The sequence below is a fragment of the Streptomyces asoensis genome, assembly GCF_013085465.1.
GTDB lineage: Bacteria > Actinomycetota > Actinomycetes > Streptomycetales > Streptomycetaceae > Streptomyces > Streptomyces cacaoi_A.
The window spans coordinates 3,422,985-3,480,655 of record NZ_CP049838.1; the positions used below are offsets into that span (position 1 = coordinate 3,422,985).

Consider the following 57,671-nt stretch of genomic DNA (forward strand, 5'->3'; position numbering starts at 1 on the left):
GCCGCGCGCCGCGCACATCGAGGAGCGCATCAAGTCCCTCGAGTTCCTCGCCGTCTGCGATGTCGTCCTCTCGGAGACGGCGGCCCTCGCGGACGTCGTCCTGCCGGTCACCCAGTGGGCGGAGGAGACGGGGACGACGACCAGCCTGGAGGGACGGGTGCTGCTGCGACGCCAGGCGATCACCGCCCCGGAGGGGGTACGGAGCGACCTGGAGGTCCTGCACGAGCTGGCGGCACGGCTGGGCGTCGAGAAGGGCTTCCCGACCGACCCCGAGGAGGTCTTCGAGGAACTCCGACGGGCCAGCGCGGGCGGCGTCGCGGACTACTCCGGCATCACCTACGCGCGACTGACGGAGGAGAACGGGGCCGGGGTGTTCTGGCCCTGCCCGGCGGAGACAGAGGGCGAGGCGGGCGCCGAGGGTGGCGCGGCGGCCAACGGCGAAGCGGGCGCCGAGGGTGGCGCGGCGGCCAACGGCGAAGCGGGCGCCGAGGGTGGCGCGGCGGCCAACGGCGAAGCGGGCGCCGAGGGTGGCGCGGCGGCCAACGGCGAAGCGGGCGCCGAGGGTGGCGCGGCGGCCAACGGCGAAGCGCGGGACGAGGGTGGCGCGGCGGCCAACGGCGAAGCGCGGGACGAGGGTGGCGCGGCGGCCAACGGCGAAGCGCGGGACGAAGGAGACGAGCCGGGGCATCGGCGGGTGGCCGGTACGCCTCGGCTCTTTCTCGAGCGGTTCGCCACGGAGGACGGGCGGGCGCGCTTCGTGCCGGTCTCGCACCGGCCCAACGCCGAGGAACCCGACGACGACTACCCCGTCCTGCTCACCACCGGGCGGGTCGTGGCGCAGTACCAGTCCGGCGCCCAGACCCGCCGCGTGGACGAGCTGAACGCCGCCGCGCCCGGCCCGTTCGTGGAGCTGCACCCCCGGCTGGCGGCGCGGATCGGAGCGGCCGAGGGCGACCCGCTGTCCGTGGTGTCGCGACGCGGACGAGCGGTGGCCCCGGCCCGGATCACCACCGGGATCCGCCCCGACACCGTCTTCATGCCGTTCCACTGGCCGGGCGAGGGCCGCGTCAACACGCTGACCAACCCGGCGCTGGACCCCACCTCACGCATGCCGGAGTTCAAGGTGTGCGCGGTGCGGGTGGAGATCGCCGAGTAACAGGCCGCCGACGGGCTAGCCGGGCAGGCGCAGGGCGAGCCCGTCCAGGACGACCTCCAGGCCGTACCGGAACTTCTCGTCGCGCAGCGCGACGGGGTCGGCGGCCGTCGCGGCGGCGTCCGCGTAGCCGCCGGCGAGATGCTCGTGCCCGGCCGCGGCCTCCTGGGCGGCGGGCATGAGGCGGGCGATGAAGTCGGACTCGCTCTCGCCCGAGCGGGCGACCGTGGTGAGCCAGGCGGCCTCGGTGGTGCTCATGCCGATGACGTACGACAGGACGGTGTCGATGGCGCGGCTCGGCTCCGGGAAGCCTGCGGCCGTGAACAGCGCGGCCAGGCGCTCGGAGAAGGACATGAGGTTGGGGCCGAGGTAGGCGAGGCCCGCCTGGCCGAGAACCGACGACAGCCAGGGGTGACGCAGACTCGTCGCGCGGAAGGCGGCGCCGGCCTCGGTGACGGCCACCCGCCAGTCGGGGGCGTCCGCGTCCGGGACGTGGATCTCGGCGGCGACCTCGTCGACGGCCAGCTCCATCAGCTCGTCCTTGGTGGCGACGTGCCGGTACAGAGAGGTCGCGCCGGCGTTCAGCCGGGCGCCCAGCTTGCGCATGCTCAGCGCCTCGATGCCGTCGGCGTCCAGCATGGCGATCGCCTCGCGGACGATCGAGACCCGGCTGAGCGTCGGCTGGTCGGGCTCACGGCGCTGCCGGGCCCAGACGGACGGCACGGGGTGCGGGTTCTTCGTCCTGGCGGCCACGGGCGCTCCCATTCCTCGGTGCGTACTGCTCCATCGCGTACTGCTCGTCGCGTACATCGTGCGCTCCCAGCGTACAGAGTTCGATAGTTGCGCACACCGTTCCGTGATGCGTACAGTGTGCGCATCGGACGGAACGCCGTACGCCACCAACGGAACAGTGTGCGCAACGAGAGAACGATGTGCGCACGACGAAAGGACAGGACACCGTCATGGAGAACCCGGTGAAAACCCGCGACCCCCGCCGCTGGTGGATCCTCGTCGTGCTGTGTCTGAGCACGGTGGTCCTGACGATCGACAGCATGGCGCTGACCGTCGCGGTCCCCTCGATGACCGAGGACATCGGCGCGAGCGCCCAGGACACCCAGTGGATCCTGGACTCCTACATCCTGGTCTTCGCCGGCCTCCTGCTGACCTCCGGCAGCCTCGGCGACCGCTTCGGCCGCCGCAGGGTGATGCTGCTGGGCCTGCTGCTCTTCGGGGCGGCCTCACTGGCCGCGACGATCTGCACCGACCCCGGCGAGGTGATCGCCGTGCGCACCGCGATGGGCGTCGGCGGGGCACTGATCATGCCGTCCACCCTCTCGATCCTCATCACCGTCTTCGACGACGAGGAGCGCGGCAGGGCGATGGCCGCGTGGGGTTCGGTGTCGATGCTGGGGCTGGTCGGCAGCCCGGTCCTGGGTGGCGTCCTGATCGACCACTTCTCCTGGCACTCGATCTTCCTCATCAACGTCCCGGTCGTCGCGCTCGCCGTCGTCGCCGCCGTGGTCCTGATGCCGGAGTCCAGGGCGCCCTGGCAGAAGTCCGACCCGCTGGGCGCGGTGCTCTCCGCGGTCGGTATGACCGCCCTGGTCTGGTGGATCATCGAGCTCCCGCAGCACGGCGCGTTCGGCGGCCGCTCGACGCTCTCGCTGGCGGTCGCCGTGGTCGGCCTGGCCGGCTTCGTGATCTGGGAGAACGTCACGTCCACCCCGATGGTCCCGCTGGTCCTCTTCAAGCACCGCAACTTCAGCGGCGGTTCGCTCTCACTGGCCCTGGTCCAGATCGGCAACGGCGGTCTGCTGCTGGTCCTCACCCAGTACCTCCAGTTCGTCCTCGGCTACTCCCCCGTCAAGGCGGGCCTCGCCTTCCTGCCCCTCGCCGTCGCGGCGCTGATCGGCAACGGCGTGGGCGTGAAGCTGGCCGAGAAGATCGGCAACCGGTTCGTGATCCTGTCCGGGATGCTGGTGATGACCGCCTGCTTCGCCCTGCTGACGACGGTCGACGCCGACTCGGGCTTCACCGTCCCGGCCATCGCCCTCGGGCTGCTCGGCCTCGGCGCGGGTCTGGCGATGCCGGCCGCCGTCGGCGCGCTGATGGGCACCATCCCCGAGGACAAAGCGGGCGTCGGCTCTGCTCTCAACGACACCATCCAGCAGGCCGGCACCGCCCTCGGCATCGCGATCCTCGGCTCCCTGCTGACCAGCGGCTACGCCGCCGAGATGCCGTCCGACGCCCCCGAGGCGGCCCGGCAGTCGATCGGCGGGGCGCTGGCGGTGGCCGGCCGGGACGCGGGCCTGGTCCGGGCGGCCCGGGAAGCCTTCACCGCCTCGATGACGACGACCTTCACGGTCAGCGCGATCGGCGTCCTGGCGGCGGCGATCCTGGCGACCCTGGTGATGCGGGACGGCAAGTCGGAGCAGCCCGCGACCGAGGCCCGGGTGGCGGAATCCGAGCCGGCCGCCTGAGCGACACGGCTTCCGTTCCGAGACGGCCGGCACCCTGCGGGGTGCCGGGTGCCGGCCTTCCGCGTGGACGGCGGTGTGCGACGCGGCCGAACCACCGTCAGCCGGCCGCCATCAGCCGTCCGTCGTCAGCCGGCGGCCGTCCAGCCCGGGATCGCGGGCAGGACCTTCTGCGCGATGCTCAGCAGGGCCGTGTCGTCCGGTCGCACGTTGTCCTGGCGCCAGATGGCGAGTTCGTAGGAGCCGCCGCCGTCCTTGGTGTCCGGGGCGACGACCAGAGCGCGGGCGATGCCGCCGGGGCCGGCGTCGGACTTGCCGCCGCCGAGGTCGAAGCTGAAGGCGATCGTCTGGCTCGAGTAGAGCACCGCGGGGTGGCCCAGGACCGTCTTGGACTCCGCTTCGTTCAGCAGGTCCTCCATCCCCGCGATCGGGAGGTCGTCATAGGACCGCGAGAGCTTCACGGTGTACGTGTCCAGTTGGACGGTCCCCTCCGGGCTGGGGATCTCGGTGCCGCTCGCCATCTGGACCGAACCGTCACTGCCGTAGGCCGTCAGCGCGCGCTCCTGCGGAGTGCCGAGAAGCGTCGGCAGGTCCGCCCGGTTCAGCGCCGTGCACAGCTCCGTCCCGGAGATGCGCTGCGCGGCCTTCGCGGCCTTGGTGGCCTTCTCGTCCTCGTCGTCGACGCGGCAGACCGCCGGTTTGTCCGCGGCCGCGGCGTCGTTCTTCTGGATCACGTACAGCCCGCCCCCGAGCGCCCCGACCACCACCAGCGCCGCGATGGCTTGAGCCCATGCGTTCGGGCCCTTCTCGGGCGCGGCAACTATCTCGGCCATGTCCCCCATTACCCCCGGTACCCCCTGCTCGCGCCGGATGCGCGCTGAGGGAGCGTAACGGGTGATCCAGCCACGGGGAAGCGGGTTCCTCACCAGTAGGTGACGTCCAGTACCCGCGCGCAGTGCGGATCCCCGTCGTCCGCCACCATCTGCTCCACCTCCCCTCGAACCAGCGAGGGGAGCGCCGCGATCAGCGCCGTGAGCGCCCCGGTCGTCCGGACGTCGGCGGCGGTCACCCCCGGGAGTCCGTCGGCCCGGAAGTACAGCCGCGCCCGGTCCTGGTCCAGGAAGAGAAAGCCGTGCAGGAGGGGATCCGTCGAGTGGTTCTCGTCGAAGCACGTGGCCCGGACCAGGGTCCGCACCAACCGAAGCCCCCGATCGGCGGCCGTCTCGTCGGCCCGCGGCACGACCGCCGGGTCCACGGGAACGAGCGGCATCCCCATCACCGTCCCCGTCCCCGTCCCCGTCCCGGCCGACCGTCCGCCCTCCCCGCACAGGGTGCGCAGCATCCCGATGACGTCGTACGCGGTCACACAGTCCTCACCGACGAGGAGCGGAAACTCGTAGAGCGTCGACCCACCTGTGCCCACGGCACTTACGGGCCCGACGGCAACCCGCACGGCATCGGCGCCACCGGGGGCGGGCAGCACTCCGCGCACGTACGACGTCCCGACGAGCGGGGCGTGGAGATGCTGAAGCATGAGGGGGATCAGGTCGGCCTGGTCACACGCGGTCTCTTCGTCCACGGGGGCATTGTCGACGCCGGGGCGTGAGGTGCGGGGCTCCCACGACGGCCATCCAGAACGCCGTGGGCGCGGCCTGACCCGCACTCACCTGGCAGGTCGCAGAAGACGGTGGGCTGTCCGTGGTCAGCGCTCACTCGCCCATGCATCGGGGCGGGGCACCAGCAGTTCCATGCGTAGGCCCATGAGGCGCCGCAGCCGAACGAAGGCCGCGTCGCTCCAGGGTCCGGTCAGCGTCGTCATTCCCCCCGCAGCCAACAGCCGGGCAAGCAGGCGGGCATGGTTCTGTTCCTCGGCGATGAAGAGCCGGACCGCCTGCGCGTAGTCGGCGTCACCGGCCTGGTCCGCTTTGCCGACGAGGTTCGCGCCGTCACCGTCCTCGCCGACCTGGAAACGCTGGATGCCGGCCCACACCGCCGGATTTAGTGTCGCGCTCTCCCTCCAGTCCGGATCACCCTGGGCGCGCCTGCGCTCAAGCTCGTCCTCGAACCGCCTTGTCCACTTGGCGAAGTCGCCCGTATGCACCCGGTCCCCCTTGTCCGGGACACGGCCACCGCGCCCCGGAGAGAGACGACGCAGACGGACACCGAACCGTTCCACTGCTGCGAGGCGCCCATTTACCCCGGAAGGAGTGGCCGACCGGCAGATCGGAACGGGAGGCATTCCGTGATCCTCGCGAGTCGGCGCGGCAGGTGCATGCGGCGCCGATCGATGAGACTTTGACGATTGCCGCAGGCACCGATGCGAACTCGTTCCATTTCCGTGGAGCATCGCCCTTTTCTCACGGCAATTGAGGCGTCAAATACATGTATCCGGCCTATAAATGGACACAATGGGCGCCACTCGCTACGGTCGAATTACAGGCGCCGCAAGCGCAGGAGCAGTCCAAGTCCGCGCACAGGGAAGTCGGCGCCGCAAGCTGGAATCCACCGGCCTCATCGTGCCCAGTGCATCTCGGTATGGATGCCGCACCTTGACCGCACCCACACCCGCGCCCCCACCCGGGAGGCGTCATGGCCAGGTCAAAGCACCAGCATGTGCGCGTACCGTCTCAAGAAAATGAGGATAGTTATGCACACGAAACGAATCATCGCGATCGCGGCGAGCCCCCTCATCGCCGGAGCATTGGCGTTCTCGCCGGCGCTGATGACTCAGGCGGTAGCCGACACCGCCCAAGCGCCGGCGGTGTCCGCCCCAGCGGCCCCCAAAGTCAAGTCCCCGCAGGAACAGGGCAAGACAGACGGGAAAAAGGCCGGGAAGAAGGACGGCAAGAACTGCGAGCACGGCGAGTCCAATAATCCCGAGGCGAAGAAGGACAAGTTCACGAAGAAGGATTACACGAAGTACAAGGGCGCCTACAATAAGGCGTACGAGAAGGCCTACGACGCCAACTTCGACGAAGATGCCTGCGAGGACGACGAGTAGAGATATCTCCCGTTCCCTGTGGGTCGGCTGCCCCAACGGCCCCGGTCTGCCCGTTCCCGGCGGACCGCCGCTCATCACGGTGACCGACAGCTGAGAGTCGTGGCCACGCCACGGCCGCCCCGGTCCCGAGGTTCTCTGGACCGGGGCGGCCGCGTCGCGTACGAGGGGCGAGGTCAGTTCACGTTGACCGCGGTCCAGGCTGCTGCCACCGCGTTGTACTCCGTGGTGCCCGTGCCGTAGAGGTCGCGGGCCGCGTTCAGGGTGGCTGTTCTGGCTGCCGCGTAGTTCGTCGAGGACGTCATGTAGACGGTCAGGGCGCGGTACCAGATCGCTCCGAGCTTGTCGCGGCCGATGCCGGTGAGCGTCGAGCCGTTGTATGTCGGGGAGTTGTAGGTGACGCCGTTGACGGTCTTGGTGCCACTGCCCTCCGCGAGGAGGTAGGCGAAGTGGTTGGCGACGCCGGACGAGTAGTGGACGTCGAGGTTGCCGACCGAACTGCTCCAGTAGTCGGCGGAGTTGCCGTCCTTGCTCGGCTTGTCCATGTAGCGCAGGGCGTCCCGGCCGAATCCGGAGCGGACGATCTTCTCGCCGATGAGGTAGTCACCGGCGTCGGAGGTGTTCCCGGCGTAGAACTCGACCAGGCTGCCGAAGATGTCGGACGTCGCCTCGTTCAGGCCGCCCGACTCGCCCGAGTAGGTCAGCTTGGCCGTCTTCGAGGTCACGCCGTGGGACATCTCGTGGCCGGCCACGTCCAGGGCGACCAGCGGGCCCAGTTGGGTGCCGTCACCGTCGCCGTAGGTCATGCAGAAGCAACTGTCGTCCCAGAAGGCGTTGTTGTAGCTGTTGCCGTAGTGGACGCGGTTGTAGGAGCCCTTGCCGTCGTTGCCGATGCCGTTGCGGCCGTGCACGTTCTTGTAGTAGTCCCAGGTCACGTCGGTGCCGTACTGGGCGTCGACGGCGGCCGTGGAGCGGTCCGCCGTGGCGCCGGTGCCCCAGTGGTTGTCGGTGTCCGTGAAGAGGGTCGCGGGGGCGCGGCTGATGCAGATGCCGAAGATGCACAGGTCGGTCTTGTTGGCCGCGTCGCCGGTGTACGTGTTCCCGCGGGTCGGGTCCTTGAGCTGGTACGTCGATCCCGAGAGGGTCGTCTCCAGCGGGACCGTGCCGCCGTACAGGGACTTGCCGTCGCCCGTGGCGGTCTCGATGGTGTCCCACGCGTCGATCTGGGCACCGGTGCGCGCGTCGGTCAGCACCGCGCGGGCGACCGGGTTGCCGAGTGTGTCCAGGGCGACGACGTCGGTCCGCCAGGCCAGTTTCGGGGCGCCGTGCAGCGCGTCGACGACCAGCTGCGGCTTGGCCTTCACCTGCTTCAGCGTCTCGCCGAGGTTGGCCGCGCGCAGGGCGTTCACGGCGACGTCGGCGGCCTTGGGGGCGGACACCTTCGGGGTGATGCTCGCCAGCGAGATCGTCGTCCTCGTCGCCCGGTTCGCGCTGCGGTACGCGCCGTCGGGTGCCAGGTGGACGACGAAGTCACCGCCCAGGACGGGGAGTTGACGGTAGGTGCGGTCGTAGCGGACGTGCTGGGTGCCGTCCTTGTCGACGACCACGTCACGGACGGAGGTGCCCTGTACGGAGGTGAGGCCGAGGGTCGCCGCGTGGTCGGCGAGGACCGCCGCCGCGTTGTCGAGCGCCGTCGCCCGGGTCGGCCTGTCGGCCGCGTCGGCGACCGGGGAGAGTACGGCGGCCAGGAGCGTGGCCGTGGTGGCGGCGATACCGGCGGTGGCGAGACGGGAACCTCGGACGTGCTGCCGTATCCGACTCATCAGTGTCTTCGGTCTCCTCGAGAAGGCGCCGTGGGGGCGCGTGTGGGGGTGGCCTGTGGGTGGCCTGTGGAGGTGGCGCTGATGTCGTCCTGGCATTTAAGAGGGCATGACATGTCATGTCCATAGCGCATGCGCGATGGACCGGTGAGGGGGCGGTGAGGGGAGAGAATCGTTTCCGTGAGCGCCCCGGAACTCCCCTTCTTCGTCTACGGCACCCTCCGCCCCGGCGAGGTCAACCACGACCTCCTCCTGCGCGGTCGCACCCTCCGCGAGGAACCGGCCCGGCTGGCCGGGGCGGTGCTCTACCAGGGACCCGGCTATCCCTACGCGGTGGAGGAGCCGGGCGGGACGGTGGCCGGCGAACTCGTCACACCCCTCCCGCGGGCGTACGCGCGGCTGCTCGCCGAGCTCGACCGGCTGGAGGAGTACGTACCGGGCGACCCGCGCAACCTGTACGAGCGCGTCGAGCGCGAGGTGCAAGTGCATGGGGATGGAGATGGGGGTGCGGATGGGGATGGGGATGGGGATGGGGATGGGGATGGGGGTGAGCGTGGTGCGGTCCGCGCGGGCGGGGTTCCCCTCGTACGCGCCTGGGTGTACGTCGCCGCGCCCGCCGTCGCCGACGGTCTGCGGGCCGGGGGCAAGCTGATCGAGAGCGGGGACTGGCTCGCACGGCAGTGACCTCACCCCGGCCCGGCGGCTGCCCACCGGCGGCGGTCACCCGTTCACACGCCCTGTGGGCGCTTTTCCGTGCCGGGCCGTCCACACGCCGATGACCTGGTGAAACCCACGCACGGGCCACTCTCCCGCGCGCACATCTGACACCCATTCATCCCATTCCTGACGCTCCCTCAGGAAGCGCGCTCGCGCCGCTGCGACTTACCTCGGAAGGGCAGGGAGACTCGAAGAGCTCGAAGGAGCATCGATGCGACGCATCGCCCGTCGTACCGCACGTTGTGCCACCCGTCGTGCCGGACAGCTGCTGACCGGTACCGCGCTCGCCGTCATCGCCACGGCCGGGTTCGCCGCACCCGCCCACGGCGCCGGAACCGGTGCCGGAAGTCTGGAGGTGTATCCCTCCACCGCCGTGCCGGGCGGGCAGGTCTCGGTGAACACGGCGGCGTGCGGGGACGGCGGAGCGGCGACGGGCGACGCCGGGGCGGTGGGCGCCGGTCGCTTCCCGCTGGCGCCCAGCGCGCACGAGGGCAAGGCGATCGGGCGGTTCCGGGTGCCGCCGAGCGCGCAGCCGGGGACGTACGAGATCGTCGCGGAGTGTGCCGCGGGCGGGCGGCGCGTCACCGGGGACCTGGTCGTCGTGCTGACCTCCGACCGGCAGTCGGTGCATCCGCGGGGAAGTGTGAAGACGGGGGTCGGCGGCGCACTGGGCCCCGACCCCGTACAGACCGCGGCCGGTGTGGCGGCTCTCGCCGTCGCCGCCGCGGGCGGTACCTGGCTCCTGCATCGCCGGGCGAGAGGCGACGGGATCTGACGGACACCCTCCGCTGTCCGTCCGCCGGTACCGCATGTCCCCTCCCCCTCCGGGTCCGACGCCCCTCGCGGCCCGGAGGGGGAACGGGGTTCCCCTGACCGGGAAATTCACGGAAAGCGTTCACGCGAAGAGTCACGGAGAAGGGTCCTGGGATGCGCAGGGTCGGCAACACCGCCATAGCGGCCGTCACCGTGATCGCTCTCGGCAGCGGCGCCTGGCTGCTGCACAGCGGCGCGGAGACACACGCCCCGCCGCAGCCGTCCGCGGCCCAGGCCCACTCGGCCGGCCCGGACGTACGGGCCCGGTCCGCCCCCGCGCTGCCGCCCTCACCGCCCGACCGCGTCCGCATCCCCGCGATCCATGTGGACGCCCCGCTGACGGGCCTCGCCCTCACCTCGTCCGGCAGCCTCGACGTCCCGCCCGCCGAGAAGGAGAACCTGGCCGGCTGGTACGAGGCCGGCACCACTCCCGGCGAGACGGGCACCGCGATCGTCGCCGGCCATGTCGACAACACCGACGGCCCCGCCGTCTTCTACGACCTGGGCGCCCTGCGCAAGGGCAGTGCCATCGAGGTGGACCGGCGCGACGGAAGCGTCGCCGTGTTCACCGTGGACGCCGTCGAGGTCTACCGGGCACGCGACTTCCCCGACGAGAAGGTGTACGGGGCGGCGAGCAGGCCGGAGCTGCGGGTGATCACCTGCGGCGGGGGCTACACGAAGTCGACCGGCTATCAGGGGAACGTCGTCGTGTTCGCGCATCTCACGTCCTCGCGCGCCTGACCGGGCACCGCCACCGTCCCCGGCCCCCGCCCGCTCCCGTTGTCTCCCGCCCACCCCGCCGGTTGCTTCGGTCTTGTCGCGGATTGGTTAACTCCCCACCGCCTGAGGCGAGATGGCCGATGATCGGAGCATGCGTTCACAGGACCAGCAGGACACCGCCGCTCGTCCCGCCCGGACTTCGCCCGCTGCCGCGCGCTCGACCGCCGCCGGTCCGGCCCTGTCCTCCGGACCGGCCGTGTCGTCCGGACCCGTAGGACCGGTAGGACTGGTCGGCCCGGTAGGACTCGCCGGACCGGTCGGACCCGTCGGGTCCGGGGGCGTGCTGTCCGCGGGGCAACTGCTGGCGTTGCAGCGCACGGCCGGCAACGCCGCCGTCGTCCAGACTCTGGAACAGCAGCGGCAGGCCCAGCGCCACACGCACGGACCGGCCTGCGGCCACAACGACTCCACTCCCGTACAGCGCCACGCGCACGGGCCCTCCTGCGGGCACAGGGACTCCGCCCCCGTGCAGCGCCACGCGCACGGGCCCTCCTGCGGGCACGACGAGTCCGCTCCGGTGCAGCGTTCGTCCGTGCCGGATGTGCTGCGCGCCGCCGGACAGCCGCTGGACGGGGCGGTCCGCTCGGAGATGGAGGCGCGGCTGGGCGCCGACTTCTCCGACGTGCGGCTGCACACCGGGCCGACCGCCCAGCGCTCGGCGGCCGAGGTGGGGGCCCGCGCCTACACCTCCGGCAGCCATGTCGTCATCGGTGCCGGCGGTGCGGACCGGCACACCCTGGCCCATGAGCTGACGCACGTCATCCAGCAGCGCCAGGGGCCGGTCGCGGGTACCGACAACGGCTCGGGGCTCAGCATCTCTGACCCCTCCGACCGCTTCGAACGCGCGGCGGAGGAGAACGCCCGCCGTGTCCTGGCCGGTCCCGCGCCCACCGAAGCGGCGCCCGTGCAGCGGACGGCGGCCGCTCCCGCACACGCCGGCGGGGAGATCGCCGTCCAGCGCTTCGGCGACGGCGAGGCGCCCTTCGACCACGCCCAGTACTACGCGAAGACGGGCTGGCAGGCGGCGGCCGAGGAGTTCGAGAAGCGGCTGGGCGCGTACTCCTTCGGGCATCCGAGGGCGCTCGCCGCGGCCCGCAAGACCGTGTCCCGGCTCAAGCAGCTGCTCATCGCCTACGCCCGCACGGAACACAAGGACACGGCACTCGCCAACAAGTCGTTCTTCAAGGACGACAGGACGAGCGCCGGACAGGTGGGCGAGGGGCTGACCACCGCCCAGATCAACGACTTCTTCTCCCGCGACGGCAACGTCCGTGAGCTGATCACGGCCGTCTACAACGCCGCCTACTACAACAAGGGAGCGGAGCTCTCGCTCAAGGACGTCCTCAACGGCATCATCGGGCCCAAGCCACAGCTCGCGTCCACCCTCGGCATGGACCAGGAGGAGCTGAAGAAGCACTCCGCGTTCCTCAACGGGTGGTCCCGCCCGCCCCTGTGGGCCGCGGCCAGCCTCAAGGGCAAGGGCTACAACTACGAGAAGGACCCGTACGCGCTGGGGAACCTGCTGTGGCAGTCGGACCCGGAGACCTTCGCCGGCGACACCCTCGAAATGATCGGCAGCCAGGGGCCGCGGAAGGAGCGGAGCGAGGCCGACAAGGAGGCCAACCGCAAGACCCCCCGCGACTACTCGGACCGGGGCGCCCCGCTCAGCACGCGCGAGCTGGCCTTCGTGGGCAATCCGGGCCAGGACGAGAAGCTGCCCTGGAACGAGGGCACCGCCTACTGGGAGATCCAGCAGAACGAGGCCTGGCCGAAGGCGAACGCCGAGCGCGGTATCCCGATCGTCGCCGGCATGTCCGGCACCACGACCCGGATGCTCAAGACCTTCCAGTGGATCAAGGTGTCCGGGGTGGACGTCTTCGACTACCGGATGGCCGTGATGGGCTGGATGCTGCCGTCCTGGGACCACTCGCTCTACGAGATCCTGCGCGGTTCCTGGGCGGCCGGGGTCAAGGGGCCGGGCGAGTCCGCGAGCAAGGCGGGCAAGGGCGCGGCGCTGATGTACCAGAACATCGCGCCCTTCACGGAGGAGGAGCTGCGGCAGAACGTCTGCGTCAACGGCCAGTTCCCGCACGAGCTGATGTACCTCGCCGAGGCCGACAAGCCCCGGGCGGTCGACCCCGCGGCGAGCGGCTTCATGGAGCCCGGCCAGGACGCGGCCCGCCAGGTGCCGGGCAAGTACAACGCCTTCGTACGGGGCGACACGACGCCCACGCCGCGCATCGCCAAGTGGAAGGCGGACAACAACGGCGCCTCCACCGAGGCCGTCGCGCAGAAGTTCAAGCCCGCCCACGCGACCGCCCTGATGACGTACACCGGCGGAGCACACCAGATGATCAACTCGGTGGTGCGCAGCCGGCTGCTGCCCGAGGGGTACGCGCCCTACGGCACCGGCGGCGTGGCCTCCGCCGGCGCCGAGGCCCTCTCACTGCTCCAGATCAAGCGCCAGCTCAGCTGGGCCGCCCAGAACGACAGTCCCAGTCAGGAGTGGGTGCCCACGCTCAACGAGGATCCGGTGATCGAGCCGCAGCTCGCGGACGCCCGGGGCACGGACCCGGTGGCCAAGAAGGCGGCGATGGTCGTCATCGACGCGCGGATCGACGTCCTCGCCCCCGTGCTCTTCGAGGAGCTCAAGGCGCACGCCGACATGACGATGGAGGCGCTGAACCGGCTGCCTCCCGTCACCGGCACGGTCTTCCGCGGCGACTGGAACGCAGGCGGGGACGAGTCGGTCTACCGGCTCGGCAAGCAGGCGGCGCTGAACTACCGGCCGGGCTCCGTCTTCACGACCTCCTTCGACAGCACCAGCAGGGAGGAGTCCGTGGGACTGGGCTTCATGCGGGGCCAGCGGGTCTCCGGCACGAAGACGCACCGGATCCTGCTGGAGCTGACGCTCACCGGAAAGTACGGCCGGGACATCGACCCCTTCCACCAGTACCAGGGCACCGAGGCGGAGGTCCTGCTCATGCCGGGCGCGAGCTTCAAGGTGGACAGGAGCGAGTGGAAGCAGGACCCGGGGCACGACCCGGCGAACGGCGGCAGTGACTGGTACGAGCACGTCTACGCGACAGAGGTGTGACGGCGGGGCGGGGACGAGGGACGCAACCCTCACACCCCCGCCCCGGCCCCGCTGAGGGCAGCGTTCCTCGCGGGAAACAACGGTGATGCGGTCGGGTAACGTCGGCAACGCACGCTCCTGGACATGACCTCGAATTCGCGTGTGGTGGTGATCGGCGCCGGCCTCGCGGGCGTACGACTCGCCCGCCGGCTCGGCGAGCTGGGCACGCCCGCGCTGCTGATCGGCGAGGAGGAGCACCGGCCCTACAACCGGGTCCTGCTCGCCGAGGTGCTGGCCGGCCGGTACGCCCCCGAGGTGATCGCGCTGCCCGCGCCCGCCGGACTGGTCAGGGGCCGGGTCACCGGCATCGACCGCGACCGGCGGACCGTGAGCTGCGCGGACGGCTCGGAGATCGCATACGACACCCTGGTCCTGGCCACCGGCTCCAACCCGGTGCTGCCGCCCCTGCGCGGTCTCTTCACGCCGGACCACGTCCTGCCGGAGGGCGTCCACGCCTTCCGCACCATGGACGACTGCCTCGGCCTGTCGAAGGCGGTACGGCCGGGCGTGCGGGCGGTCGTCATCGGCGGCGGCCTCCTCGGGGTCTCCGCGGCCCGTGCGCTCGCGGTACGCGGCGCCCAGGTCGTCCTCGCCCAGCAGGCCGAGCGGCTCATGGAACGCCAGCTCGACCCGAACGCGTCCAAGCTGGTGCTCCGGCACCTCAAGGACCTCGGCGTCGAGGTCCACACCGAGTGCCGGGTCCGCGACGTGCGCTGCGTCGGCGGCGCCGTCCGCTCGGTGGAGATGGCCGACGGGTACGCCCTCGACGCCGACCTGGTGGTGCTGGCCTGCGGGGTCTCCCCGCGCGCCGGACTCGCCAAGGCCGCGGGGATCGCCGTACACAAGGGAATCCTGGTCGACGACGAACTCCGCACGTCCGACCCGCACATCCGGGCGATCGGCGACTGCGCGCAGCACGACGGGAACGTGTACGGGCTGGCCGCACCGGCGCTCGAACAGGCCGACGTGCTGGCCGAGTCGCTCGCCGGAGACGCGGGCTCCCGGTACGGCGGCACCCGCGCCCTCACCCGGCTCACCCTCGCCGGGCACAGCGCCTTCGACCTCGCCGCGTTCGGCGAGACGGAGCCGCGCCCCGGCGACGACGTCGTACAGCTCGCCGACGCCACCCGGGGCACCTACCGCAAGGTCGTCGTCCGCGACGACCGCCTGGTCGGCGGGGTCCTCGTCGGCGAACTCGGCACCGTCGGCGCGCTGGCGCGCGCCTGGGAGGGAGCAGAGCCGCTCCCCTCCGACGGCGGCCCCCTGCTCCACCTGCTCACCAACGACGGAGGCTCCTGATGACCGCCACCCCCGGGGGCACCCCCACGATCGTGCTCGTCGGCCACGGCATGGTCGGCCAGCGCTTCCTCGAGGCGCTCGCCGAGCGCGGCCTGACCGCCACGCACCGCGTGGTCGTGCTGTGCGAGGAGCCGCGTCCCGCGTACGACCGCGTGCAGCTCACCTCGTACTTCTCGGGCCGGACGCCCGAGGAACTGTCCATGACGGACATGGCGTTCATCGCCGACCACGGGATCGAGCTGTACGTCGGCGACCCCGCGGAGACGATAGACCGCGAGGCCCGCAAGGTGACGGCCCGCTCGGGACTGGTGGTCGACTACGACGTCCTCGTCCTGGCCACCGGCTCCTACCCCTTCGTGCCGCCCGTCCCGAACAAGGACGCCGAGGGCTGCTTCGTCTACCGCACGATCGAGGACCTCCTCGCGATCGAGGCGTACGCGAAGTCGCGTGCCACGACCGGCGCGGTGGTCGGCGGCGGGCTGCTGGGCCTGGAGGCCGCGGGCGCGCTGAAGGGTCTCGGGCTCACCTCCCACATCGTGGAGTTCGCGCCCCGGCTGATGCCCGTCCAGGTCGACGACGGCGGCGGCGCGGCCCTGCTGCGCACCATCGAGGACATGGGTCTGAGCGTCCACACCGGCGTGGGCACCCAGGAGATCGTCGTCGGCGAGGACGGCGCGGTCACCGGTATGAAGCTCTCCGACGGCTCCGAGCTCGCCACCGACCTGGTGGTGTTCAGCGCCGGTGTCCGTCCCCGTGACCAGCTGGCCCGCGAGTCCGGCCTGACGGTCGGCGAGCGCGGCGGTATCGCCGTCGACGAGCAGTGCCGCACGGTGAACGACCCGCACGTGTTCGCGATCGGCGAGTGCGCGCTGGCCGCCGACGGCCGGGTGTACGGCCTGGTGGCCCCCGGCTACGAGCAGGCCATCACGGTCGCCGCGACCATCGCCGCCGACGAGTCCGAGCAGCTGTCCTTCACCGGCGCCGACCTCTCCACCAAGCTGAAGCTGCTCGGCGTGGACGTGGCGTCCTTCGGCGACGCGCACGGCACCACCGAGGACTGCCTCGACGTCGTCTACTCCGACTCCCGCTCGGGCCTGTACAAGAAGCTCGTCATCGGCCGCGACGGCACGCTGCTCGGCGGCATCCTGGTCGGCGACGCGGAGGCGTACGGCACCCTGCGCGCCTTCACGGGGTCCGTGCCGCCCGTCTCCCCCGAGTCGCTGGTCCTGCCGGCCGGTGCCGGGGAGTCCGTCCAGCTCGGCCCGTCCGCGCTGCCGGACGAGGCGATCGTCTGCTCCTGCCACAACGTGTCGAAGGGCACGATCCGCGGCGCGGTGACGGAGCACTCCTGCACGACCGTGCCCGAGGTGAAGAAGTGCACCAAGGCCGGTACCGGCTGCGGCAGCTGCGTCAAGGTGCTCGGCCAGCTGGTCACCGCCGAGCTGGAGGCGAGCGGCGTCGAGGTCGACAAGGGCCTGTGCGGCTGCTTCTCGCAGACCCGCGAGGAGCTGTACGAGATCGTCCTCGCCCTGCGCATCAACACCTACCAGGACCTCCTCGACCGCTACGGCCGGGACAGCGCCCGGGGCGGCGACGGCTGCGAGGTCTGCAAGCCGACCGTCGGCTCGATCATCGCCTCCCTCGCCCCGACGATCGGCGCGAGCGGCTATGTCCTGGACGGCGAGCAGGCGTCCCTCCAGGACAGCAACGACCACTTCCTCGCCAACCTCCAGAAGAACGGCTCCTACTCGGTCGTCCCGCGCATCCCCGGCGGTGAGATCACCCCCGAGGGGCTGATCGTGATCGGTGAGATCGCCCGCGACTTCGGCCTCTACACGAAGATCACCGGCGGTCAGCGGATCGACATGTTCGGCGCCCGGGTGGAGCAGCTCCCGCTGATCTGGACCAGGCTGGTGGACGCCGGCTTCGAGTCCGGTCACGCCTACGGCAAGTCGCTGCGCACGGTGAAGTCCTGCGTCGGCCAGACCTGGTGCCGCTACGGCGTCCAGGACTCCGTCCGCATGGCGATCGACCTGGAGCTGCGCTACCGGGGGCTGCGCTCCCCGCACAAGCTCAAGTCGGCGGTGTCGGGCTGCGCCCGCGAGTGCGCCGAGGCCCAGTCGAAGGACTTCGGCATCATCGCCACCTCCAACGGCTGGAACCTCTACGTCGGCGGCAACGGCGGCGCCACCCCGCGCCACGCCGACCTGCTCGCCCAGGACCTCACCGACACCGAACTGGTGCGCCTCATCGACCGGTTCCTGATGTTCTACATCCGCACCGCCGACCGCCTGGAGCGCACCTCGACCTGGCTGGACCGGATCCCCGGCGGGCTGGACCACGTACGGGACGTGGTGGTGGAGGACTCGCTCGGCATCTGCGAGGAGCTGGAGTCCCTGATGACCGACCACGTCGCGCACTACGCCGACGAGTGGGCGACCACCATCAACGACCCGGAGAAGCTCGCCCGGTTCGTGTCCTTCGTCAACGCGCCCGACACCCCCGACCCGGTCGTCGGCTTCGTCCCGGAGCGCGACCAGATCAAGCCCGACCTGCCGTTGCTGTCCATCGGCCACCGTCCCCTGGAAGGGAGCGCCCAGCGATGACCCTGGCACTCGAGACGACCGACCTCAAGGTCCAACTGCGGCTGGAGGAGCAGTGGTTCACGATCTGTGACCTCAGCCAGCTGATCCCCGGCCGAGGTGTGGCCGCCCTGCTGCCCGACGGCCGCCAGGTCGCCCTGTTCCGGGACCGGGCGGGTGAGCTGTACGCGGTCGACAACCGCGATCCGTTCGGCGGCGCGGCCGTCCTCTCACGCGGCCTGACCGGTACCCACGAGGGCCGCTCGTTCGTCGCCTCCCCTCTGCTCAAGCAGCGTTTCGACCTGCTGAGCGGGGAGTGCCTGGACGACGACACGGTGCGCATCGCCACCTACGAGGTGCGCACCGCCTGACGCTCGCCCGTCGCCTACCGCCGGCCCGGTGTCGTGGACTGGAGGCGTCGGGCCGGACGCGGGGCGGGGATGCCGGTGCTCGCGGCGCCGCCCGCGCTCCCGCTGCCGCCGCTGCCGCCGGTGCTTCCGGTGCCGCCGGGCCGGGCCGGTACCGCCGGGAGCCGGACCACCGCGTCGAGGCCGCCGCGCGGCGCGGGCCGCAGGACCACCTCGCCGCCGCTCGCATGGGCGAGGCGCTGCACCAGGGCGAGGCCCAGACCGGTGCCGCCCTTGGGGGCGTCCGGGGCGCGCCAGAAGCGGTCGAAGGCACGCCGGCGCTGCTCCTCGGTCATACCGGGGCCCTCGTCCATGACGTGCAGCTCGACCCGGCCCGGACCGGCCGGGCGGTGCGGATGCCGATGCGGGTGACGGTGCGGGAAGCGGCGCTCGTGGGGCGTGTGATGGCGCGGGTCGACGGAGACCGTTGAGCCCGGGGGCGCCACCCGCAGGGCGTTGGAGAGCAGGTTGTCGAGGATCTGCTCCACGGCCCCGGGCAGCGCCAGCACCTCGCCCGCGTAGTCCCCGGCCAGCGCCAGCCAGACGCCGTGCTGCTCGAACAGCGGCTTCCAGGCGCGATGCCGCTCCGCGCACACCCGGCCCAGGTCGACCGGCTCCCGTTCGACGGCGCTCTCGTCGAGCCGGGCCATCGCGAGCAGCCCCTCGACCATCCGGGCCAGCCGGTCGGTCTCGGTCAGCGCGGCGGTGAGCGAGCCCCGCGCGTTCAGGGCGATGTCGTTCTCCAGGTTCTCCAGCCGCAGCCGCAGCGCCGCGAGGGGCGTCTTCAGCTGGTGCGAGGCCTCACCGGCGAAGGCCCGCTGGGAGGCCAGCAGGTGTTCCAGGCGGGCGGCGGTCCGGTTGAAGGTCGCGGCGAGGCTGCGGACCTCCGGCGGCCCGTTGGTGATCGCCACCGGGACGGCGGTGCCACCCATCGCCAACTCATGGGTGGCGTGCTCCAGTTCACGGATCGGGCGGCCGGTCCAGCGGGCGATGACGAACCCGAGCGCGGCCACCGCGGTGAGCGCCGCCAGTCCGCCCAGGGCCAGCAACAGCCAGACGTGGTGGACCCGTTCGGACACCATTCGGGTCGGCACGGTGATCCGGACGGCGCCCTGTTCCTCGACGCCGTGGCGTACCGGGGTGGCCACCGCGAGGTACTGCACCCCGCCGATGGTGGAGGTGCGCACATCGGCCGTCGCGGTACCGCGCAGGGCGGCGGCGATGCCCGGCCAGGAGGGGAGGTCGCCCTCCTCCCGCTCGGTGAGCGGATGCGAGGAGGCCAGCAGGGTGCCGCTCCCGTCGACGATCAGCACCTTGCCGCCGATGCGTTCGGCGCAGTGCGCGGCCCGCTCGGGCAGGTCCTGCGCCGCCCGGCCCGCCGAGATGGACAGCGAGGCGAACGCCGAGACCGACTCCGCCTCGTCCGTCGCCGCGTTGATCACCCGCTCCCGCTCGCCGCGCGAGTACACGAAGCCCAGCGGGATCTCCAGGCAGAGCAGGACAAGGGCGGCGAGTGTGAGATAGCTGAGCAGCAGCCGACGGGTCATCGGTAGGCCGCCGAGTCATAGGCGTGTGGTTCGTAGGCCGACGGTTCGTAGGCCGACGGTTCGTAGGCGGCCTGGGGATAGGAGGCCTGCGGGAAGGCGGGCCGGGGGAAGGCCGGTGGAGCGGGAGCCGGTGGTTCGTACGGCTGCCGCGCGCTCGGGGAGGAGGTGTGCACGGCCAGCCGGAATCCCACTCCGCGCAGCGTCTGGATCCAGGCCGGGTTGCCCAACTTCCGTCGCAGGGTGGCCACATGGACGTCCAGCGTCTTGGTCGGCCCCTGATAGTGCGGGTCCCACACCCGGTCGAGGATCTGCTGGCGTGAGTACACGGCCCCCGGATCCTCGGTGAGCAGCGCGAGCAGCTCGAACTCCTTGGGCGTCAGGGTCACCGCCTCCTCCCCCACCCACACCTGCCGGGTCCGCCGGTCGACGACGAGGGGACCGGCGGCGGCAGCGACGGAGGCCGTGGCGGAGGCCGTGGCGGAGACTGTCGCGGCCCCCTCGAACGCCTCGTACGCCTCGTACGCCCCGGTCGCCTCGTACGCCCCGGTCGCCCCGGTCGCTCCGGCCGCCCCGGCCGCTCCGGCCGCCCCGGTCGTCTCGGACGCCGGAGCGGCGAGAGGGGCGGCGGCCGGCGGTGCGAAGGGCTCCCCGCCGACCGGCTCCTGTCCCGTGAACTCCCGTTCGGCCAGCCCTCGGTGGGTCCGCCGGGTCACCGCGCGCACCCGCGCCACGAGCTCACGCATGCTGAACGGCTTCGCCAGGTAGTCGTCGGCGCCCAGCTCCAGACCCAGCACCCGGTCGGCCTCCTCCCCCCGGGCGCTGAGGATGATGATGGGGACGTCGGAGGTCTGCCGGATGCCCCGGCAGACGTCGATGCCGTCGATGTCGGGCAACCCCAGGTCGAGCAGGACGACATCGCCGTACGGCCCCCTCAACCCCTCGCTGCCGGTGCCGACATGACGCACCGCCAGCCCGAAGTTCCCGAGGCCCTCGACGAGCGGTTCGGCGATCGTCCGGTCGTCCTCGATGAGCAGGACTCGTACACCCATGCGTTCCCGTCTCTCCTGTGCACCGAATTCACATGTTCCGTGGATCCGTCACGCTACAAGAACGGTCAGGAATACGCCTCAGATCTCCTGGACAATGTGAGCAGCGGCTCAACTCCGGACGAAAACTGTCCCATTCTTGTCGGCGGTTTAGTGTTCCTCTAACCTTCGCCTGGCATTGGCTCCTCTACGGTGATGAGGAACTGGTCGGACCCCCATGCCGACCAGCTCTGACCTGGGAGGATCCGTGAAGGCACTACTGGACCGCGCCCGCTCGTTCAAACGACGGGTCGACTTCGAAAGCGGCGAATACCGGCGACTGGCCGAAGGCCAATATCCCGAGGCATTGTTCATCACCTGCTCGGACTCACGGGTGATACCCGCACTGATCACGGGCGCGCGGCCCGGTGAGATATTCGAGCTGCGAAACGCGGGCAATATCGTTCCGCCGCACGACCGGCAGGGCGCCTCCGGCGAGGCGGCCACCATCGAGTACGCACTGGAGGTGCTCGGCGTTCAGGACATCGTGGTGTGCGGCCACTCCCACTGCGGTGCGATGGGCGCCCTCAAGTCCGGCGACGACCTGTCCGCGCTTCCCGGCGTGGACGCCTGGCTCCAACTGGCCCGCCCCAGGCTGGCGTCCGTCCTGGACGGCGACGTCGAGGACCCGTCGATGCCGGACGTCGCCCAGCTGAACGTCGTCAACCAGCTTGCGGTGCTGCGGAGTTACCCGGCGACGCAACGGCGTCTCGACGCCGGGCAACTGCGCCTGCACGGCTGGTACTACGAGGTGCACACCGGTCAGGTGCACGAGCTGGACGAGGACGGCCTGTTCCGGGTGCACGCGGCATGAGCGGCGCACACGCCAGGCACGCCCGGGGCCGGGGCACGGGCACCGCCACGGGCACGGACTGGGACACAGGTACGGACTGGGACACGGGCACCGACTGGGGTGCGGGCGCGGACTGGAGCTCCGGGGACAGTGACGGAAGGGGCCGCACGTTCGGGGAGGCGGCCGGGCTGACCGGTCCGCCGACCCGGTCGGCCGCCCCACCGCCCCGGCCCATGTCCCCTCCGATGCCCCCGCGCACGCCCACGCGCCCACCCGCGCCACCGCCACCACCGCCACCGACGACGGGGCGGGACACCACCGCGAAGGCCACCGCGAAGGCCGCCTCGAAGGCCGCCTCGAAGGCCGCCTCGAAGGCCACGGCGAAGGCCACAACAGGGGACACGGCTAGGGACACGGCGAAGGCCGCCCTGAAAGCGGCTGTTCCGAAGGGTGACCTGGCCACCGAGATCACGGCGTCCCTCGTCGTCTTCCTGGTCGCGCTCCCGCTGTGCATCGGCGTGGCCGTCGCCTCGGGTGTCTCCCCCGAGCTGGGCATCATCTCGGGCGTCATCGGCGGTCTGGTGGTGGGCGCGGCGCGCGGCAGCACGCTTCAGGTGAGCGGCCCGGCCGCCGGTCTCGCCGCGCTGGTCGCGGAGACCGTGCTGGAGTACGGCGTGGCCATGCTCGGAGTGATCGTGCTCTTCTCGGGCCTCCTCCAGATCGTCCTCGGCCTGGTGAAACTGGGCCGGTTCTTCCAGGCGATCTCCCTGGCCGTCGTCCAGGGCATGCTCGCGGGCATCGGCCTGCCGCTGATGTTCAGCCAGGCGTACCCGGTGGCGGACGCGAAGGCCCCCGGCACGCCGCTGGAGAACATGGCCGGCATCCCCGGCCTGCTCGCGGACACGGTCGCCGACCCGCAGGCGATGATCGCCGCCGGGCTCGGCATCGTCACGGTCGTCCTGAGCTTCCTGTGGAAGAAGGCACCGGGACCGGTCAGGAAGGTGCCCGCGGCCCTGGTCGCGGTGGGCATCGGCATCACGGTCGCCGCGCTGCCGGGCGTCGACGTCAAGACGCTCCAGGTGGGCAATCTGCTGGCCTCCGTCGACGTACCGGGAGCGGAGCAGTTCGCGGGTCTGGCGGACGCCGGGATCATCACCGCGATCCTGACCTTCACCGTGATCGCCTCGGCGGAGTCGCTGTTCACGGCGGCCGCGGTGGACCGTATGCACGACGGCCCGCGCACCCGCTACAACCCCGAGCTGATCGCCCAGGGCGCCGGCAACACGCTCGCGGGACTCCTCGGCGCCCTGCCCATCACGGCAGTGGTGGCCCGTAGTTCGGCGAACGTCCAGGCGGGCGCCAAGACCAGGCTCTCCCGCACCCTGCACGGCCTGTGGCTGCTGGCGTTCGCGCTGCTGCTCCCCCAGGTGCTGGCCCTGATCCCGATCTCGGTCCTGGCGGGCGTACTCGTGCACAGCGGCTGGAAGCTCTTCGCTCCCGACGAGTTCCCGAAGATGTGGCGGCAGGACCGGGGCGAGTTCGCCGTCATGACGATCACCACCCTGGTCATCGTGGCGACGGCACTTCTGGAGGGCGTTCTGATCGGCCTCGCGGCGGGCATCGTGCTGGCCGCGGTGCGCATGTCCCAGACGGTCATCCGGCAGCACACCGAGGACGACACCGCGAAGGTGGTGATGGCGGGCAACGCGACGTTCCTGCGGCTGCCCCAGGTCATCGAGGCCCTGGAGTCCGCAGCCGAGGCCGGCAAACCCCGGATCCGGCTCGACCTCACCGGCGTGACCCACCTCGACCACGCCTGCCGCAGCCAGGTGGAGGAGTTCACCGCCCAGCAACGCGGCAAGGGCCTACGGGTGGAACTGCTGATGCCCGGCCCGGCGAAACGACCGCCCGCGGAGGAGCAAGCGGCGCCGGTGGCCGACGGCCCCCAGCTCTCCGACCCGCTGCCCCGCCGCCGGACGGCCCCCACGCCCGCCACCGCCTCCGTCGCATCCGCCGCTGTCTCCGGGGCCGGGTCCGGGTCCGCTCCCGGCCCCACCGCCGAATGGTTCTACCTGGACACCACACCGATGCCGGAGGACTTCGCGCAGCGGTACGCGGAGGAGTACGCCCCCGGGTACGCGGAGGGTTACCCGCGGGGGTACTCGGAGGGGTACGGGGGCGAGTACACCTCGGGGTTCGCGCGCGGGCAGGCGTGACCGCGGGCACGGGCGCGACCACGGGTCTGCCGGACTGCACGGCGTGCGGCGCGGCTGTCCGAGGGACTCCACCGTGACGGTGTGGGACATCGCCACCGACGCCTGGTCCGACAGGGTCCGTGTCTCCACGGGCCGCAACCGGCCCCTGAGGTGAGCGGCGAAGCGGCCGGGGCTCAGCCCTTGAGTGCCTCGTAGGACACGCCGGTCAGCCGCTCGGAGGCGGCCCACAGGCGCTCCCCCACCCGGTCGTCGAGGGTCCAGGGTGCCCGCCGCGACGGCGCCGGCGCCCCGCGCCACATGGCGAGGGACGGCCCGGTGAACGAGTCCGGGCGGACACCGGGCGCGGTCGCCGCGTACAGGGCGGGCAGCGCGCCCGCCTCGGCGGATTGGGCGAAGACCCGGTTGCCGAGCGCCATCAGCCGCTCGGCGACCCGGCGCCCCTCCGCCCGGGGCCCCGCCGTCTGGAGGTTGGTCGCCGCGTACCCCGGATGCGCGGCCGCCGCGACGACCTCGGCCCCGGCCGCCGTGAGCCTGCGCGCCAGCTCGTGCGTGAAGAGCAGGTTGGCGGTCTTCGTACGTCCGTAGGCGATCCAACGCCGGTATGTGCGTTCGGAGTTGAGATCGTCCGGGTCGATGTTGCCGAGCAGGTGGACCATGCTGGAGACGGTCACGACCCGCGTCGCGCCGGCCGGTCGGTCCGCCGCGGCGAGCAGCGCGGGCAGCAGCAGCCCCGTGAGGGCGAAGTGCCCGAGATGGTTCACCCCGAACTGCGTCTCGAACCCGTCGGCGGTGGTGCCGTACGGCATCGCCATCACGCCCGCGTTGTTGACGAGCAGGTCGAGCCGGTCGTAGGGCAGGGCGTCCGCGAACTCCCTTACGGAGGCAAGGTAGCCGAGATCGAGCCGCCGCAACTCCGCCTTCGCAGCGGGCACTTCCTCACGCAGCCGCCGGACGGCCTCCCGCCCCCGCGTCTCGCTGCGGCAGGCGAGCACCACCCGCGCCCCCTTGCGGGCGAGCTCGCGCGCGGTGACGTACCCGAGCCCGCTGTTGGCCCCGGTGACGACGGCGGTGCGACCGCCCTGGTCGGGGATGTCGTGCGCGCTCCAGCCTGACATGGCCGTACTCCCTCCGCGGTGTGCACGGCCCGCGGTGCGCACGGGCAGCAGTGCACGGCCCGCGGTGTGCACGGGCAGCCTACGGCGCTCCCGGTCACCCATCCCGCATCTCCCCGTTACGACATGTCCACGACACAGCTACCCTGCGCTTCTAGCGTTCGGCAGCGCACGACCCTGAACGACCCCGTCGCCGGGACCGGCGTACGGGCCGGTTCACCACACCACCCCTGGGAGTGAGCGTGGAACGTCGTACCTTCCTGCGTGCGGCCGCGATCGGCGGCTCCTCCGCCGTACTCGGCGGAACCCTCTGGCGCGGCGCCGCCTACGCCGCCCCGGCCCAGCCCGGCGCGGGCCCGTACGGGGCGCTCGGCGCGGCCGACGCCAACGGCATCCGGCTCCCGAGCGGTTTCACCAGCCGGGTGATCGCCCGCTCCGGCCAGACGGTGTCCGGGACCTCGTACGCCTGGCACAACGCCCCTGACGGCGGGGCCTGTTACACGGACGGCACGGGCTGGATCTATGTCTCCAACTCGGAGATCAACCCGTCGGGCGGTGCGAGCGCGGTGAAGTTCTCCGCGACGGGGACGATCACGGCCGCGTACCGCATCCTCTCCGCCACCCGCCAGAACTGCGCGGGCGGCAAGACCCCGTGGAACACCTGGCTGTCCTGCGAGGAGGTCGATCGCGGGTACGTCTACGAGACCGACCCCTGGGGCACGAAGGCAGCGGTCCGCCGGGACGCGATGGGCCGTTTCAAGCACGAGGCGGCCGCCGCCGATCCGGTCCGCAAGGTGCTCTACCTGACCGAGGACGTGACCGACGGCTGCTTCTACCGTTTCCGGCCGACGAACTGGGGCGACCTGTCCTCGGGGACGCTGGAGGTCCTGGTGGCCGGCACGGCCACGAGCGGCCCCGTGACCTGGTCCCCGGTGCCCGACCCGACCGGCGCCACCGCCACCCGCAACCAGGTCTCCGGCGCCAAGCGCTTCAACGGCGGCGAGGGCAGCCACTACGCCGACGACACCTGCTGGTTCACGACGAAGGGCGACAACCGGGTCTGGCAGTACAACGCGGCCGCCCAGACGATCGAACTCGCCTACGACGACTCGCTGGTGACGTCCGGCACGGCCCCCCTCACCGGGGTGGACAACGTCACGGGCTCCGACTCCGGCGACCTGTTCGTGGCGGAGGACGGCGGCACCATGGACATCTGCCTCATCACCCCCGACGACGTGGTCGCGCCCTTCCTGCGCATCGACGGCCAGTCGGGTTCCGAGATCACGGGCCCGGCCTTCTCCCCGGACGGCACCCGTCTGTACTTCTCCAGCCAGCGCGGTACGAGCGGCAGCTCGTCGGGCGGGATCACCTACGAGGTGAAGGGGCCGTTCCGGGCATAGGGACGCCTGGGCAGGCACTTCGGCTTGCGGGCCAGGATTGACAGGAACTCGACAGCAGAACGGAGGAACGCGGCCGGGCGGCGGCTCGTTACTCGCCAACGAAGTCCCAGCGGAGTGAGACCGCACACCGGCGGCCACCGCCCCACCCGGCATGGCCGCGGTTCGCCGTGTCACGCCGTACGCGGAGTCACACGGTTGGCAGAGTCACACCGTTCGGAGATCACACCGTTCGCAGAGTTACGCCGTTCGCCGCCCGCACCCCACTCACGGAGGCACGTAACCATGACCCCCGCTCCCACCCCCACGCCCGCCCCCACCCCGTCCCGCCGCACCGTCCTCGGCGGCGCGGCCCTGGCCGCCCTCACCCTGACGGCCGCGGCGGCCCCCGCCGCGACCGCGGCCCCCTCCCCTTCCGATGCCGCCAAGTCCCGTACCGGTGAGGCGGGTTGGCTGACCGAGTACTCCCTCCCCGACGGCTGGCTCCCCGAGGGCATCGCCATCGGCGGCAAGCCGTACGCCTACCAGGGCTCCCGCGCCAACGGCGGTATCCTCCGCACCGACCTGCGCACCGGCGAGGGCACGGTCCTGTACGCGGGCGGCACCGGCCAGGTGTCGGTCGGCCTGAAGCTCGACCACGACGGCCTGCTGTACGTGGCGGGCAGCACGGGAGTGGCGCGGGTGGTCGACTCCCGCACCGGCGAGCTGGTGACGACCCACCAACTCACCCCAGCGGCAGGCCACTTCATCAACGACGTGACCCTGCTCGGCGACCGGGCCTGGTTCACCGACTCACGGGCCGCCGTGCTGTACGGCGTCCCGCGCGGCCGGGCCGACGGCGAGATCCGCGCCCTTCCGCTCACCGGCGACTGGGTCCAGCTCCCCGACGTGAACAACGCCAACGGGATCGTCGGCACGCCGGACGGCCGAGGCCTGATCGTCGTCAAGAGCACACCGGGCGAGCTGTACAACGTGAACCTCAGGACCGGCCACGCCACGAGGATCACGCTGGTCGGCGCGTCGGACGTGGTGAACGGCGACGGCCTCTACCGCATCGGCCGCACGCTGTACGTGGTCCAGAACCGCCTGAACCTGATCAGCGTCTGGTCCCTGGACCGCACGGCGACCACCGCCACCCTCACCCGCACGATCACCGACCCCCGCTTCGACGTCCCCACCACGGCCGCCCGCTACGGCGACCGCCTCTACCTGGTCAACGCGCGCTTCACCAGCCCACAGCTCCCGGAGACGACCTTCACGGCGGTAGCGGTCTCGATCTGACGAACCGTCCGGCCTGACGGGGGGCCGGGGGGCCGGGGGGCCGGGGGGCCGGGGGCGGCACTCGACGAGCGAGGGTGCCGCCCCCGCCCCCGCCCCCGCCCCTCCCCGGCGACCGGGGCGATGCGCACAGAAAGTCACAGAACGGCCACTCCTCCCACACCTCACGCAAGACGGCCATACCGTCGTCCCCTCACACCACAGCTCGGGGGGACATACATGAGCAACCCGTACACCACCGCGCCCACCCAGAACCCCACCCCCCGGTGGGCCAGGAAGAGATACGTCCTGCCCGCCCTCGCCCTGGCCCTGTTCCTCGGCGCGGGCATCGGCGGAGCCGACGGCGGCACCACGACGGAGGCGAAGCCGACGTCCGCCGAACCGCAGCCCACGGTGACCGTGACGACCACGACGACGGAGACCGCCGTCCCCGAGCCGGCGGGCACGGTGACCGCCACGGCGACGGAGACGGTGAAGGTGACGAAGACGGTCACGGCGAAGGCGGCGGCGAACGAGGCCGACTCCGGATCCGACGAGTCCGACAGCTCAGCCGATTCCGCCGACTCCGCCGACTCCGCCGACTCCGGAAGTGCCTACTACGCCAACTGCACGGCCGCCCGCGCGGCCGGCGCCGCTCCGGTCCGCGTGGGCGACCCTGGCTATGGGCGCCACCTGGACCGCGACGGCGACGGCGTGGGCTGCGAATAGAGGAACAGGGAACGAAGGCGCGAGCCGCCGCCGGAGTCGTGGACCCGGTACGCCCGGCGACCGCCGGCGTTTGCCGAACCGGCAACAGAACTCGCGACTTGCGTGCCGGGACCGCACCCTCGGAACCGATGGACGATCTCAAGTCTCGGAGGGTCGATGTCGCAGCAGACCGCGAACGACGTGAAACACCGCCTGGTCCCCTCGCCCGCAGGCCGTGTCCACGTGGTGGAGCAGGGTGAGGGCCCCCTGGTCCTGCTCGTGCACGGCTTCCCCGAGTCCTGGTACTCCTGGCGCCACCAGTTGCCGGCGCTGGCCGCGGCCGGGTACCGCGCGGCCGCCCTCGACGTCCGCGGCTACGGCCGCTCCTCCAAACCCCGTGCCACGGACGCGTACCGCATGCGGGAACTGGTGGAGGACAACGCCGCGGTCGTCCAGGCCCTGGGCGAACGGTCCGCGGTGATCGTCGGTCACGACTGGGGTGCGACGATCGCGGCCGACTCCGCCCTGCTGCGCCCGGACGTCTTCCACGCGGTGGGTCTGCTGAGCGTCCCCTACACCCCACCGGGCGGACCGATGCCGAGCGAGGCCTTTGCTCACATGGGCGGGACGGGCGGGGAGGAGGAGTTCTACGTCTCCTACTTCCAGGAACCGGGCCGCGCCGAGGCGGAGATCGAGCCCGACGTACGGGGCTGGCTCGCGGGCTTCTACGCCGCCCTGTCCGCGGACACCATGCCGGCGGCGGGCTCCCCCGACCCCCACTTCGTCACCCGGGGCGGAAAGCTGCGCGACCGCTTCCCCACCGGGGCGCTGCCCGCCTGGCTCACCGAGGCGGATCTCGACGTCTACGCGGAGGAGTTCGAGCGAACCGGCCTGACCGGCGCCCTGAACCGCTACCGCAACATGGACCGCGACTGGAAAGACCTCACGGCCTTCACCGGCGCCCCGATCACCCAGCCGGCCCTGTTCATCGCGGGCGCCCTCGACGCCTCGACCACCTGGCTGGCCGCCGCGATCGAGGCATTCCCCACCACCCTCCCCGGCCTCTCCGCCTCCCACATCCTCGAAAACTGCGGCCACTGGCTCCAACAGGAACACCCCGAGGCAACAAACCAACTCCTGACCACCTGGCTGTCCACCCTGCCGACCTGAACACCCACCGCCACAGCATCAGGGGCGGCACCCCCACCCACGGGTGCCGCCCCTACACACATCCGACCGCCGGTCATCAGTCGCGCCGAATCAACTCCGGATCGATCCGCCGCCCGACCAGCGGCAGCGCGCCGAGCGCGGCGACGACCACGACGCCGAGCGCGGAGGCGAGAAGCAGCGGCAGCCCGGCCCCGTCCCAGAAGACGGCCCCGCCACCAGTCACCAGGTAACTGGACTCCGCCATCTTCCCGGTCACCACCGCGAGCACGAGCCCGACGGCCAGGGGCAACACGACCTGCGCGACCTGAACGGCCCGGAGTGTCCGAGGCCTGGCCCCGAGCAACGCCAGGGCAGTGACCTGCGGTCGGCGTTCCACGGCTCGATCGGTGGCGGCGACGAGGTACGCCGCCACCCCGATGATCAGGCCCAGGATCATGCCTACGGCGAGGAGGGTCTTGATGACGGTGATCTGCTGGAGAGCGGCGGCGTCCACGCCATCCGTCTCGACCTCGATCGTGGGGTCGACCCCGGCGATGCCTTCGAGTACGGAGCGAACGGTCTCGGGGGCGGCGCTGCTGAGGAGCTTGAGGGTGGCTCGGTCCTCGGGACGGAATCCGGCGGGGAACAGGGACGGTGGGATCAGAACAGCGCCGCTGCTGACCATCTGCGCTGCCGTGTCGTCGTGATACTTGATCGTCTGACGCGGCACCTGCACGTTGACGACCCGGCGCTTGCCTTCGGAGTTGCGCAGGTGGAAGGGGAAACTGCTTCCTGGCTTGCTGGACTCGTCGTAGGTGTGGTCCTGAACCATCAGCCGGGCCGGTCGTCCGTCGACGCAGTTCTCGACCACGGACGCCATCCTGCGCAACTGTCCGCAGGTGGCGATCACGGCACTGATGCTCGTCCATTCATCACTGCCGGGTTCCGTCCAAGACTGCGTCTGAATGGCGTGGCTGCGGACGCCCGGGACCTTTGTGAGAGCCCGCTCCTTGTTCTCGGGAACATCGTCGAGCGCCATGGTGTAGAGCTGGACCGGCGAGGTGTTCTTGGACACCTGATTCAGCTCGATGAGCACGCCCTGCGTGAGCGACGCCGCGTAGACCAGCAGCACCAGGCCGGTCGCCACGCGGAGAGCACCGCCCGGTTCCACTTCGTTGCGGCGCATGGCGAGACCAAGAGACAGCGAACCCGTGGCACGGGCAACCGTCCTGGCCAGGGCGCGCGAGAGGATCGGCAACGACAGCACGAGGCCGGTACCGACCAGCACGACGGCGAGCGGCATCAGAATCGCGGAGAACGACGTGTCCGTGGGTACGTTCCCCGTGGCGCCGGCCACGCAGTATCCGATGACGATGCCCAGTCCAGGAACAAGCGGGAGCAGGCCCCACAGACGCGGCGGTTTCTCCACGGCACTGCGCCGCACGGCCAGCGGGTTGACCGCGGCCTTCTTCGCTCCGACCCGGCCCACGAACCAGGCAAGCGCCGGACAACCCACCAGACAGACGAGGAGCGCGGTCCCGGACAACGCGCCATCGGCCGGGTACCACTTGAACCCGGGCAGCCCCATCCGCGCCACCAGTTGGTTGACGACCCAATAGGCACCCAGACCGAGCACGGCTCCCAGCAACGCGGCAGCGACGGTCTCGGCCGCGTTGACACGCTGTGTGCCCTTTGTGCTCAGCCCGAGCAGGCGCAACGCGGCCAGCCGCCTCATACGGGAAGCGGCGGACAGCCGGGCACACACGGAAAGGAACACTGCCAGCGGCAGCAGTACGACACCTGCCAAGGTGAAGCGCAAAATGTCGAGCGTGGAGGGCTCCACGGTCGGGAAGCGCGCATATTTCCAACCGAATTCCGACAAGTGGCCACCCCCCTTGAGCTCTTCGGGTCTGGCGCCGACGTACGCGTAGAGCTCGTCAGGCTGGGCCAGCCCCTGGGCGGAGATGAGGCCGACCTCGTTCCCGGGCAGAAGTTGAGAAAGGCCGGGATCTCTGTTCAGCAGCTCGTGCAGCCGAGGGGATACGAACACCTCACCGGGGCCCGGAAGTTCAGGCAGGCCGGGTGGCGGGGTGATGGGCGCCGCGCCTGTCTGCGCGACGAAGATCCGGGTGAGGGGTTCGGAACCGTAGGGGTCCAGTCGGGTGAGGGCCAAGCCAGGCGCTCCCCTTGCTGTTGACGTGCAGCTACCTCGCCCATTTGAGCAATCTGGCTCACGGGCGGCCTTGCGGGCGTCCTGCGCGGCCAGGATGCCCGGAATCGCGAGTACAACAGCCAGACAGCACACCCCGATCGCGCTGCCCACCACCATGAGCAGGAATCGAATGCGGGCGCCCCGGTCGCTGCCCAGCAATAGCCGCAATCCCAGTAGAAGTTCTTTCACGATGCTTCCCGTACCTGCGCCGTGAGCACGCCGTCACACATGACATAGCGATCGTCCGCCCGATCCGCCACCTGCGTGTCATGAGTCACGAGCACCACAGCGGTGCCTTGTGACCGCGCCAGGCTGAGAAACTCCTCCAGGACAGACGACGCATTGCTGCTGTCGAGCGAGCCGGTGGGCTCATCTGCGAAGATGACGGCAGGCTTGTGCACCAATGCCCTTGCGACTGCGACACGTTGGCTTTGCCCTCCAGACACCTGCGACGGACGCCGTCCGCGTAGATCTGCGAGACCGAGCCGCCCCAGGATCTCACCGGCCGCAGCGAGGGCTTCAGCCTTGCGCTGTCCAGCCAGTCTCAGCGGCAGCGCAGCGTTCTCCTCTACCGTCAGCTCGGGTAGAAGTTCACCGTATTGAAAGACGAATCCGAACCGCTCGCGACGAAGCATGCTCAGTTCCTCGTCGTTGAGAGTCCCGAGGGATTGCCCATCGAAACGGACCTCGCCGCGCGACACCGGGAGCACCCCGGCCAGGCAATAGAGCAGTGACGACTTCCCTGACCCGCTTTGTCCCGTGATCGCCGCAACCTGCCCCCGCCTCAGCGAGAACTCCACGTTCCGGACAGCCGTCGTCTCACCGTAGAGGAGGTCAACCCCTTTGGCAGACAAGACTTCTGACGTATTGATCTCATTCTCCCATCAAAGGAACGAGCCCAGGTATATGCACCTGGGCTCGAGAAGGTGGACAGACTCAGCCACGGTCCCAGTCGTGCGTGAAGGTCTCGAGAGGTGCACAGTTGTCCGGACGGAGGGTGCCCCGGTCGCGACACACTCGGAGCTTCGCCCTGCTGATGTATCGCTGAGCACCGTCCCAATTCGACTGGTGCAGTCGAACCGAACTCCGCTGCTTTCCGTAGTACCTCACCCAGTCGTGCCCCTGGACCTGGACCTCGACATAGACGTTGTGGCGGTCTCCAGCAATCGTGTCAGTGATCCGCCCCCACCATTCGAAGGCACCGTGATTTACGCCGGGACGGTTGAGCTTGTAATACCCCCCGCTGAATTCAACGCCCGCCGATTCGAGGTGCGGGATACCCCCCTCCGCCGGCGAAGCAACTGCCGCCACCGCCCCGCCGAACATCAGACCAACCGCAGCCAAGCCGAGCACTGCCCTCTTCATGCATGCCTCCGTAACCATCAGCGACGCGACCATCGCCAGGAGTAACGGACTGTAGCGGCACGTAAGTTGACAGAAACGATCTATCGCCCCACAACCATCACATCAGGCGATCGACTTCCAGCCACGGCGCCACAAAAAGGTCACCATCGCGCCACCGGCAGGTCAGGACGCCGCCCAGGTGAGGGTTTGGGAGCCGTGCAGGTGGGCGTAGGTGCCGCCGTGGGCGAGGAGGTCGTCGTGGCGGCCCGTCTCCACGAGGTGGCCGCGGTCGACGACGAGGATGCGGTCGGCGTCGGGAGCCAGGTTGAGGTCGTGCGTGATCATGATGGTGGTGCGGCCCGCCATGAGTCGGCGCAGCGGTTCGACGATGCGCCGCGTGGCGATCGCGTCCAGTCCGGTGGTCGGTTCGTCGAGGACGAGGACCGGCGCGTCGCGCAGCACGGCCCGCGCGATGGCGAGGCGCTGTAGCTGGCCGCCGGACAGCCGTGCGGAGTTGGGGTCGATCCAGGTGTCGTAGCCCTCGGGCAGCGCGGTGATGAACTCGTGCGCGTCGGCCGCCCGGGCCGCCTCCTCGATGGCGTGGTCACTCGCGCCGGGCCGCCCGCAGGCGATGTTCGCGCGGACCGTGTCGTGCAGGACGAGGGTCTCCTGCGGCAGCAGCGTGACGTACTCGCGCAGCCGCTCGAGCGGGAAGTCGTGCAGCGGGATGCCGTCCAGGAGGACGGAGCCGGCGTCGGGGTCGTAGAAGCGGAGGAGGAGTTTGGAGACCGTCGACTTGCCCGCGCCGCTCGGGCCGGTGATGATCACCAGCTCTCCCGGCCGCGCGGTGAAGGTCAGCGATTCGAGGGCCGTGGTCGGTGCGCCCGGGTAGCGGAAGGAGACGTCGTGCAGCTCGACGAAGCCGTCGGGGCGTCCGGTCTCCCGCCGGGTGGAGCCGGCTCGGTCCGCGACGGCGGGCCGGGTGTCCAGCACCTCGACGAGCCGTTCGGCGCCGGCGGTGGCGGCGGAGATCAGGAGGCCGAGCTGGGCGAGGCTGCGGATGGGCGGGTAGAGGTAGCTGAGGAGGGCGGCGAAGGCGAGCAGTTGCCCGAGCGTCATCTGGCCCTCGGAGATCTCCCAGACCCCGATGCCGATCACGGCCAGGACGCACACGGTCTCGATGACCTGGACGAGTTGCCCGTACGCCTGGTTGAGGCGGGCCGAGCGGACGGCGGCCCGGAACCACGCCGTCGCCTCCCGGCTCAGCCGGCGGCGCTCGGCGTCCTGGCGGCCGTACGCCTGGGTGAGGACGAGGTTGCCGAGCGACTCCTCCACCACGGAGGTGACCGCGCCGTCGGCGACCCGGCCCTCGCGTGCGACGGACCGGACGCCGGCGGCGAACTTGCGGGCGGCGAGCCAGAAGAGAGGGGCGAGGACGAAGGTCGCCGCCGCGAGTTCCCAGCGCAGCCAGAACGCGGCCGCCGCGTAGAAGACGGCACTGAACAACGCGGACGCCGTGCCGATCAACCCGGAGACGGCCATCTGCTCGATGGCCTCGACGTCGCCGGTCAGCCGGGAGAGCAGATCTCCCTGGCGGTGGCGCTGGAAGAAGTGCGGGGGCAGTTTCTGCACATGGTCGAAGACGTGCTCGCGCAGCCGCATCACGAACCGTTCCGACACCCAGACGGCGAGGGAGCCGCCCGCGTACCCGACGGCCGCGCCCACCACGGCGATGCCGAGCCACTGGGCCGCCGGGGACCAGAAGGCGTCCAGTGAGCCCTTCTGGAGCGCGTTGTCGGTGAGGTCGCCGAACAGCAGGATCGCGGCGGTCTCGGCGAGCGCGCCCAGCACGGTGCAGAGCCAGACGCCCACGAGCCAGCGGCGCAGCCCCTTGGTCATGGGCCAGAAGCGGCGGAAGGCGGTGCGGGGCGAGAGGGCGGGGGGCACCGGGGGCGTGCCGTTGTGGTCGCCGGGGACTTCATCCGTGCCACGGGTGGCATCCGTGCCATGGGTGTCGCGGGGGGCGTGGGCGTGACGGGGGTCATGGGTGTCGCGGGGGGCGTGGGCGACACCCACTATCGGCAGGCCGTATTCGGACAGTTCCATACCCGGTGGGATATGCCGAGGATAATCGGCCCCTGAATACTTCTCGGGCGCACGCATATTTCTCCCCTCACATTCGACCGGGTGCACAGTGTTTCCGTTACTTCGCCCGATCGGCGGGAGGGCCGCCGGAACACCGGCGGCCCTCCCCTTTCACCAGAGATTTCCAGGGCTTTCCAGGGATTTCTCGGTCAGACGCCGGGCCGCTGAGGCACGGGCTCACCGGGACGCGGACGACGGCGCCTCGACTGCTGGGCGGGCGGGGGAACCTGACCGGGATTCGGGTTCGGGTTGGCGTTCGCATTCGCGTCCGCGTTCCGCCGAGGGCCGAGCGGTGCAATCACCCTGAAGCTCATAGCGACTCCTTCTGAGTTTGCAGCATCTGCACGGGAAGGGAATTCCGTACGAGCAGGTCATGGATCAGAGTCGTCACCCTGAGCGATCCCGCTGCCCGATGAGAAGGAACTTAACACGCCCCGTCAGGACCCGAAGAGAAAACTCAGAATTCAATGCGCGAAAACATGCTGTGAAAACCTTGTATTTTCCTTGGTATTTATTAGGAGTGCCGCATTGACCTGCGCGAATTGATCAGCACGGCGGCCGGCGCGGGAGAACAGTGCAGGCGGACAGCGCAAGAGGACGGCACCCCCGCACAGGGTGCCGTCCTCCGTGGTGCGCCGGGGCCGTCGCCGATCGGTGAGGGTCGGGGACCGGCGGCGGCTCCGGGGTTATCGGGGCGTCAGCGGTGGTCGCTTCCCGCCGACTGCGAGGCCGCCCGGCCCGCCTCCAGCCGTGCCACCGGGATCCGGAACGGCGAGCAGGAGACGTAGTCGAGTCCCACCTCGTGGAAGAAGTGGACGGACTCCGGGTCGCCGCCGTGCTCGCCGCAGACGCCGAGCTTCAGGTCGGGGCGGGTGGCGCGGCCGGCCTCCACCGCCAGCTTCACCAGGGAACCCACGCCGTCCCGGTCGATCGTCTCGAACGGGCTGACGCCGAAGATGCCCTTCTCCAGGTAGGCCGTGAAGAAGGAGGCCTCGACGTCGTCGCGGCTGAAGCCCCACACGGTCTGGGTCAGGTCGTTCGTGCCGAAGGAGAAGAACTGCGCCGCCTCGGCGATCTGACCGGCGGTGAGCGCGGCGCGCGGCAGCTCGATCATCGTGCCGATCGAGAGCTTCAGCTGGACGCCGGTCGCCGCCTCCACCTCCGCGATGACCTCGTCGGCCTCCTCGCGGACGATCTCCAGCTCCTGGACCGTGCCGACGAGCGGGATCATGATCTCCGCGCGCGGGTCGCCCTTCGCCGTCTTGCGCTCGGCCGCGGCCTCGGCGATCGCCCGTACCTGCATGGTGAACAGGCCGGGGATGACCAGGCCGAGGCGTACGCCGCGCAGGCCCAGCATCGGGTTCTGCTCGTGCAGGCGGTGGACGGCCTGGAGGAGCCGGAGTTCGTTCTCGTGGGGCTCCTGACGGGACTCCGCCAGGGCCACGCGGACCGACAGCTCGGTGATGTCGGGCAGGAACTCGTGCAGGGGCGGGTCCAGGAGCCGGACCGTGACCGGGAGTCCGTCCATCGCCGAGAACAGCTCCACGAAGTCCTGCTTCTGGAGCGGCAGGAGTGCCTTCAGCGACTCCTCGCGCTCGGTCTCCGTGTCCGCGAGGATCAGGCGCTCGACCAGCTCACGACGGTCGCCGAGGAACATGTGCTCCGTACGGCACAGACCGATGCCCTGGGCGCCGAAGCGGCGGGCGCGCAGCGCGTCCTCGGCGTTGTCGGCGTTGGCGCGTACGCGCAGGCGGCGCTTGCGGTCGGCGAACGCCATGATCCGGTGCACGGCCTCGACCAGCTCGTCGGCGTCGTTGGCGCCCGCGTGCATCCGGCCCTCGAAGTACTCCACGACGGGGGACGGGACCACCGGGACCTCGCCCAGGTAGACCTTGCCGCTCGAGCCGTCGATGGAGATCAGGTCGCCTTCCTCGACGACATGGCCGCCCGGCACCGTCATCCGGCGGCGCTTGGTGTCGACCTCGAGCTCCTCGGCACCGCAGACACAGGTCTTGCCCATGCCGCGGGCCACCACGGCCGCGTGGGAGGTCTTGCCGCCGCGCGAGGTCAGGATGCCCTCGGCCGCGATCATGCCGTCCAGGTCGTCGGGGTTGGTCTCGCGGCGGACCAGGATGACCTTCTCGCCGGAGCGGGACCACTTGACGGCCGTGTACGAGTCGAAGACCGCCTTGCCGACCGCCGCGCCCGGCGATGCCGCGATGCCCCGGCCGACCTGCTGGACCTTCGCCTCGTCGTCGAAGCGCGGGAACATCAGCTGGGCGAGCTGGGCGCCGGTGACCCGCTGGAGCGCCTCGGCCTCGTCGATCAGGCCCTGGTCGACGAGCTGGGTGGCGATGCGGAAGGCCGCGCCCGCCGTGCGCTTGCCGACACGGGTCTGGAGCATCCACAGCTGACCGCGCTCGATGGTGAACTCGATGTCGCAGAGGTCCTTGTAGTGGTTCTCCAGCGTCTCCATGATCTGCATCAGCTGGTCGTACGACTTCTTGTCGATCGACTCCAGCTCGGCGAGCGGGACGGTGTTGCGGATGCCCGCCACCACGTCCTCGCCCTGGGCGTTCTGGAGGTAGTCGCCGTAGACGCCCTGGTGGCCGGAGGCGGGGTCGCGGGTGAACGCCACGCCGGTGCCCGAGTCGGGGCCCAGGTTGCCGAAGACCATCGAGCAGACGTTGACGGCCGTGCCCAGGTCGCCGGGGATGCGCTCCTGGCGGCGGTAGAGTTTCGCGCGGTCGGTGTTCCAGGAGTCGAAGACCGCGTGGATGGCGAGGTCCATCTGCTCGCGCGGGTCCTGCGGGAAGTCACGGCCGGCCTCGGTCTTGACGATCCGCTTGAACTTGGTGACCAGCTTCTTGAGGTCGGCCGCCTCCAGCTCGGTGTCGACCGTGACCTTCTTCGCGGTCTTCGCCGCCTCCAGCGCGTCCTCGAAGAGCTCGCCCTCGACGCCGAGGACCGTCTTGCCGAACATCTGGATCAGGCGGCGGTAGGAGTCCCAGGCGAAACGGTCGTCGCCGGCCTGCTTGGCGAGGCCCTGGACCGACTTGTCGGAGAGGCCGATGTTGAGGACCGTGTCCATCATTCCGGGCATCGAGAACTTGGCGCCGGAGCGGACCGAGACCAGCAGCGGGTCGTCGGCCTGGCCGAGCTTCTTGCCCATGCGCTGCTCCAGCGCGTCGAGGTGCGCACTCACCTCGTCACGCAGTGCCGCCGGCTCCTCGCCGCTGTCGAGGTAGACCTTGCAGGCCTCGGTGGTGATGGTGAAGCCCGGAGGGACGGGAAGGCCCAGGTTGGTCATCTCGGCGAGGTTCGCGCCCTTGCCGCCGAGGAGGTCCTTGAGCTCCTTGTTGCCCTCGGTGAAGTCGTAGACGAACTTCACGCCCTCAACGGTCGCGGCCTGCTCGGCTACCTGGAGATCTTTGTTTTCCGACACGGGTCTCGACTCCTCGAGGACGCGGTGGCTGCCCTGACGGCCAGGAACATACCCAGATCGAAGGCTCCTGGGTACGTCCACTCGCGCGTCATGTGCCCGTAACCAACCGTCCGCCAGCGGATCGAAAGTCAAGGCTTGGCAAGCGCACGGCCGCCGATGTTTTCACTTCTTGAACGCAAGCACCTCCTGAGCGCCTCTCACATGCCCCATATTACGCTCAGATGAGCACTGTGCGGCACGATTGATTTCGATCGATGAACGATCAATGGGTGGCACTGAGTGCCACCCATTGGAGAAGTGCAGTCGCTCTTGAATCGCTCATCTGAGCACTGCCCCCCTCAGGGGTGGCGAGAATCACGCTGGAATCAGCCTTGCGCGGACGCCCCGATTTCACGATGCGGACGCACCCGAAGACCCGCCCAGGGGTGGAAACCTGCTCGTCACACGAGCATCCCGGGGGTTCCCGGGAGTCCCGTCACACGAGCGTCCCTCACACGCCGAGCGCCAGCAACCGCTCCTCGGCCCGCTCCGGCGCGTACAGGTGTTCCACGACCAGCGCACCCGCTCCCACCAGCCCCGCCCGCTCCCCCAGCCGCGAGGTCACCACGTCCAGATGAGCCGTGGAGCGGGGCAGCGCGCGCTGATAGAGCAACTCGCGCACGCCCGTCAGGAAGGCGGTTCCGGCCAGATCTCCGGCGATCATCAGAACCCCGGGGTTGAGCAGCGTCACGACGGTCGCCAGTACGTCCCCGACCCGGCGGCCCGCCTCACGGGCCAGCGCGGCCGCCTCCGGATGGCCGGCCGCGAGCAGGTCGCGCACATCCGATCCCGACGACGCCGGAACCCCCGACTCCGCCAGCCTCCGCGCCACGGCGCCACCGCTGGCGACCGCCGCGAGACAGCCGTAGGAACCGCAGCGGCACAGCGCCTCCGCACCCACCCGGATGTGCCCGATGTCGCCGGCCCCGCCGTCGATGCCCCGGAAGATCGAGCCGCCGACCACGACCCCCGCGCCTATACCGGTCGACACCTTGACCAGCACGAACGCCGAGCAGTCGGCGTATCCGGTGCGCTGTTCGCCGTACGCCATGAGGTTCGCGTCGTTGTCGACGAGGACGGGGACCGTCACCGCGCCTCCGTAGCCGCCCGCGTTCCCGCCCGCCGTCCGTTCGGTGAAGGCGCGGGACAGGCGGCCCCGTATGTCGTAGCCGTCCCAGCCGGGCATGATCGGCGGCTGGACGACCCGGCCGGTCTCGCTGTCGACCGGGCCGGGCACGGCGAGTCCGATGCCGCACACCTCGTCCGGCCGGTGGCCCGCCTTCTCCAGCAGCTCGGCGAACCAGCCGCCCAGCTCGCCGAGCACCGCGTCCGGCCCGTCCTCGATGACCAGCGTGCCGCCGTGCTCGGCCAGGATCTCCCCGGTCAACGTCAGCACGGCCGCACGCGCGTGCCGCGTGTCCAGGTCCGCCGCCAGGACGACGGCGTGGGCGTCGTCGAACTCCAGGGTGATCGAGGGACGACCACCCAGCGGGGAGTCGACCGGGCCGCCGGCCCCCTCGCGCAGCCAGCCGGCGCGGAAGAGGCGGTCCAGACGCTGGCCGACGGTGGCGCGGGAGAGGCCGGTGGCCTGCTGGAGGGCACCACGTGTCGTCGCCCGTCCCCTGCGCACCAGTTCGAGCAGATCTCCGGCGCTGGCCTGGCCTCGTCCCGTCATGCGCACCCCCTTGTGTTTCTCAAGCCTGCATTACATATTGAGTTTTGCGTGTTAAATAGACGTAACCCTATGGTAGCCACTGCCGAACCGGTCGGCCTTGTCGTCTTCGGGGAGCCCCGAGTGGATCGCACTGCCCAGCTCATCGCCCGCCCGGCGGAGTACGCCGTTGCATACGATCCGGCGGGTCCGCCGGGTCCGCCGCACTTCGGGGCGCCGGCACCCGGGACTCCGCACCTCGCGGCTCTGCACCGCAGGGCGGCGAACGTGCTGGCGGGCAACTGGACGGGCACGTCGACGGTTCCCTCACCCGGTCTGTACCCGCACCAGTGGTCCTGGGACTCGGCCTTCATCGCCATCGGCCTGCGGCACGTCTCGCCGCGCCGGGCGCAGACGGAGCTGGAGACGCTGCTGGACGCCCAGTGGGGCGACGGGCGCATCCCGCACATCGTGTTCAACCCCTCCGTGCCGCTCGACGCGTACTTCCCGAGCCCGGACTTCTGGCGCTCCTCGACCGCGGGGCGCGCTGCGGGCGCCCCGCGCACCGTACAGACCTCCGGCATCGTGCAGCCACCGGTGCACGCGCTCGCGGCCTGGCTGGTGCACTGCGCCGACCCGGGACTCTCGCGCGCCCGCGGTTTCCTCACCCGGGTGTACCCCCGGCTGGCCGCCTGGCACCGCTATCTGCTGCACCGGCGCGACCTGGGCGGGGGCGGGCTGGTGTCCGTCGTCCATCCGTGGGAGCAGGGCATGGACAACGCGCCGAGCTGGGACGCGCCGCTCTCCCGGGTCGCCCCGGCCCCGGCCCGCTCCTTCCGGCGCGCCGACCTCGACCACGGGGCGCCCGAGGACCGTCCGACGGACCTGGACTACGGCCGGTACGTGCGGCTGGCCACGGAGTACCGGGACGGCGGATACCGCGACGGCGGAGTGCGGGACGCCGGAAACCACGACGGCCGAGTGCAGGACGGCGGACACCGGGACCACCGAGTTCAGGACGGCGGGTACCGCGACGGCCGAGTGCAGGACGGCTGGGACGAGGACGGCCTGACGCAGGACGGCGGCTACCGCGCCGGGCGAGTGCAGGACGGCGGACACCGGGACCACCGAGTTCAGGACGGCGGGTACCGCGACGGCCGAGTGCAGGACGGCTGGGACGAGGACGGCCTGACGCAGGACGGCGGCTACCGCGCCGGGCGAGTGCAGGACGGCGGACACCGGGACCACCGAGTTCAGGACGGCGGGTACCGCGACGGCCGAGTGCAGGACGGCTGGGACGAGGACGGCCGGAAGCGGGACGGCGGGCACGAGGACGGGCCCGGTGCCGGTGGTCATGGCGCCGGAGGCGCGGAGTTCGCCGTCGAGGATCCCGCCTTCAACGCGCTGCTCATCGCCTCCGAGCACGCCCTCGCGCGCATCGCGTTCGAGCTGGGCGCGACCGGCACGGCCCGGCACGCGCGTGCGGAGCGGCTCACGGCGGCCCTCGTCGAGCGGCTGTGGGACCCGGCGGAGGGCATGTTCTTCTGCCGTGATCTGCGCGGCGGGGATCCGGACCCGGGCCGGCGCCCGCTCACCGGCGCCCTCGTCCCGGAGCGTGGAGTCTCCGGTCTCGTCCCCCTCCTTCTGCCCGGCCTGCCGCGCGAGGTGGCCACAGCTCTCGTGCGCACCCTGCGCGGGCCGCACTTCGGCCTGGGCACCACCACCCGCCTCGCGCCCAGCTACGACCTGCTCGGCGAGGCCTTCGACCCGCACCGCTACTGGCGCGGCCCGGCCTGGTTCAACACGAGCTGGCTGCTCGAGCGGGGCCTCAGGCTGCACGGCGACCAGGCCGGCGCGGACGCCCTGCGCCGGGCCGTGCTGGACATCGCGGACACCTCGGACTTCGCGGAGTACGTCGACCCGTACACCGGCGAGGCCTGCGGCGCGACCGGCTTCAGCTGGACCGCCGCGCTCACGCTCGACCTGCTGCACGACGACACCACGTCAGGCACGGGTGTCATGGCCGGCCCGGGAATCCCGGCCGGCACGGATATCACGGCTCTCAAGGGAGGGGACCGGGGATGACGGACCGGCATCATCTGCTCGTGTACGGCGGGACGTTCGCCGCCGTGGGCGACCGCGGGGACATCAGCGGTGTACGGGGCTCCGGGGTGGCCGACGGGTCCCCCGAGGGGTTGTTCGTCAGGGACGCCCGGCACCTCAGCCGCTGGCAGCTGACGGTCGACGGCGCCGTACCGGAGGTGCTCTCACCGGTCGCGGACGGGGACACCACGCGGTGCGTGCTCGTCCCGCGCGGCGGCCGCAACGAGCCGCCGTCCTGCACGCTCTTCCGTGAACAGGCCGTCGGCGACAGCTCGTTCGTGGAGTCGCTGCGGGTCGTCAGCAACCGCCCGGTGCCGACGACGGTCCGCCTCGCGGTCACCGCCGACGCCGACTTCACCGACCAGTTCGAACTACGCTCCGACCACCGTACGTACGCGAAGACCGGCGTCGTCCGCCGCCGCCAAGTCCTCGACGACGGCGTGGAGTTCACCTACCGGCGCGGTGAGTGGAAGTCCTGTACGACGGTGACGGCCGAGCCCGTGCCGGACGGCGTCGAGGAGACCGGCACCGGCGCCCGCCGACTGGTGTGGAAGCTGGAGCTCGAGCCGCACGGCTCCGCCGAGCTGACCCTGCGGGTGATGGCCCGGCCGCACGGCGAGAAGCGGGCCCTGCGGGTGCCCCGCTCACCGGCCTCGGTCACCGGGCAACTCCTCGCGCAGGAAGGCGAGTTCGTGGAGGGCGTGGCCTTCCCGACCGGCTGGCCCGAGCTGGCCGCGGCCTGTGCGCGCGGTCTCGCGGACCTGGCCTCGCTCCAGGTCCAGGCGACCGGGCCGGACGGCGAGGAACTGCGCGTCCCGGCGGCGGGCGCCCCCTGGTTCCTGACCCTGCTGGGCCGTGACGCCCTGCTCACCTCGCTCTTCGCCCTCCCCTACCGGCCCCGCCCGGCCGCCGCCACGCTGCTCGCGCTCGCCGCGGCCCAGGCCACCGAGACCGGCCCGCGGACGGTGTCCCAGCCCGGCAAGATCGTGCACGAGGTGCGGCACGGCGAACTCGCCCACTTCGAGCAGGTCCCGTACGGCCGCTACTACGGCTCGGTGGACGCGACCCCGCTGTTCCTCGTCCTCCTCGGCGCGTATGTCGAGCAGACCCGTGACATGACGCTGGCCCGCCGGCTGGAGCCGCACGCCCGCGCGGCGATCGGCTGGATGCTGGACCACGGCGGGCTCACCTCCCGCGGCTATCTGGTGTACCGGGCCGACCAGGGCGGTCTGGCCAACCAGAACTGGAAGGACTCCCCCGGCGCCATCTGCTCCGCGGACGGCACCCGCGCGACCGGAGCGGTGCTGGCGGCGGGGGCCCAGGGCTACGCGTACGACGCGCTGCGCCGCACGGCGTGGGTGGCGCGCACGGTGTGGGAGGACGAGAAGTACGCGGCCCTGCTGGAACAGGCGGCAGCCGACCTGCGGGACCGGTTCCAGCGGGACTTCTGGATGCGGGAGCGTTCCTTCCCGGCGCTCGCCCTGGACGGCGAGGGCCGCCAGGTCGACGCCCTCGCCTCGGACGCCGGGCATCTGCTCTGGTCGGGCCTGCTGGACAAGGAGTACGGGGAGGTCGTCGGCCGGCGGCTGCTCGAACCGGACTTCTTCTCCGGCTGGGGCGTGCGCACCCTGGCGTCCGGGCAGCCGGCGTACCACCCGCTCTCCTACCACCGCGGTTCGGTCTGGCCGCACGACAACGCGCTGATCACGCTGGGCCTCGCCCGCTACGGCCTGCACGACGAGGCCCGTACGGTCGCCCATGCGCTGGTCGACGCGGCGACCGCGACCGGACACCGCCTCCCCGAGGTGCTCGCGGGCTACGGCCGTGACACCCACGCGGAGCCGGTACCGTACCCGCACGCGTGTGTACGGGAGTCCCGTTCGGCGGCGGCCCCGTTGGCGCTGCTCACGGCGGTCGGGGGCGCGTGACCGGCTGCTTGGCGCGCCGTTTGCGCGGTGTTTGCCGAGCGCTGGCCGAGGGGGGCTGAACGCGAGCCGAGGGCAGCCCGTACGAAACTGTGGCGGATCCGGCCCCATGCCGGATCCCCCGAACCGCCGGGCTTCGTACGGAAGGACCCTCGGGTGCCTGTCACCACTCGCTCATCCCAGCCGCCCACACCGCAAGACCCCGAGGACAACACCACCGAAGCCGTGGAACCGACGGAGAGCGAGGACCCGGCGCAAACCGGAGAACCGGCACCGCCCAGCGCCCCGGCAAAGGCCGGAGACCCGGCGAAGACCGGAGAGTTGGCACCGCCCGGAGACCCGGCGAAGACCGGAGACCCGGCGGAGACCGGAGACCCGGCGAAGGCCGGAGACCCGGCGGAGACCGGAGAACCGGCACCGCCCGGAGACCCTGCGGAGACCGGAGAGCCGGCACCGCCCGGAGAGCCGGCACCGCCCGGAGACCCGGCGAAGGCCGGAGAACCGGCGGAGACCGGAGACCCGGCGAAGGCCGGAGAACCGGCGGAGACCGGAGAACCGGCACCGCCCGGAGACCCGGCGGACACCGGAGAACCGGCGAAGGCCGAGGCGTCCGCCGCCGCATCCGAGGGCCCGTCCGGGGCGCCGTCCGGAGTCACTTCCGAAGACCGGTCCGGAGTCACTTCCGAAGACCCGCCCGGAGTCACTTCCGGCGATGCCTCTTCCGAGTCGGCGCCCCGCGGTCTCCGGGCCCGGGTCGCGCACTGGCGTGCCTGGCGGACCCGGCACCCGCGCGCCGCGCAGGTGCTGTGGTGGACGGTGACGGTGCTGTCCCTCGTCCTCGTCCTCGGGGCCCTGGTGCTGCCGAACCGGCTCGTCGCCCTCCAGGTCAACCGGTTCACCCGGCTGCCCGGGGAGGCGATCCTGGGCGCGGCCCTGCTGCTGGCGCTGCCCCGCCGGCCGCGGGTGGTGGTCGCGGCGACGGGCGGTGTGTTCCTCGGGGCGCTGACCGTGCTGAACCTGCTCGACATGGGGTTCGTCGAGTACCTGGGCCGCGACTTCGACCTCGTCCTGGACTGGGGCCTGCTGGACGACGCCCAGTCCTACGTCGCGGACTCGATGGGCCGGGCGACGGCCGTCGGCGCCGCGGTCGGCCTCGTCCTGCTCATCGTCCTGCTGTTCGCGGGCATGGCCATGGCGACGGTCCGGATCAGCAACCTGATGGTGCGCAACACCCGGGTGGCGACCCGGGCCACACTGATCGCCGCCACGGTCTGGGTGACCTGCTCCGTCGTGGGCCTTCAGAACGCCGGGGTGCCCGTCGCCTCCTACCGCACCGCGAACGCGCTCGCCAACGAGGCCAGGCAGGTCCGCGACACCCTCCGGGACGAGGCGGCGTTCGGGAAGGTGGCCCGCAGCGACACGTTCGGGGCCACCCCGGCCGCTCAGCTCGTGCCGGACCTGCGCGGCAAGGACGTGATCTTCACCTTCATCGAGAGCTACGGCCGCAGCGCCATCGAGGATCCGGGCATGGCGCCGGGCGTCGACGAGACGCTGGAAACCGGCACCGCGGCCCTGACGAAGGCCGGCTTCAGCGCGAAGAGCGGCTGGCTGACCTCGGCGACGTACGGCGGCAGCAGCTGGCTCGGCCACTCCACCACCCTGTCCGGCCTGTGGGTCGACAACCAGCAGCGCTACCGCACGGTCATGGCCAGCGACCATCTGTCCCTGACCAAGGCGTTCCAGAAGACCGGCGCCTGGGACACGGTCGGCATCATGCCGGGCGTGCAGAAGGGCTGGCCGGAGCAGGAGTTCTACGGCCTGGACAAGGTCTACAACGCCTTCCAGATGGGCTACCAGGGGCCGAAGTTCAGCTGGTCGACCATGCCCGACCAGTACGCCCTGGAGGCGTTCCAGCGGCTGGAGCACGGCCGCACCGACCGCGACAAGCCGCTGATGTCGGAGATCATCCTGACCTCAAGCCACCAGCCCTGGGCGCCGATCCCGAAGATGGTCGGCTGGGACGAGCTCGGCGACGGCTCGGTGTTCAAGGACATCGAGGCGGACGGTGAGAAGGCGTCCGACGTCATCGCCGACTCCGACAGGTCCAAGAAGGAGTACGGCAAGTCCATCCAGTACTCGGTGACCGCCCTCACCCAGTGGCTGGCGCGCTACGGCACCGACGACACCGTCCTGGTGTTCCTCGGCGACCACCAGCCCATCAGCCGGGTCAGCGGCAACAACGCCAGCCGGGACGTGCCGATCTCGATCGTCGCCAAGGACCCGAAGGTCCTCGACAAGATCGCCGCCTGGAACTGGACGGACGGCCTGAAGCCGGCCCACGACGCCCCGGTGTGGAAGATGAGTTCCTTCCGCGACAGGTTCCTGAAGGCGTACGGCTCGACCCCGCACCCGTCGTCGGGCTGAGCGGCCGACGGGCGTCGTGTCAGCCGCCGGAGGTGTCCAGTTCCGCGTCCTCGCTGATGCCCGAGCAGTCGTACGGGTCCTTCAGCCAGCCGTCCGGCAGCACGACCCTGTTGTTGCCGGAGGTGCGGCCCCGGGGGCCGTCGGCGCCGGTGGGCCAGGGCTGGTCGAGGTCCAGTTCGTCGAGACCGGCCCGGAGTTCGGCGAGCGACGAGGTGATGGCCAGCCGCTTGCGCATCTCGGAACCGACCGCGAAGCCCTTGAGGTACCAGGCGACGTGCTTGCGGAAGTCGATGACCCCGCGCGGCTCGTCGCCGATCCACTCGCCGAGCAGGGTGGCGTGCCGGACCATGATGTCGGCGACCTCGCGGAGCGAGGGCCTGGCGATGTCCTCGGTCCGCCCCTCGAAGGCGGCCACGAGGTCGGCGAACAGCCACGGCCGGCCGAGGCAGCCGCGTCCGACGACCACGCCGTCGCAGCCGGTCTCGCGCACCATGCGCAGCGCGTCCTCGGCCGACCAGATGTCGCCGTTGCCGAGGACGGGGATCTCCGGGACGTGTTCCTTCAGCCGGGCGATCGCCTCCCAGTCGGCGGTGCCGCCGTAGTGCTGGGCGGCGGTGCGTCCGTGCAGCGCGATCGCGGTGACGCCCTCCTCGACGGCGATCCGGCCGGCGTCGAGGTAGGTGATGTGGTCGTCGTCGATGCCCTTGCGCATCTTCATCGTCACCGGGAGGTCGCCGGCCCCGCTCACCGCCTCGCGCAGGATCGCGCGCAGCAGATGGCGCTTGAAGGGGAGCGCGGAGCCGCCGCCCTTGCGGGTCACCTTGGGGACCGGGCAGCCGAAGTTCAGGTCGATGTGGTCGGCGAGGCCCTCCTCCGCGATCATGCGGACGGCCTTGCCGACGGTGGCCGGGTCGACGCCGTACAGCTGGATCGAGCGCGGCTTCTCGGTCGCGTCGAAGTGGATCAGCTGCATGGTCTTCTCGTTGCGCTCGACCAGCGCCCGGGTCGTGATCATCTCGCTCACGAACAGGCCCTTGCCTCCGCTGAACTCCCGGCACAGGGTCCGGAAGGGAGCGTTGGTGATCCCGGCCATGGGGGCCAGGACGACCGGCGGGGTGACGGTGTGCGGGCCGATCCGGAGGGTCGCGTTCTTCGTGGGCGCGGTCGTGGGCATCCACCCATTGTCACGCATCGGACGGCGTGCCCGGCCGCGGGTTCCCGCCCCCGCCCCGCACCCCGCCCCGTGCGCACCCCGCAGCCGCACCACACCCGTCCCGCACCCCACCGACGGATCGTGTAGCAACCATTAGTTAGGCGCACTATTGATATCGGCGTACGATGGCTCGCATGCCCGAGCTCAGCCCTCGCCGACGTCTCCTGGTCCTCGCGATCTGCTGTATGAGTCTGCTGATCGTGAGTCTCGACGTCACCGTTCTCAATGTCGCCCTGCCCGCGATGCAGAGCGATCTGCACGCCTCCACCGCCGGCCTCCAGTGGACGATCGACGCGTACACGCTCGTGCTGGCCGTGCTGCTGATGCTCGCGGGATCGACCGCCGACCGGATCGGCCGCAAGAAGGTCTTCATGGCCGGGCTGGTCGTGTTCACGATCGGCTCGCTGCTGTGCTCGCTCGCCCCGAACCTGGAGCTGCTGGTCGCGGCCCGGATGGTGCAGGCGGTCGGCGGCTCCATGCTGAACCCGGTCGCCATGTCGATCATCACCAACACGTTCACCGACCCCCGCGAGCGGGCCCGGGCGATCGGGGTCTGGGGCGCGGTCGTGGGCATCTCGATGGCCGCGGGCCCGCTGCTGGGCGGACTCCTGGTGGAGTCCGTCGGCTGGCGGTCGATCTTCTGGCTCAACCTGCCGATCGGCCTGGTCGCCCTGCTGGCGACCCTGCGGTACGTCCCCGAGTCCCGCGCGCCCAAGGCCCGCCGTCCCGACCCGGTCGGCCAGCTGCTGGTCATCGCCCTGTTCGGCCCCCTCACCTACGCGATCATCGAGGCCCCGGAGGCGGGCGCGGCGACCAGCGTCCCCTTCGCGGCGGTGGCGCTGGCCGCGCTGATCGGACTGCTCTGGTACGAGCCCCGGCGCGATGACCCCCTCGTCGACCTGCGCTTCTTCCGGTCGGTCCCGTTCAGCGGGGCGACCGTGGTCGCGGTCGGCGCGTTCGCCGCGCTGGGCGGCTTCCTGTTCTTGTCCACGCTGTACCTCCAGAACGTACGGGGCCTCGACGCCCTGCACGCCGGGCTGTGGATGCTGCCGATGGCGGTGCCGATGTTCCTGTGCGCCCCGCTGTCCGGACGGCTGGTCGGCAGCCGGGGGCCACGGCTGCCGCTGCTGATCTCGGGCGCCGCGATCACGACGAGCGGGCTGCTGTTCGCCGTCTTCGAGGCGGAGACGTCCGACGTGACGTTGTTCCTCGGGTATGTGCTGTTCGGCGTGGGCTTCGGGTTCGTGAACGCGCCGATCACGAACACGGCGGTGTCGGGCATGCCGCGCGGTCAGGCGGGGGTCGCGGCGGCGGTCGCCTCCACCAGCCGCCAGCTGGGCCAGACGCTGGGCGTCGCGGTGATCGGCGCCGTCCTGGCGGCGGGCGTGAGCACCTCGGCGTACCGCGACACCTTCGTCTCGGCCGCCGTCCCCGGCTGGTGGATCCTCACCGGCTGCGGTGTCGTCGTCCTCGTCCTGGGCGCCGTGACCACCGGATCCTGGGCCCGGCGGACGGCGGAGCGGACCGCGCGGCGACTGGAGTCGCCGGAGGTCCGGGAGGCGGCGAGCCTCAGCGCCTGACCCCGCTCTCGGCGGTCTCGGCGGACGGCACCCGCGCGAACGCGTACAGCTTCTCCAACCGCTCCCGCGACACCTCGTCCGCCGGTGCGTACGTCACCAGGCGCGCCCCGAGTTCCGGGCTCAGCCAGAGGTCGGTGTGGGTGAGGTCGAGCAGGCCGACGTGGGGGTTGCGGAACTGTTTGGTCTTGCTGCGGGTCGCGACGACCTCGTAGCGCTCCCAGTTCTCGCGGAACTCCGGTGACTCCGACTGGAGCCGCTTGACCAGCATCTTCCAGGCGGGCTCGGTGAGATGGCCGGCCATGGAGGCGCGGAGCTTCGCGGCCATCAGGCGCATGGTCTCGTCGAGGTGGACGACCGACTCGCGCCACTGCGGGTGGGTGTGGATGAGGACCATGCAGTTGCGGTCCTCGGGCGGGATCGCGTCGAGGTCGCAGAGCAGATGGGCGTAGGTGCGGTTGTAGGCCAGGATGTCGTAGCGGCTGTTCTGGACGCAGGCGGGCAGCGGGTCGAGCTGGTCGAGCACCTCGCGTACGGCGTCGGTGACGCCGGCGCACGACGAGGCGGGGGTCGGGTCGGTCGCGGCGGCCAGCTGGAAGAGGTGGGCCCGTTCGCTCGGGTCGAGCAGCAGTGTGCGGGCGAGGGCGTCGAGGACCTGGACCGAGACCTGGATGTCCCTGGACTGTTCGAGCCAGGTGTACCAGGTGACGCCCACCGCCGAGAGATGGGCGACCTCCTCGCGGCGCAGCCCCGGGGTCCGGCGGCGCGCTCCGCGCGGGAGACCCACCTGCTCGGGCGTGATCCGCTCGCGGCGGCTGCGCAGGAAGGCGGCCAGCTCGTGGCGCCGGATCTCCGAGCCGCCGGCCCCGCGCGACTCACGGGCCCTCTGGAGCTCGCGGGCCTCCTCCGTCGCACGGGCCTCCTGGGCCTCACGAGTCCCCTGAGCCCGGCGCATTGCCTGGGTCTCGCGCGCGCGTGCTTCCTGGGCCATCGTCGTCATGCCTCCAGCGTGCGGCCGCCCGGACCCTGTTGCCAGGTACTCCTTCTACCAGGATAAGAAGAATCTGGTACCCGTCTGGGGGGCGGCGCAGGCTCGGGAGCGTGACTGAAACCATCACCACCAAAGCCGCCGCACGGACGGTCGCTGCGCCCCGCGCGCTCGGCTCGCTCGGGCTGTTCACCGTGCTGCTCGGCGCGGCACTTCCCCTGATCGACTTCTTCATCGTCAACGTCGCCCTGCCCACCATGGGCCGGGATCTCGCCGCGAGCGAGTCCGTCCTCGAACTCGTCGTCGCCGGTTACGGGCTCGCGTACGCCGTACTGCTCGTGCTCGGCGGCCGGCTCGGTGACCTGTTCGGCCGGCGCCGGCTCTTCCTGGGCGGCATGGCCGCCTTCGGTCTGACCTCGCTGGCCTGCGGGCTCGCGCCCGACGCGTGGTCGCTGGTCGCGGCGCGGGTCGCGCAGGGCGCGTCGGCCGCCGCGATGGTTCCGCAGGTGCTCGCCACCATCCAGTCGTCCACCGAGGGGCCGCGTCGCGCCAAGGCGATGAGCCTGTACGGCGCGACCGCCGGCCTGGCCATGGTCGCGGGCCAGATCCTGGGCGGCGTGCTCGTCGCCGCGGACCTCGCCGGCAGCGGCTGGCGGTCCGTGTTCCTGGTGAACGTCCCCGTCGTGGTCGTCGGGCTCGTCCTCGCCGTCCGTACCGTCCCGGAGACGCGCTCGCAGCACCCCGAGCCCGCGGACGGACCCGGCACCGTGCTCCTCGCCGCCGCCCTGCTGACGCTGCTCGCCCCGCTCACCGAGGGCCGGGCGGCGGGCTGGCCGCTGTGGACGTGGCTGTCGCTGGCCGCGTTCCCGCTGGTGACGGGCGCGTTCCTCGCGGTGGAGCGGCGGGCCGACCGGCAGGGCCGTACCCCGCTGGTGCCGCCGAGCCTGTTCGCGCTCACCACGCTGCGGCGCGGACTGACGATCATGGTGCCGTTCGCGATCGGCTTCAGCGGGTTCATGTTCGTCATCGCCGTGGCGCTCCAGAGCGGGGCGGGGCTGGGTCCGGTGCCGGCCGGCCTGGCGCTCGCCCCGATGGCCCTGGCGTTCTTCCTCGTCTCGCTGGCCGGACCACGGCTGGTGGCGCGGTTCGGGGCCCGGGTGGTCACGGCGGGCTCGGTGGTCCAGGGCGTCGGTGTCGTCCTCATCCTGCTGGCGGTGCGCGCCGACTGGCCGGACGTGGGCTTCGTCGCGCTGCTGCCGGGCGCGGCGGTCGCCGGTGCGGGGCAGGCGCTCCAACTGCCCGTTGTGATGCGGATCGTGATGTCCGAGGTGCCACCGGCCCGCGCGGGCGTCGGCAGCGGGGTGATGGTGACCACCCAACAGGCCTCGCTCGCGCTGGGCGTGGCCACCCTCGGCACCCTGTTCCTCTCCCTGGTCCCGGGGATGGGCATGCGGGACGCCCTGGTCACCACGCTGGTCGTGCAGTTGGGCGGGGTCGTCGTGACGGGGCTGCTGAGCCTGCGGCTGCCGCGCAAGGTCGGGTGACTCCGGCGCCCCGGACCGGGCTCGGGAACGGCTTGGTCAACTCGACGGGCCGAAACCCCTGTTGATGTTGGTATTGCTGCACACTCCTTGCTGGCCGAGATATCGGGAGGCGTCGTGCTGGAGATCAACACGAGCAAGGTGAGCCGCTGGGACCAGCACGGACGGGAGCATGTCGTCAGAGTGCGGCGCGCGGGAGTGCAGCGCACGATCAGATGTGACACCTGCGGCTGGCGCAAGGGGGCGCAGTTCCTGCCCTGGCTGAAGGCCGAGGAACACCTCGCCGAGGCGCATCAGGCGACGGTGGACCCCGCGGAGGGCCGCGAGCCGCGCTGACTGCGGTGTGATGGGTGCGAGTGAGGTCGCTCAGTCGCCGCGGGCGTCGAGGCCGCTGACCAGCCCCCGCAGCACGGGTCCGTACTCGGGGTGAGCCAGGGCGTGGGCCAGTTGGGCGACGAGGTAGTCGGCCGGGTTGCCGGTGTCGTACCAGCGGCCCTGGATGACCTGGCCGTAGACCGCGCGGCCGCGGGCGTAGGCGTTGATGGCGTCGGTCAGGTAGATCTCACCGGTCCGGTGCTCGTACCAGCGGCGGGTCTGCTCGCGCAGTTCGTCGATGATGCCGGGGGTGATGACATAGCCGCCGATGGCCGCGTACGACGACGGTGCCCGCGCGGGGTCGGGTTTCTCGACGAGGCCGGTGATGCGCAGGGTCCCGTCGCCGAGGTCTTCCTTGACGACGGGGACGCCGTAGCGCTGGGAGTCGGCCGGGTCCATCGGCAGCAGCGCCAGCACCGGGCAGCCGGTCTGCTCGTAGGCGCGGATCAGTTGCTGGGCGCGGGGGGTCTCGGCGACGAAGACGTCGTCGGGCCAGAGGACCAGGACCGGCTCGTCGCCGAAGGACCGGGCGGCGTTCAGCACCGGGGTGCCGTTGCCGTACGGGCCGTGCTGGTCGAGATAGGTGATGTGACCCTTGCGGGCCAGCTCCGCCACCTCCTCGACCGCGTCCGCGTAGGCCGTCTTGCCGTCGGCGCGGAGCTGCTCGACGAGGGCCGGGTTTGGGCGGAAGTGGTCCTGGATCAGGCTCTTGCCGCCGGACACGACGATGGTGATGTCGGTGATGCCGGAGTCCACCAGCTCGCGGACGGTGTGCTCGATCACCGGCTTGTCGCCGACCGGGAGCATCTCCTTGGGGATCGCCTTGGTGAGGGGCAACAGCCGGGAGCCCAGCCCGGCGGCGGGGATCACGGCCCGGCGGATCGTCGGGGACATCAGGCCGGACCCCGCAGTCCCCGCAGCAGCAGGTCCATCAGTGCCGCGAAGTCCTTCTGTGCCTCCGGCCGCTCCCACAGCCGCTGGTAGCCGGGGTCGTGGAAGCGGCCGGTGGCCTGGAAGACGGCGACGGCGGAGATCCGCGGGTGGGGGGTCGCGAAGTCGCCGGACGCCACTCCCGCCTCGATGATCCGGGTCAGCTGGCCGGTCAGGTCGGCGAGGTGCTCGCCGACCGCCTCGCCGCTCTCCCCTGCCAGCACCATGTACGTGGCGAACAGCTCGGGGTCCTCGCCCGCCTTGCGGCGTTTGGCAGCGAAGAGCGCCGCGAGCCAGTCACGCAGCCGGGTCTCCGGGGTGCGCGTCTCGTCGGCGGTGATGACGGAGAGGGTCTCGGACATACGGTCCAGCCACCGCTTCGTGACCGCCTCGCGCAGCGCCGCCTTCGTCCGGAAGTGCCGGTAGACGCTGCCGTGACTGACGCCGAGCGCGCGGGCCACGTCGACCACGGTGGCCTTGGCCGGGCCGTGGCGGCGCAGCACCTCCTCGGTCGCCTCGAGGATGCGCTCGGCGGTCAGGGTCTCGGTGGTCGGTGACATGCTCAGACCGTACCCGGAGAGCGGGTCAGCGCTCGCTGTCGAGGTGGGCCATCGCGGCGGCCGAGTAGCGGTCACCGGCGGCCGCGTCGGCCGGGACGGCGTCCTCGATCGCGGCGAGGTCGGCGGCCTCCAGGACGACGTCCAGCGCGCCCAGCGACTCCGCCAGCCGCTCCCTGGTCCGGGCGCCGATCAGCGGCACGATGTCCTCGCCCTGGGCCAGCACCCAGGCGATCGCGATCTGCGCGACGGAGACGCCCTTCTGCTCGGCGATCTTCCGCAGAGCCTCCACCAGGTTCAGGTTGTGCTGGAGGTTGTCGCCCTGGAAGCGGGGCGAGTAGAGCCGGAAGTCGTTCGCGGCGAGCTTGCGGTCGGCCGTGAAGTGCCCGGAGATCAGCCCGCGCGACAGCACGCCGTACGCCGTGATCGAGATCCCCAGCTCACGCGTGACCGGCAGGATCGACCTCTCGATGCCACGCGAGATCAGCGCGTACTCGATCTGGAGGTCGGCGATCGGCGCGGTGGCGGCGGCCTTGCGAATGGTCTCGGCGCCGACCTCACTGAGGCCGATGTGCCGGACGTAGCCCTTCTCGACCAGCTCGGCGATCGCGCCGACCGTCTCCTCGATCGGTACATCGGGGTCGAGCCGGGCGATGCGGTAGACGTCGATGTGGTCGACGCCCAGGCGCTGGAGGGAGTAGGCGGCGAAGTTCTTCACGGCCTGCGGACGGCCGTCGTAGCCGCTCCAGCCGCCGTCCGGGTCGCGCAGGGCGCCGAACTTCACGCTCACCTGCGCCTGTTCGCGGCGGGCGGCGGGTGCGGAGCGCAGCGCTTCGCCGATCAGCAGCTCGTTGTGGCCCATGCCGTAGAAGTCGCCGGTGTCCAGCAGCGTCACGCCGGCCTCGAGGGCGGCGTGGATCGTCGCGATCCCCTCGGTCCGGTCCGCGTCGCCGTACAGCGCGGACATACCCATACAGCCGAGACCGAGGGCGGAGACCTGGGGACCGGTGGTGCCGAGGGAACGGGTTCGCATCGTCATGCCCACCAGCCTGGCATGACAGCTGACAGATTTCAACATCTGTCAGCTGTCACTCCATGTCTGTCATTCACCATCTCTCCGGTCGACGGGCCGTGCACACCGAGGACAATGAGAGATGTCGGTGCGCAGTCACCCCGGCGGCGCCTGCCGCCGACCGAGCGGCCCTTCGCGCCGCCATGGAGGCTGCCATGAGCATCCGCATCGCCACCTTCAACATGGAGAACCTCTTCCGCCGACCCACGGCCTTCCGCATCGAGGATCCGGTGCAGCGCAAGGAGATCCTCGACGACTTCGCCACACTGGTCGCCCTCCTCGACCGGCCGCTGTACACGGACGACGACAAGACGAAGATCGCCGACCTCATCAAGAAGCACCGGGCGTACGACGTCGACCCGACGGACCCGCCGCCGATCTTCGTGAACCAGGCCCGGCCGGGCAAGGACTCGGGACTGTTCAAGACGACGGGGTCGGGAAAGAGCACCCGCGTCGAGGTCACCGCCAAGGGCCGTTTCGCGTGGGCCGGTTGGGCCGAACTGGGGCAGGACGACTTCGAGCTGGACGTGGTGCGCAACACCGGCCGCGTGGTCTCCGAGGTCGACGCCGACGTCCTGCTCACCGTGGAGGTCGAGGACCGCCTCACCCTGGAGCGCTTCAACACGCAGGTGCTCGCCGGGGCACTCGGCAGGCGGCCGTACCCCTACGCCCTGCTGATCGACGGCAACGACCCCCGGGGCATCGACATCGGGATCCTCAGCCGGCACCCGATCACGTCCGTCCGGTCCCACCTCTTCGAGACCGACCCGGAACGCCCCAACAGGCGCCTCTTCAGCCGCGACTGCCCCGAGTTCGAGATCCAGCTCAACGGCACACCGCTGGTGATCCTCGGCAACCACCTGAAGAGCAAGTTCCAGGACGATCCCGAGCTGCGGCTGGCCCAGGCGAAGCGGGTCGCGGAGATCTACCGGGACGCGCTGGAGCGCACCCCGCACGTCATCGTCGGCGGAGACCTCAACGACGACCCGGACAGCGAGACGGCGGCGGCACTGGGGGCCACCGGGCTGCGTGACGTGATGAGCCATCGCTCCTACAGCGGGCTGCCCGGCACCCACGGCGACTGCAAGAGCGAGCGGAACAAGCTCGACTACCTGCTGCTCTCACCGGAGTTGTGGCAGGAGGTGCAGCACGTCGGCCTGGAGACCCGTGGCATCTTCGCGAACGGCATCAAGTCCTTCGACACCGTGACCTCGAAGGCCGACGAGGCCTCCGACCACGCGTCCCTCTACGTGGACGTCGACCTGTAGACACGGACGAAGCGGCTCCAGGCCTCCGCCCCGAAGACGAGCGCGCCTCGTGCGGGATCCTTGCTGTCCCGCACGGGGACGAGGGAGGGCACGTTGTCGGCGACCTCGACGCAGTTGCCGCCGTCCGAGTTGCTGTAGCTGCTCTTGCGCCAGGCGGCGGCACTGAGGAGGTCGTCGGAGACCTCGAGGCACTGGCCGCCATCCGAGTTGCTGTAGCTGCTCTTGCGCCACGTCACGCTGCTCAGGTCGATGGCTCGCACGGCAATTCCTCCAACATACGCAAGATGAACGTCCGCGACTCGGCAGGGTTCAGCGCCAGGTCACGTACCGCATCATATGTGCGGTGCAGACGCTCAACCCTGCTTGTTTCGTCGACCAGTTCACCTCGAACGTCGTTCTCGGTATAGGCCACCGTTCGGCCATCCACAAGGCGCAGGAACATTATGTCGGTGGTGTCCAGCGAGTGCAGCCCCGTGCCGAACGGCAGCACATGAAGGGTGACGTTCGGGCGCTCCGCAGCCTCCAGCAGGCACTCCAACTGCTCCCGCCACTCTCGGGGATCGCGCAGCGAATTACGCAGCACCGCCTCGGCAAGGATCATGCGGAACGGGGGTGCATCGACCCCCTCCAGCACCTTCCGTCGCCCAATGCGGGCCTCGACCTGCTGCTCGAGCTCCTCCCCCTTCAGCCCGCCCGCCGCGAGCGCTTCTCGCGCATACCCGGCCGTGTGAAGCATCCCCGGCGGCCTGCTCACGCCGTAGTGCCACAGGCCGATCGCTTCGGCCTCCAGCAACATGTACCGCCGATACTGCTCCTTGAACTGCGACGGATCCGCCACCGCAAGCTCCCACAGCGTGAGCAGCATCGGGGCCGTGCCGTAATGCTGGTCCAGCGCCTCCACGATCTCCGGGCTGCCCAGACTCTGGCCGCCCTCCATCTTCCCGAACGTCGACGCGTTCCAGCCCAGCACGACCTCCAGTTGCCGCAGGCTGTCCCCCTTCTCGGTCCGCAGTAGGCGCAGTTCCTCCGCGAACCGCCGCCGAGGCTCCTGACTGCGCCCCGTGATCACCCGCCTCGACGGCATCTCACCCCTCCGGAATTTGTGGAATATGCGCTGCCCGACGACGCCGAGCCCCACGTCAGCGGCGCGCCGATCCCGATCGCGGGCCATCCTGACGACGACCCCCACCACGCAGAGTAGCCCAACCATCACAATTAGTATGTAAGTTGGGTGAAAGGAGCGAAAGACATGCACGACACGCAGCACGAGCCGGGCGCCCTGTTCTACGACCCCGCGACGGACAAGGTCGGCGAGTACCAGGAACGGTCCGGCCCCTACGCGATGCTGCGGCCCGTCGGCGGCGGCCGGGAGTGGCAGGCCGACCCGGCGGCGCTGCGGCCGGCGACCGCCGAGCA

44 protein-coding genes and 1 pseudogene (2 of these 45 cut by a window edge) are annotated in these 57,671 nt (G+C 71.0%); 24 read left to right on the plus strand and 21 right to left on the minus strand.

The features are described from left to right. Positions 1-1,156: the final stretch of a molybdopterin oxidoreductase family protein gene (locus tag G9272_RS15330; RefSeq protein ID WP_171397103.1), read on the plus strand. The gene continues 1,217 nt to the left of window position 1, outside the view; only the last 1,156 of its 2,373 coding nucleotides appear in the window; the start codon falls outside the window, past its left edge; it ends in the stop codon at positions 1,154-1,156. A gap of 15 nt (positions 1,157-1,171) precedes the next feature. Here the strand turns inward: G9272_RS15330 and G9272_RS15335 are convergent, their stop codons facing one another. Then, a complete protein-coding gene (locus G9272_RS15335; protein ID WP_171397104.1) occupies positions 1,172-1,918 on the minus strand; it encodes a TetR/AcrR family transcriptional regulator C-terminal domain-containing protein in 747 nt (248 codons plus the stop codon). A 197-nt stretch (positions 1,919-2,115) separates the two neighbouring features. Between G9272_RS15335 and G9272_RS15340 the strand changes: the two genes are divergently transcribed. Beyond that, positions 2,116-3,633 carry an MFS transporter gene (locus G9272_RS15340; protein WP_171401998.1) on the plus strand — a complete coding sequence of 506 codons (1,518 nt, stop codon included), beginning with the start codon at positions 2,116-2,118 and terminating at the stop codon, positions 3,631-3,633. 125 nt (positions 3,634-3,758) lie between these two features. Here the strand turns inward: G9272_RS15340 and G9272_RS15345 are convergent, their stop codons facing one another. The 3 genes and pseudogenes from G9272_RS15345 to G9272_RS15355 form a co-directional block, all read right to left on the minus strand. Next, positions 3,759-4,463, minus strand: a complete 705-nt coding sequence (locus tag G9272_RS15345; protein WP_367398550.1) for a DUF6215 domain-containing protein — start codon at positions 4,461-4,463, stop codon at positions 3,759-3,761. Between the two features lie 89 nt (positions 4,464-4,552). Further along, on the minus strand, positions 4,553-5,209 hold the full coding sequence (locus G9272_RS15350) for a hypothetical protein (protein ID WP_171397106.1): 657 nt from the start codon (positions 5,207-5,209) through the stop codon (positions 4,553-4,555). A gap of 156 nt (positions 5,210-5,365) precedes the next feature. Beyond that, positions 5,366-5,731: pseudogene (locus G9272_RS15355) on the minus strand (ferritin-like domain-containing protein); the annotation flags it as partial. Positions 5,732-6,277: 546 nt separating this feature from the next. Here G9272_RS15355 and G9272_RS15360 point away from each other — a divergent pair. Continuing rightward, a complete protein-coding gene (locus G9272_RS15360) occupies positions 6,278-6,631 on the plus strand; it encodes a hypothetical protein (protein WP_171397107.1) in 354 nt (117 codons plus the stop codon). A 173-nt stretch (positions 6,632-6,804) separates the two neighbouring features. Here the strand turns inward: G9272_RS15360 and G9272_RS15365 are convergent, their stop codons facing one another. Further along, on the minus strand, positions 6,805-8,451 hold the full coding sequence (locus G9272_RS15365; RefSeq protein ID WP_171397108.1) for a M4 family metallopeptidase: 1,647 nt from the start codon (positions 8,449-8,451) through the stop codon (positions 6,805-6,807). Between the two features lie 177 nt (positions 8,452-8,628). Between G9272_RS15365 and G9272_RS15370 the strand changes: the two genes are divergently transcribed. The 7 genes from G9272_RS15370 (at position 8,629) to nirD (ending at position 18,146) form a co-directional block, all read left to right on the plus strand. Further along, positions 8,629-9,132, plus strand: a complete 504-nt coding sequence (locus G9272_RS15370; RefSeq protein WP_171397109.1) for a gamma-glutamylcyclotransferase family protein — start codon at positions 8,629-8,631, stop codon at positions 9,130-9,132. A 244-nt stretch (positions 9,133-9,376) separates the two neighbouring features. Continuing rightward, positions 9,377-9,940: a hypothetical protein gene (locus G9272_RS15375; protein ID WP_171397110.1), complete on the plus strand. Its 564-nt coding sequence runs from the start codon at positions 9,377-9,379 to the stop codon at positions 9,938-9,940. Between the two features lie 152 nt (positions 9,941-10,092). After that, complete coding sequence (locus G9272_RS15380; protein WP_171397111.1) at positions 10,093-10,719, plus strand: class F sortase; 627 nt, start codon at positions 10,093-10,095, stop codon at positions 10,717-10,719. Between the two features lie 130 nt (positions 10,720-10,849). Next, positions 10,850-13,855 (plus strand): eCIS core domain-containing protein, encoded by a 3,006-nt coding sequence (locus G9272_RS15385; RefSeq protein ID WP_253267813.1) that lies wholly within the window; start codon positions 10,850-10,852, stop codon positions 13,853-13,855. A 123-nt stretch (positions 13,856-13,978) separates the two neighbouring features. After that, entirely contained in the window at positions 13,979-15,193 is a 1,215-nt protein-coding gene (locus G9272_RS15390; protein WP_171397112.1) for an NAD(P)/FAD-dependent oxidoreductase, read from the plus strand. Beyond that, the gene (gene nirB, locus G9272_RS15395; RefSeq protein ID WP_171397113.1) at positions 15,193-17,799 is read left to right on the plus strand and encodes a nitrite reductase large subunit NirB; all 2,607 of its coding nucleotides are present in this window, start codon (positions 15,193-15,195) and stop codon (positions 17,797-17,799) included. The genes G9272_RS15390 and nirB overlap by 1 nt, the downstream gene beginning before the upstream one ends. After that, positions 17,796-18,146, plus strand: a complete 351-nt coding sequence (gene nirD, locus G9272_RS15400) for a nitrite reductase small subunit NirD (RefSeq protein ID WP_171397114.1) — start codon at positions 17,796-17,798, stop codon at positions 18,144-18,146. The genes nirB and nirD overlap by 4 nt, the downstream gene beginning before the upstream one ends. 14 nt (positions 18,147-18,160) lie before the next feature. Here the strand turns inward: nirD and G9272_RS15405 are convergent, their stop codons facing one another. Together G9272_RS15405 and G9272_RS15410 are read right to left on the minus strand one after the other, a co-directional pair. Then, positions 18,161-19,729 carry a sensor histidine kinase gene (locus tag G9272_RS15405; protein ID WP_171397115.1) on the minus strand — a complete coding sequence of 523 codons (1,569 nt, stop codon included), beginning with the start codon at positions 19,727-19,729 and terminating at the stop codon, positions 18,161-18,163. After that, positions 19,726-20,778, minus strand: coding sequence for a response regulator transcription factor (locus G9272_RS15410; protein ID WP_253267814.1), 1,053 nt, complete (start codon positions 20,776-20,778; stop codon positions 19,726-19,728). Before G9272_RS15410 ends, G9272_RS15405 begins: the two co-directional genes overlap by 4 nt. Before the next feature lie 244 nt (positions 20,779-21,022). On the opposite strand from G9272_RS15410, the gene G9272_RS15415 reads away from it, so the two are divergent. Both G9272_RS15415 and G9272_RS15420 read left to right on the plus strand, forming a co-directional pair. Further along, positions 21,023-21,628: a carbonic anhydrase gene (locus G9272_RS15415; protein ID WP_171397116.1), complete on the plus strand. Its 606-nt coding sequence runs from the start codon at positions 21,023-21,025 to the stop codon at positions 21,626-21,628. After that, positions 21,625-23,823 carry a SulP family inorganic anion transporter gene (locus G9272_RS15420; protein WP_253267815.1) on the plus strand — a complete coding sequence of 733 codons (2,199 nt, stop codon included), beginning with the start codon at positions 21,625-21,627 and terminating at the stop codon, positions 23,821-23,823. Before G9272_RS15415 ends, G9272_RS15420 begins: the two co-directional genes overlap by 4 nt. A 173-nt stretch (positions 23,824-23,996) precedes the next feature. Here G9272_RS15420 and G9272_RS15425 read toward each other — a convergent pair whose 3' ends face one another. Then, positions 23,997-24,938, minus strand: coding sequence for an oxidoreductase (locus G9272_RS15425; RefSeq protein WP_171397117.1), 942 nt, complete (start codon positions 24,936-24,938; stop codon positions 23,997-23,999). A gap of 239 nt (positions 24,939-25,177) precedes the next feature. Between G9272_RS15425 and G9272_RS15430 the strand changes: the two genes are divergently transcribed. The 4 genes from G9272_RS15430 (at position 25,178) to G9272_RS15445 (ending at position 29,467) form a co-directional block, all read left to right on the plus strand. After that, positions 25,178-26,335, plus strand: a complete 1,158-nt coding sequence (locus G9272_RS15430; RefSeq protein WP_171397118.1) for an alkaline phosphatase PhoX — start codon at positions 25,178-25,180, stop codon at positions 26,333-26,335. A 282-nt stretch (positions 26,336-26,617) separates the two neighbouring features. Continuing rightward, positions 26,618-27,613: an SMP-30/gluconolactonase/LRE family protein gene (locus G9272_RS15435; protein WP_171397119.1), complete on the plus strand. Its 996-nt coding sequence runs from the start codon at positions 26,618-26,620 to the stop codon at positions 27,611-27,613. 216 nt (positions 27,614-27,829) lie between these two features. Beyond that, positions 27,830-28,318, plus strand: a complete 489-nt coding sequence (locus G9272_RS15440; protein ID WP_171397120.1) for an excalibur calcium-binding domain-containing protein — start codon at positions 27,830-27,832, stop codon at positions 28,316-28,318. Between the two features lie 156 nt (positions 28,319-28,474). Beyond that, positions 28,475-29,467, plus strand: a complete 993-nt coding sequence (locus G9272_RS15445) for an alpha/beta fold hydrolase (protein ID WP_171397121.1) — start codon at positions 28,475-28,477, stop codon at positions 29,465-29,467. A gap of 76 nt (positions 29,468-29,543) precedes the next feature. On the opposite strand, the gene G9272_RS15450 is transcribed toward G9272_RS15445, so the two are convergent. From G9272_RS15450 to G9272_RS15475, 6 genes are all read right to left on the minus strand, one after another. Next, positions 29,544-31,847 carry an FtsX-like permease family protein gene (locus G9272_RS15450; RefSeq protein ID WP_171397122.1) on the minus strand — a complete coding sequence of 768 codons (2,304 nt, stop codon included), beginning with the start codon at positions 31,845-31,847 and terminating at the stop codon, positions 29,544-29,546. Further along, on the minus strand, positions 31,844-32,458 hold the full coding sequence (locus G9272_RS15455; RefSeq protein WP_253267816.1) for an ABC transporter ATP-binding protein: 615 nt from the start codon (positions 32,456-32,458) through the stop codon (positions 31,844-31,846). Before G9272_RS15455 ends, G9272_RS15450 begins: the two co-directional genes overlap by 4 nt. A 136-nt stretch (positions 32,459-32,594) precedes the next feature. Next, positions 32,595-33,023, minus strand: coding sequence for a hypothetical protein (locus G9272_RS45290; RefSeq protein ID WP_253267817.1), 429 nt, complete (start codon positions 33,021-33,023; stop codon positions 32,595-32,597). Positions 33,024-33,185: 162 nt separating this feature from the next. Continuing rightward, a complete protein-coding gene (locus tag G9272_RS15465; protein ID WP_253268200.1) occupies positions 33,186-34,901 on the minus strand; it encodes an ABC transporter ATP-binding protein in 1,716 nt (571 codons plus the stop codon). Between the two features lie 943 nt (positions 34,902-35,844). Then, positions 35,845-38,592, minus strand: coding sequence for a pyruvate, phosphate dikinase (ppdK, locus tag G9272_RS15470; protein WP_171397124.1), 2,748 nt, complete (start codon positions 38,590-38,592; stop codon positions 35,845-35,847). 490 nt (positions 38,593-39,082) lie between these two features. Beyond that, positions 39,083-40,306, minus strand: a complete 1,224-nt coding sequence (locus G9272_RS15475) for an ROK family protein (protein ID WP_171397125.1) — start codon at positions 40,304-40,306, stop codon at positions 39,083-39,085. Positions 40,307-40,426: 120 nt separating this feature from the next. Here G9272_RS15475 and G9272_RS15480 point away from each other — a divergent pair, with 120 nt between their 5' ends. The 3 genes from G9272_RS15480 to G9272_RS15490 all read left to right on the plus strand — a co-directional run bounded on the left by G9272_RS15480 (position 40,427) and on the right by G9272_RS15490 (position 46,734). Further along, positions 40,427-42,367: an MGH1-like glycoside hydrolase domain-containing protein gene (locus G9272_RS15480; RefSeq protein ID WP_171397126.1), complete on the plus strand. Its 1,941-nt coding sequence runs from the start codon at positions 40,427-40,429 to the stop codon at positions 42,365-42,367. Next, the gene (locus G9272_RS15485) at positions 42,364-44,313 is read left to right on the plus strand and encodes an amylo-alpha-1,6-glucosidase (RefSeq protein ID WP_171397127.1); all 1,950 of its coding nucleotides are present in this window, start codon (positions 42,364-42,366) and stop codon (positions 44,311-44,313) included. The genes G9272_RS15480 and G9272_RS15485 overlap by 4 nt, the downstream gene beginning before the upstream one ends. Positions 44,314-44,631: 318 nt before the next feature. Next, a complete protein-coding gene (locus G9272_RS15490; protein ID WP_437184367.1) occupies positions 44,632-46,734 on the plus strand; it encodes a CDP-alcohol phosphatidyltransferase in 2,103 nt (700 codons plus the stop codon). A 19-nt stretch (positions 46,735-46,753) separates the two neighbouring features. On the opposite strand, the gene dusB is transcribed toward G9272_RS15490, so the two are convergent. Then, positions 46,754-47,908 carry a tRNA dihydrouridine synthase DusB gene (dusB, locus tag G9272_RS15495; RefSeq protein WP_171397129.1) on the minus strand — a complete coding sequence of 385 codons (1,155 nt, stop codon included), beginning with the start codon at positions 47,906-47,908 and terminating at the stop codon, positions 46,754-46,756. Between the two features lie 173 nt (positions 47,909-48,081). On the opposite strand from dusB, the gene G9272_RS15500 reads away from it, so the two are divergent. Next, the gene (locus G9272_RS15500) at positions 48,082-49,527 is read left to right on the plus strand and encodes an MFS transporter (protein ID WP_171397130.1); all 1,446 of its coding nucleotides are present in this window, start codon (positions 48,082-48,084) and stop codon (positions 49,525-49,527) included. Here G9272_RS15500 and G9272_RS15505 read toward each other — a convergent pair. After that, complete coding sequence (locus tag G9272_RS15505; RefSeq protein ID WP_171397131.1) at positions 49,517-50,524, minus strand: helix-turn-helix transcriptional regulator; 1,008 nt, start codon at positions 50,522-50,524, stop codon at positions 49,517-49,519. The genes G9272_RS15500 and G9272_RS15505 overlap by 11 nt on opposite strands. A 101-nt stretch (positions 50,525-50,625) precedes the next feature. On the opposite strand from G9272_RS15505, the gene G9272_RS15510 reads away from it, so the two are divergent. Continuing rightward, on the plus strand, positions 50,626-52,056 hold the full coding sequence (locus G9272_RS15510) for an MFS transporter (protein ID WP_171397132.1): 1,431 nt from the start codon (positions 50,626-50,628) through the stop codon (positions 52,054-52,056). A 114-nt stretch (positions 52,057-52,170) separates the two neighbouring features. Continuing rightward, on the plus strand, positions 52,171-52,389 hold the full coding sequence (locus G9272_RS15515) for a hypothetical protein (protein ID WP_171397133.1): 219 nt from the start codon (positions 52,171-52,173) through the stop codon (positions 52,387-52,389). 30 nt (positions 52,390-52,419) lie between these two features. Here the strand turns inward: G9272_RS15515 and G9272_RS15520 are convergent, their stop codons facing one another. The 3 genes from G9272_RS15520 to G9272_RS15530 are packed head-to-tail and all read right to left on the minus strand — an operon-like array spanning position 52,420 to position 54,954. Next, positions 52,420-53,322: a UTP--glucose-1-phosphate uridylyltransferase gene (locus G9272_RS15520; RefSeq protein WP_171397134.1), complete on the minus strand. Its 903-nt coding sequence runs from the start codon at positions 53,320-53,322 to the stop codon at positions 52,420-52,422. Further along, positions 53,322-53,918, minus strand: a complete 597-nt coding sequence (locus G9272_RS15525; protein WP_171397135.1) for a TetR family transcriptional regulator — start codon at positions 53,916-53,918, stop codon at positions 53,322-53,324. Before G9272_RS15525 ends, G9272_RS15520 begins: the two co-directional genes overlap by 1 nt. Positions 53,919-53,943: 25 nt before the next feature. Continuing rightward, complete coding sequence (locus G9272_RS15530) at positions 53,944-54,954, minus strand: aldo/keto reductase (RefSeq protein WP_171397136.1); 1,011 nt, start codon at positions 54,952-54,954, stop codon at positions 53,944-53,946. A 188-nt stretch (positions 54,955-55,142) separates the two neighbouring features. Here G9272_RS15530 and G9272_RS15535 point away from each other — a divergent pair, with 188 nt between their 5' ends. After that, complete coding sequence (locus G9272_RS15535) at positions 55,143-56,255, plus strand: endonuclease/exonuclease/phosphatase family protein (protein ID WP_171397137.1); 1,113 nt, start codon at positions 55,143-55,145, stop codon at positions 56,253-56,255. Here G9272_RS15535 and G9272_RS15540 read toward each other — a convergent pair. Both G9272_RS15540 and G9272_RS15545 read right to left on the minus strand, forming a co-directional pair. Beyond that, positions 56,234-56,515: a DUF397 domain-containing protein gene (locus G9272_RS15540; protein ID WP_171397138.1), complete on the minus strand. Its 282-nt coding sequence runs from the start codon at positions 56,513-56,515 to the stop codon at positions 56,234-56,236. The two genes, G9272_RS15535 and G9272_RS15540, sit on opposite strands and share 22 nt — an antisense overlap. Then, a complete protein-coding gene (locus G9272_RS15545) occupies positions 56,497-57,339 on the minus strand; it encodes a helix-turn-helix domain-containing protein (protein ID WP_171402003.1) in 843 nt (280 codons plus the stop codon). Before G9272_RS15545 ends, G9272_RS15540 begins: the two co-directional genes overlap by 19 nt. Positions 57,340-57,504: 165 nt before the next feature. On the opposite strand from G9272_RS15545, the gene G9272_RS15550 reads away from it, so the two are divergent. Continuing rightward, positions 57,505-57,671, plus strand: partial view of a hypothetical protein gene (locus G9272_RS15550; protein WP_171397139.1) — the 5' portion only. Its footprint extends 223 nt past the window's final position; the window shows 167 of its 390 coding nt (coding positions 1-167); the start codon lies at positions 57,505-57,507; the stop codon falls past the right edge of the window.

Excerpts from the sequence above, each read along its gene's own strand:
- G9272_RS15390 (WP_171397112.1), top strand. The coding sequence starts at position 13,979 with ATGACCTCGAATTCGCGTGTGGTGGTGATCGGCGCCGGCCTCGCGGGC.
- G9272_RS15500 (WP_171397130.1), top strand. The coding sequence starts at position 48,082 with ATGCCCGAGCTCAGCCCTCGCCGACGTCTCCTGGTCCTCGCGATCTGC.
- G9272_RS15535 (WP_171397137.1), top strand. The coding sequence starts at position 55,143 with ATGAGCATCCGCATCGCCACCTTCAACATGGAGAACCTCTTCCGCCGA.
- G9272_RS15520 (WP_171397134.1), bottom strand. The coding sequence starts at position 53,322 with ATGTCCCCGACGATCCGCCGGGCCGTGATCCCCGCCGCCGGGCTGGGC.
- G9272_RS15435 (WP_171397119.1), top strand. The coding sequence starts at position 26,618 with ATGACCCCCGCTCCCACCCCCACGCCCGCCCCCACCCCGTCCCGCCGC.
- G9272_RS15410 (WP_253267814.1), bottom strand. The coding sequence starts at position 20,778 with ATGGGTGTACGAGTCCTGCTCATCGAGGACGACCGGACGATCGCCGAA.
- G9272_RS15445 (WP_171397121.1), top strand. The coding sequence starts at position 28,475 with ATGTCGCAGCAGACCGCGAACGACGTGAAACACCGCCTGGTCCCCTCG.
- nirD (WP_171397114.1), top strand. The coding sequence starts at position 17,796 with ATGACCCTGGCACTCGAGACGACCGACCTCAAGGTCCAACTGCGGCTG.
- G9272_RS15425 (WP_171397117.1), bottom strand. The coding sequence starts at position 24,938 with ATGTCAGGCTGGAGCGCGCACGACATCCCCGACCAGGGCGGTCGCACC.
- G9272_RS15365 (WP_171397108.1), bottom strand. The coding sequence starts at position 8,451 with ATGAGTCGGATACGGCAGCACGTCCGAGGTTCCCGTCTCGCCACCGCC.
- G9272_RS15485 (WP_171397127.1), top strand. The coding sequence starts at position 42,364 with ATGACGGACCGGCATCATCTGCTCGTGTACGGCGGGACGTTCGCCGCC.
- G9272_RS15505 (WP_171397131.1), bottom strand. The coding sequence starts at position 50,524 with ATGACGACGATGGCCCAGGAAGCACGCGCGCGCGAGACCCAGGCAATG.
- G9272_RS45290 (WP_253267817.1), bottom strand. The coding sequence starts at position 33,023 with ATGAAGAGGGCAGTGCTCGGCTTGGCTGCGGTTGGTCTGATGTTCGGC.
- G9272_RS15335 (WP_171397104.1), bottom strand. The coding sequence starts at position 1,918 with ATGGGAGCGCCCGTGGCCGCCAGGACGAAGAACCCGCACCCCGTGCCG.
- G9272_RS15440 (WP_171397120.1), top strand. The coding sequence starts at position 27,830 with ATGAGCAACCCGTACACCACCGCGCCCACCCAGAACCCCACCCCCCGG.
- nirB (WP_171397113.1), top strand. The coding sequence starts at position 15,193 with ATGACCGCCACCCCCGGGGGCACCCCCACGATCGTGCTCGTCGGCCAC.
- G9272_RS15530 (WP_171397136.1), bottom strand. The coding sequence starts at position 54,954 with ATGACGATGCGAACCCGTTCCCTCGGCACCACCGGTCCCCAGGTCTCC.
- dusB (WP_171397129.1), bottom strand. The coding sequence starts at position 47,908 with ATGCCCACGACCGCGCCCACGAAGAACGCGACCCTCCGGATCGGCCCG.
- G9272_RS15465 (WP_253268200.1), bottom strand. The coding sequence starts at position 34,901 with ATGACCAAGGGGCTGCGCCGCTGGCTCGTGGGCGTCTGGCTCTGCACC.
- G9272_RS15405 (WP_171397115.1), bottom strand. The coding sequence starts at position 19,729 with ATGACCCGTCGGCTGCTGCTCAGCTATCTCACACTCGCCGCCCTTGTC.
- G9272_RS15475 (WP_171397125.1), bottom strand. The coding sequence starts at position 40,306 with ATGACGGGACGAGGCCAGGCCAGCGCCGGAGATCTGCTCGAACTGGTG.
- G9272_RS15345 (WP_367398550.1), bottom strand. The coding sequence starts at position 4,463 with ATGGCCGAGATAGTTGCCGCGCCCGAGAAGGGCCCGAACGCATGGGCT.
- G9272_RS15545 (WP_171402003.1), bottom strand. The coding sequence starts at position 57,339 with ATGCCGTCGAGGCGGGTGATCACGGGGCGCAGTCAGGAGCCTCGGCGG.
- G9272_RS15375 (WP_171397110.1), top strand. The coding sequence starts at position 9,377 with ATGCGACGCATCGCCCGTCGTACCGCACGTTGTGCCACCCGTCGTGCC.
- G9272_RS15360 (WP_171397107.1), top strand. The coding sequence starts at position 6,278 with ATGCACACGAAACGAATCATCGCGATCGCGGCGAGCCCCCTCATCGCC.
- G9272_RS15420 (WP_253267815.1), top strand. The coding sequence starts at position 21,625 with ATGAGCGGCGCACACGCCAGGCACGCCCGGGGCCGGGGCACGGGCACC.
- G9272_RS15525 (WP_171397135.1), bottom strand. The coding sequence starts at position 53,918 with ATGTCACCGACCACCGAGACCCTGACCGCCGAGCGCATCCTCGAGGCG.
- G9272_RS15340 (WP_171401998.1), top strand. The coding sequence starts at position 2,116 with ATGGAGAACCCGGTGAAAACCCGCGACCCCCGCCGCTGGTGGATCCTC.
- G9272_RS15380 (WP_171397111.1), top strand. The coding sequence starts at position 10,093 with ATGCGCAGGGTCGGCAACACCGCCATAGCGGCCGTCACCGTGATCGCT.
- G9272_RS15385 (WP_253267813.1), top strand. The coding sequence starts at position 10,850 with ATGCGTTCACAGGACCAGCAGGACACCGCCGCTCGTCCCGCCCGGACT.